Raw genomic sequence first — 57,671 nt, 5'->3', positions numbered from 1 at the left:
TTACCCTGAAGCGTGCCTATATGAAAAAAGTGCAGGGCAGCAAAGGAACGGAATTTCAATGCTTCTTCTTCCTATCAATCTTGGATTACAGTTCCACAGGGATAACACCAGAATTTTTGTATTCGTGTAACGTGTCACGCGACCCAAAATCAGAATTTGCTCAATTTCTTAATGGATATCGCTCTTGCTTTGGAACATCACAATGGCGGATTAAGGACTTGGAAGAATCTTCGGGAAAATTAGCAGTGTATTCATTAACAGGTGATTGTCCGTGTGAGCGATTAAGGGTACTGTCCAGGTCTGTAAGGCTAGAACGACGTTTACATTTGGCGTACTTGCAGTCGAATTCATGATAAGACCTTCTATACGAAAATACGATAAGCACTCAGTATTTTATTCAAGCGGGCCATGAACGATTCTTATGTGAATAACAATTAAAGTAAAATAGGGAATCGCTGAGACCTCCAATGTTATGGTAATGAGACTAGTTCATTAACTACAGGCCGATCGAGGCAGGTGAAATCAGCGATTCCTTAATAATTTTTGTAAAGGATATGGTTTGAAATGAGTGGAGAAATTCAAGACATAAATAGTAATGGTAATGAACAAAGTACCACATTAAGTGATCCAAATAAAAATAAGGATGCTGATCTTTCGTCAGATCAGAATCAAGTTCAATCTTCAGGCGAATTCTCTGAGATCATTTTTTATCCTTACAAAGTGAAGGGTAAAGAGTTGTTATTGATGACTGAGGGAGACAAACCCATCGCAAGAGCTGTAAGAGTAAAACGAGTGTTACGTAATATTGAAACAGGAAGTATTCAGCTTGAACTTGTTTTTTGGGCGTATGACGACTGGGTAACGGAAACTGTTCCAAGAGAAACCATTAAGCCCCGTTCGATGGATCGTCTAGCTGCTTTGGGAATGGATGTTTTAGGGGAAGGCAAAAAAGCACAAAAAGTAATTGAATTTATCAGTATAGCTGAGCAGTCGATCAAGCCAACATCAGTATACGGGAAACTGGGATGGGCGTATGATGTTTCTCCTGAATCGCCACCTTTTAAGCACTATCAGATCATCCCCTATACAGGTGGAAGCGCACTTTCAATTGATGTGAATCAATCAGAGTATGACGGAAGGTTTGATGTTGCACCTAAGGGTTCACTGAAAGAATATCTGGACATGATCAAAGCCGAGGTTACTGGACACCCTCCTTTAGAGTTAATGCTCTGTTCAGGATTAGCAGCTCCAATCGTTTCATTAATCGGTGGGAATGATCGAATTAACGTGGATTCCCTCTTGATTCATCTAGTAGGGAATTCGACGACTGGGAAAACTACAGCCGCAATGCTCGCAGTTTCAGGGTTTGGCAATCCAAAGGTGGCAGCAGAAAATTCATTGGTTCATTCTTTTAATGCAACCCCAAATTCGATGCTCAAATTATTGGAAGGAAACAATGGTATTCCGATGGTGTTTGATGAAACGACAATGAACAACATGGATCACAATCAACTAAGTACGTTTATCTATGCGGTGGCACAAGGAACAGCAAGAGAAAGGCTATCCAGGAATAACCCGGTGACAAACAGCTATGACATAGAGAAAGCTAATTCATGGGATACAGTTATTATTACAACAGGGGAAAGTTCAATCATTCAACACTTAAATCACAATCTTGGATTACGAGCCCGAGTCTTTGAGTTTGCCAATATTCCTTGGACTAAAGATGCAGACAATGCAAATGCCATTCAAAAAACATTACTTAAAAATTATGGCGTATTGTGTCAGCCTTTCATTGAAAAATTGACGGAAGTAGGTATGGACTCGCTAATTCAGTTTTGGGTTCAGATCAAGCAACAGATTATTAACGAACTTCCGGAAAGTAAGCTTAGAGATCGCATTGCGACAAAGTTTTCGTTCATTATTCTGGCAGCGAAAGTGTTCTCGAAGACGTTTGATATTGAATTATCATGTGACGGGATTTTAAAAATGTTGATTCAACAAGAAGAAGAGTCATTATCTGAAAGAGATATGGCAATGAACTTTTATGAGAGCTTGAAACAGTACATCATCCAATACCAGAAGAATTTTAAAAAGGGCATATTGCCAACAACTGAAAACAATGAGATCTGGGGCAGAATAGAGATAAAAAATGGAAAAACCTATTGTTATATCTTGAAAAACCAGTTCAGAAAAATCATGGACGATTTTAAATTTTCCGATGAAAAAGTCCTTCTTTCACAATTAAAGGACTTTGGGCTGCTGCATCATGAGAAAGATAAGTTTCAACAACGTATTGGCGTTTTCTCGAAAAGTGAAGAAGCTCAGAGAGAACAGGCAACAGGTAAATCAGGATATAATCCAAAAGGCGATTACACTTATTGCATCTTATATGAAGGAAATATAATTAGTGATTTTTTGGATGAGGAAGAACAGGCATAATGGAATATCCCCCTTATCCCCCTCGATTCTTGAAATTTATATTTTATCAAATTTTTTGCAAAAAAATTTATTAAAATGAGTATGTCATAGTTCGATTATGTGGGGGAACAGGGGGACTTCAAATTGTTTTCTGAATTTATATTATTTTAAGGAATGAAGATAGATGCAAAAAGAATATCAGTCACAGAAAATTGATTTGTTTGTCGGGATGATTGCAGAAATGGTTTCTGAGTATATCGACAAAGAAAGATATATTGAGGGGAAGGAGAAGCAGAAAAATGGGTGATGCATCAATTGCTCCACTAAAAAGAGCTGCCATTTATGCCCGCGTTTCCACGATTGAACAAGCGGAAGAAGGTTATTCGATCGATGAACAGCTCCGACTACTCAACCAGTGGTGCGAGAAGGAAGGGTATGAAGTGTATCATGAGTATGCTGATCGAGGGATCAGCGGAAAGAGCATCAAAGCTCGTCCCTCCCTCCAACACCTTCTTGATGATGCGATGAACCGGCACTTTGAAGTCGTGATTGTTTGGAAAATGAACCGGCTTGCTCGTAACATTCTGGACTTATTGAATATTGTCACCGAATTGAACCGCCATAATATTGCCTTTCGTTCTTACTCCGAAACGTTGGAGACAGAAACACCAGCGGGGCGCTTACAGTTCCACATGATGGCCGCGATTGCTGAGTTTGAACGTGGGACGATCGCTCAAAACGTCAAAATGGGGATGTTGGCCCGTGCTCGAGAAGGCGAATGGAATGGTGGACAAGTCTTAGGGTATGATATCGTAAAGCTTCCATCAGATGGGAAGAAAAGGATTCACACAAAACTGGTCGTCAATCAATCTGAATCCAATACAGTGAGGGAGATTTTCAGGCTGTATACATCAGGCTATGGATACAAATCCATAGTGAATCGGCTTAATACAGCGGGCTATCGAAGCAAGAAGGGGAATCTCTTCTCCATTGCGACCGTCAAGACCATTTTGACGAATCCCATTTACATCGGCATGATTCGTTATAATGTTCGGCGGAATTGGAGCGAAAAAAGACGAAACGACATCAACCCCCATCCTATTATGGTAGAGGGAAAGCATCAGCCAATAATTACGAATGAACAATGGGAAAAGGCACAAACGGTACTCAAGAGCAGGAGCCACAAGGCAAACCGTGTGCATAGTGGGGAACATTTACTGACAGGATTGATCAAATGTCCTGCCTGTGGTGCGAGTATGGTTCTTGGGAGAACGACGAACCGAAATAAAGATGGTTCTAAACGAGTGCTTGAGTACTATGTGTGTGGTGCATGGAAGAATAAAGGTACGTCAGTATGTCATTCAAATGGGGTGAGGATAGATCAGGCAGATCAATACGTTTTAAAAAAGCTAAGCCGATTAGTCAATAGTGACCGTTTGGTTCGTGATATTGTCAATCGATTGAATCGTCAAACTAAAGAAGTCGACGCCCCGTTTCAGAAGGAAAAAAAACAGGTTCGAGACAGCATCGACAAAATTGAACTTAGAAAAAAGAAAGACTTGGAACTTTATGAAGACAGTATTCTAAGTAAAAGTGAATTGGCTGAGCGAATGGAACAGCTCAATGGTGAACAATTGAAGCTCAAGACTAGATTGGGACAAATTGAAGATTCTTTGCATAATGAATCTCAGCGTGAAGTTTCTGTACAGATGATTCGGGAAACCATGAATCGGTTTGGTGAGTTTTTTCGACAATCCTCTTCACGGGAACAGCGAAAGCGATTAATGGAGCTGTTAATCGACAAGATCACCATTGGAGAAGATCGAACGGTTCATACGATACGGATTCAATTTAATAAGGAACTCCTACAGTACTTGAATGTTGAGGGGGAGAGATCAAAAAATGATCTCTCCCCCTCTTTTTGCATCTATATCGATCTATAGGACAAAAAGAGTAACCAAAATTCTATTGCCATTTGGAGGAATAATCATGAATATTACCACGATATTTCGTCAATACATTCAAGAACATTGTCCGCATTTGAATGATAATGAATGGATTTTAGATGATGCACTATTTAGAAAAGAACAGTTGAAAATGGAGCACTTAAAGAGAGTGCTGCCAGAAGGCGACACCCTCTTTAAGTGCTTTTGTTTTATTCATGCCCATGCAGATATTGCTATCTATATTATTTTGGATCAACAGGGAAAAAAGATGTACACAATTGGTTCAATAACCATATAACCCACAACCAATTTGGGAAATTCCCAAAAAAAATAAGTCCAAATGCCTAACAAAATCAACGAACGGACATATAGTGTCCAAACCATTTGCTAAATTAACCTCGTGTAGATAACAGATAGTAGTTTCATTGGACAAGGTTGTGATCCTTGTGGGAGAAGAGCGCAACAGAATTGATCGAATCCTCTTCCTATATGACAAGCTGATTATGGGAGATATCGTATATAAAAGTGAACTAACTACTCAGTTTAATGTTCATGAACGAACAATTCGTCGAGATATTCAAGATATAAAATATTACATGGCAAGATTCTACATCAACAGAGACATTATGTATGACCCCAAAGTCGGTGGTTATAGACTCATTTACTCAGAATCCATTCAATTATCATGGAGTAGATGGATCGCTCTATCAAAGGTACTGCTAGATAGTCAACTTCTAACCAAAGCAGAAAGCATGCAATTTATCCATTCGGTTGCATCACAATTGGATAAAGAGAAACACCAGAAATTTATAGCCAATATGCGTGCGAATCTTAATCACTATAAATCTGAGCGTCAAAAAAATCGCATGCTGGACAAGGTAGAGCTTGTTTATCAAGCTTTATCACATAAAAAAATGCTTTATCTGGTACAGGAAAATAAGGCTTATACGTTATGTCCAGTGGGCCTTGTATATAAGCAATCACATTTTTTCTTGGCCGCACTTCTAAATGAACCCCTTCACAAAGAAACACAGTATAGTCTCAAACCGGTTCCCATTATGATTCGAGAGAATTTATCAATAAAAATTGATTCTGCATCTTTCACCTTGCCTCCATCCTTTTCCTTTGATGAAGAAGAATTCAAAAAACGATGCATGCCGCCTTAGAGACATGCTCAACGAATTCAAACTGACCAGGAGGAGGGATAAACATCGCTTTATTAACGACAAAAAAAATGATGTCGGTTTTAGACTGGTGCTATGACAAATCTTTAAATGGATTACCAACCATGCCGTCAGCATCCGAACTTGCTGAGCGGTATCTCAAGAAACATCATCATGATTCTGAAGCAGCCATTAAAGACTTTATTCATTGGCAACATGCCAAAGTAGGGACAAGCGGTTTTCTCACTGGGTTAGGTGGCTTGATTACACTTCCTGTTGCCATCCCTGCTGATATTTCTTCTGTACTGTACGTGCAAACACGCATGATCGCCGTCATCGCTTATATCCGAAATTATGATTTACACGACGATCAAGTCAAAACGTTTGTTTTCGCATGTTTAGTTGGACAATCGGGTGTCAATATGTTGGCTAATGCCGGAGTACAAATTGGACAAAAGGTAACCATTCAAGTGATTAAGCGAATTCCAAGACAGGTGTTGGTCACAGTTAACAAGAAAGTTGGTACCAGACTGATTACAAAATTTGGGCAAAAGGGAATTGTTAACCTCGGGAAATTTGTTCCTGTTATCGGCGGCATTATTGGTGGGACAGTGAATGTCGGTAGCAATTTGGTGATTGCACAAACAGCAAAGAAAGTATTCACTCAATTAGATTTGACCATTTCATAGATCTGTGTGGAAGGAGGAACACCGTATATGTCTATGCTGCGTTCATTACAATCAGGCATAAGCGGATTAAAGGGATTTCAAACAGAATTAGATGTGGTGGGCAATAACATTGCAAACGTCAATACAACAGGATTTAAGAAAAGTCGTATTTCGTTTGCGGATGCAATGAATGATACCTTGTCGCATGCACAAAAATCACAAAATGGTGAGCAGGTGGGACTAGGTACAAATGTTGGAGCCATTGATACGTTACATACAAACGGTGTTGTCAATCGTACGAGCAACCCTTTGGACGTAGCAATTAATGGTAGTGGATATTTTATATTAAGCTCACCCGATCATCCAAGCACAGACCCAAACCTTTTTACCCGTGACGGTTCTTTTCATTTAAATAACAATGGTTTCTTAGTCAACGCGAATGGCTTATTCGTTCAGGGACGATTACGCGATTCAATTACTGGTGAAGTTGTTCCGCCATTTGGATCAACCGTTTTATTGGATAATATCAAGCTTCCCAAACAGGCGGATCTTCTAGGAGATAACAGTGGGAAAAAATTGATTGTCTCAAGCGTATCTATATCAGATGACGGAATCGTCCGTTATCGATTGACTGGAGACGATGAAGACCATGAGGCAGGCCCTATAGCTTTGGCACGTTTTCCAAATCCGCAGGGGCTTGAAAAAATGGGTAACAATATTTATCAGGATAATGCAGCCTCAGGTGATGATCTTTATGATTTGAATACTGAAAAAAAGATTATTGCAGGTGCACTTGAAGCATCAAACGTTGATCTAACCGATGAAATGACGGAGCTGATCAATGCACAAAGAGCTTATCAATCCAACGCAAGAGTCATTACTAGTGCAGATCAAATCCTACAAGAATTGGTACAGTTGAAAAGGTAAACACAGAAATTAAATTCGGTGACGAGCAATTACATGATGCTTGTCATTTTTTTTCTTTAGTGTTTTTATTCAATAGAAATTCATTTGTATGATGATGTAGAAAAGGATGGAATAACACATGAAAATCTTATCCTATTATTTTTTGGCGATTGGCACGTTCTTCCTCATTACTTACATGATGATGACGATTAGTAAAATAACGAAAAACAAAAAAGGGGGGGCTGCTAAGATATTCCTTGTCTTCATTGTTGGTATTGCTTTTATTTGCTCAGGTGCTGTAGTTTATCTAAAATCTCCATTTTTCCTAAAAAATTTATCCCAAGCGACAAGAAATACACTGAAACACAAGTCCGAAAACTCAGCTCAACAAAATTCAAATCGTATAAACACACAAAAGCCAGTAACAGGTTTTGATTCTGCAGGATCAGTGCGGCCAAAAGTGTATTATCCATTACTAAAAAGTTGGGGGGATAAGGGAGAACGCATTTACACAGATGCGGACAATACAAAAACATATGTAGATGGGGCTTACACAGTTGTTATGTTGCCTGAAGGGATGAGAGCGTCAATAACAGATGATGATGGAGCTTCCGTGTATCTACCAGAAAAAGGATACCGAAATAGAAAGCGGATGTATACAGATTACAATTATTCAATTAGCAAGATCGATGGAGCAATTTATGTCGATATTCTGAAGGGCGTAACATTTGATGATCAGTATCATGTAGGTGGAAAAACATCAGAACAAATTCAATCTTTTGCCGCGGATGATTCCAGAGCTAAAATGTCCTACATTGATTACATATACAGTAAATGGCCTTTGCAGAAACCTAAAAAAATCGTCGATAATCCGCTCCTTGTCGGTAATTGGAAATATGAATCCAAGGACTTACTAGATAATACGCATACCCTTATTCAAATGTCTTATTCAAAAGATGGATTTGTTACAATAGATACATCTTTAATCAATGGACTTCCTGGTATGGCAAAATACAAACTAGAGCCTCTTGGGAAGAATACATATAAGCTATATCTATATCCGACAACCGTAAAAGCAGATAGTAACGGTGGTGGAACATTTGTCGCATCAGATCCGATAAAGAGGAACTTTCTAGTCTACATGAATAGCAAAGATTCTTTCGATTTAGTCTTTTTTGATGATAAATTACAAAGAAGAGATTTGAAAATGCAACGGAATTAACGTTAAAGATGGGAAAAATGCTATTTTTGCAAAAAATTGGCTTAGAGAATAACCATACCTAAACGAGCAGTAATTTTGATACCTCAAATATCAATATATTTGAGGGAGGGGGATCAGAAAAATTATTTTTCGTCTTTATATGTTTTGCTGATGCTTGCATTATTTATTTGCTACGAAACTAAGAGGGCCAAAAAAACCTTTCAACTGGCTTTATTGAAAAAGAGAAACTAATTCATCACCCTTGGCAGGCAAGACAATGTTTAGGCCGATAACTTTGCTATAATTGACCTGTTGGTTAATAATATTAATGATTTATGAGCAAAAATCGTAATATCCCACGAGGTGTATTTTTCACCGATGACGAAGTTATCGAGTGTAGTAAGGGTTCGAATTCATTATCAAATTGTCTTTAATCCAAGCGCGTGCAGAGAAGCATAAACCAGACTTTCACCAGGCGCTCTTGGTATACCAAATCTTTGCATCTACTTGTATAGATCACCAATTTTTTTAAATGGCTGATCATTCTCTTTGAATTACTGACCTTGTTTTTTATTTCTTAAGCAAGGCTTGGATGGCTCTAATGCTGGATTATCAACCTGACTAAACAGAAGATCTTTGCTTGTTCAACCATTCATTCCATCACCCCCTAACCATTATGTAATAGAAACAAAAGTTCTCAGAGTTTCAATCATAAGATATTAGAACAATTGACCTAGACTGAAATGAATATTATATATAGCTAAGGAAGGTGATCCAATTGATGAAGGCGTTATCTGTTTTTTGTAGTGATGAAATAAATAAAAAAAATTTGAAAATGACCATATCAGCAATGGAAAAAGCAATTGTAAATTCAATTAATGGGTTTCCAGTATATTTTGGTCATAATCACCATAAGCCTATTGGTTGGACACAGCCACTTGGCTTAGTTATTGAACCCAGTATTGTAAAGGCGTTGGGAGAAGGATATATTGCTGAAAATGCCATTGATGAAAAAAAAGTTAAGAGCAGAGTTTTGAGTTATGAATACGCTAAAGAATTAGAAGATGTCATGCCCTTTAAAAATGAACTAGATACAAAATTGTCGCAGTATTACACGGGAAATAAAAAATATTGCAATAATGAAAGCGCAGCAGTTGTAGACCGGGGAATTGTGAGACGTGTGTTCCCAGACCTTTTTAAAAATGAGGATAAGAAGGGGTTAATAGATATTACTAATCTGAATCCTATAGCTCCTGGAGTTTTTAAGATAGAAGATTTTGTTGTATTTGCGCATAATTATTATAGACGCTCTTTGTCTAGATTGAATAGTTTAAATATAGAATTTCTAGAACTATTGCAAAAAACGAGCGAGAATAAAGATTTAAAAGTCAAAATAGCCTTAGATGAAGACTTAATAGGTCTTGTAAAATCATATGGAATGAAATTTGAATTTCAATATTGGAGAGGCCCTTACTTTACAGATAATTTATCGGTAATACCAGATGGTGTGACAATATATGAAGCAAGTGAAGATGAGAAATTATTCATGGGTGTTTCTAGTACAGAATTAGGTTGGTATTTTCAGGATGGGAAAAGAACCTTTGAATGTGAAGAAATTGCAGACGAACCAAGTTACGGGATAAGCAATGATCATTTTGGATGCAGGTATGTTCATTCAATGTTAGATGATTCGACAAATTATCCAATTCATTTAGACGGAGCTATTAGATTATATGACGAGGAAAAAATGGCGTCTCGATTAGAAATAGATATAAAACATGCTCCAAAAAACACAAAGTATACCAAGTTATGGAGAGTAGATGGCCAAATAGAGGTAAGTCTATGGAAAAGACTAATTGGAGACTATTATAGAGACAACAGTTTAGTAGGTGAATATCTTGAAGGCAAGCAGGAAAAATCAAAGAATGAAGTGAATATACCAGCAGAAGAAGTACATCAGTTTAATATTTTAAATTATATTCCAAAAATAATAAATCCGGGAGATGGAGTAAGATTATTGATTTCATACAAAAAACATCATGGAACCAATTATAACAATGACGTTTATTTCGAAATAAATGAATGCATTTACGATGGTGAAAATGAGCAACAATGCATTGATAACTGTGTTGTGGGCCTAATTAAATTACTGAAAAGTGATCACATTAAAATTGATCTTGATGGTGATATTAATTTTATTGAGTATAATGACTTAATTACAAATTTTGCGACCGTTAAATTTCAAGGAAAAGATAGTTTTACAAATGCTAGAATTATTTTAAATAATATATGTAAAATTTGTGAATCATGGGCAGGTAAGGGACAAAATAGATTAATTTCATTTAATCTAGGTTTAGAGTATGAGCAAAATGATATTTATTTTTCGTATATTGGGTATGTGAATGATATCTTAAAATGGTTTAAAGATGGTTTTATTGATTTTCCAACCGAAGAAGACAAAATGGGTAATTGGTGTGAACAAACAGCAGTAAATATGAAAAATTTATTTAATAATGACACAAAAATGGATATTAAACGAGTGCTTAACGAAAATGGAACATTTACAATACCAAGACATTTTCTAAGTGAACAAAAATTCAAGTCAAATTGGGATAAGGAAAAACAATGTGAAGTAATAAGTTTACAGTTGAAAAAAGAAGAAATTAAATTTATCAGGAAAAACAATATAGGTATAAATAGACCTTGCTGGATCAAAAAATCTAAATGCTCAAAGTGTGGGCACAATTACAGAGATTGTAATTGTATAAAGGAAGTTGACGAAAATGTTAGAGAAATAATATTAGAAAAAGTATTCCTCAGCCCATACTGGATTTCATAATCTAACTTAACTTATTGAGGGTGAGGCGAAAAAGAGTGACTTATTCGAATTTTGTATCTATATACTATTAGAACGGGTAACGCCGTTAGTTTATTGATACGCTAATCTTGATATAAGGAAATACGTATCTATTCCAAATTATTAAGAAAGCAGTGATTCCCTTGTTTGAGAAATATTCCGTGAAAAATTACGGAATTAACGATTTGGCAACAGGGATGCAATTTAAAAACTTGCTCGAAGACTTGAAAAGTGGACGTGATGAATTCTATGAATCAGTGTTGTCTGTTGTGCAGAAAGAGCCTACATCTATATTAGATTATGAATCATTACTAAAAATTAAAGTTGTTTTCGAGTATAGAGAACTGATAAAGTTTATATCCAATGAAGAATTAAAAAAAAACTTAATAGAATTTTATACAGAACCTCGTATTCAGAAAATTAGCAATAACGAATTAAAAGCACCGATAATAAGGTTCATTAATTTGCATGCTACTGAAATTTTTTCGAACGATGATTATGATATAAAAAATGAAACTTTAAAATTGTGCGTTACATATACAAAAGGGATTCAATGTTGGAACGAAATCATTAATACCACTGATGACTTTTTGCTCCGAAGTCATTTTGATAGCATATTTGAAGCATTGAAGTCCACAAAAATAAAAGTCGAGTTGGTAAAAAAAGTACTTTTCCCCTTGTCCATAAGGGACTTTGATCAACAGATTGAAATCACTATGCGAATAGAAATGGTTTTTGAGGAAGAATACAAGAAATTTAAAGAAGAAATAATCTTGTTTTTAGATTCCGCTGAATTTAAAGCGGCAAATAACATTGTTCAAATCAAATTTATGAAGGATGTGTTAGGATATCGTATTTTAGGATTAAAAGGAGAGATATTCATAAAAGAAAGGCTTAATGCCGCAGAGGAAATTCTAAATAAATCAAAAGGCGGATATCAAACGGTCACTAACTCTGAAAAATATGCAGAGTTGGAAACAATTTGTAAGGATTTTAGTGACAAGTTTTATTTTTTAACGTATATAGAGCTTTTTTCTATTTATCAATTTATGCAATACGAAAGTAAAGATGTTAGCATGCTGGATTTCGTAACAAATATAGATTTAGGCACAAATCATGGAAAATACAGCAGGGGATCATTCTTTGTTAAATTTAGAAAATGTAAGACGCAGTTTATTCTAAATACGATGTACTTAATGGGAAAATATAAAGCTAATTTTTGGCAAGAACTAATAATGTATGCTGAGAAAGTACAAGATTTTACTGGAATTTCACCATTTTTGAAAGCACATTTGACATTGGTTGAAAGATTACTCAATGAAAAGGATTATTTTTCAGGGAGCCTAAGCATGTCCTTGATAATAGAAAGATTTCTTCGAGAGATCTATTTAAAATTAACTTATGATGTTGTAGGAATCTTTAAGGAGGCTAGGTTCACTTTAGGCGACTTGTTAAGATTCGACCTAAATACAAGTAATAACAAACTTAGATTATTATTTTCAAAAGAAGAACTTGAAACCATGGACTATTTTCTAACCAATAATGATTATGGTATGAACATGAGAAATAATTTAGCGCATTATAACATCAATGCGGAAGATGTAGATATAACATACTTTTCAATTTTAATGCACATTTTTATCTTCATTCTCGTGAAGATTGATTACCAAGGATTAGTTTTTGAAAAATAAAGAATCACTCACTTAAACTATTACGGAGAACCAGTGAAAACAGAAGTAAGTAACTATTTATTGTTTGTGAGGTAGTTATGGAAAAAATATATAATATTTATAGAGCTCTCCTTGGTGAGTTCAATAATGATACACAAAATCAAAATTTAACATTTGCAGTTACAATTACGGCAGGACTGTTAACAGTAAGTGCCCTTGTAACCATATTTATTTCACTGAACAAGCAACATCTAATACAAAAATGCAAAGAGCTTTCGTGGCAAATGGAATGGCTTACAATAAGTATGATTGATAAGAAATGCACCTATGTGAGAACGATTATTTTACGCCCGTAACTATTACCCAAAGTGAGCTTTCCGATGACAGTTTGGACAAAGAGATAGTAAAGGCTAAGAACTTTATGGTTCAAAGCAATGTAACACATTCATATATCAAAGTAAAAGATTTAAAGAATAGAGAGCCAATGTATTTATAACATGTGTGATTTTAAGAGATATTTATATAACGGAGGGTAATATAATGATTAAACAAGCTGATGAAGATGATATACCAGTTATTGAAGAAATACTATTGGACGCAGTTAACTGGTTGTCTAAAAGTGGAATGCAAAACACATGGAATGAGTCAAATGTCAAGTGGACTGCTCTTTCAAACTCCTTCAAAATAAATAACTTCTATATTGCATATCAAAATGAATTGCCAACGGCTTGTATGGCTTTAACAGATTTTGATCCAACCTTTTGGCCTAACATTCCAAAAGGGGAATCTTTATATTTGCATAAGGTTGCTGTTAAACGTGCGTTTGCAGGAAAAGGATTTACAAAAGAATTAATCGATTTTGCAAAAAGTGTAGCTCAGAGTCATTGCATTAATACAATTCGCCTAAATTGTAATCAGCATCGAAATAAATTAAGGAAAGTATATGAAAATGAAGGATTTATGTGTGTGGAAGAGAAAACTTTTTTTGAAAATCATGATACTGCTTTATATTTGTGCAATGTGAGAAATACTACCCCTATGTTATAATCATGATACTGGTGTTAATTTACTACACAATCTTCTTATATTGAGCATTATAGGTGGACAATCCCACCTATTTTTTTGGTGGCTATATTTCAACACTATAAAACATAGCCTAATATAAAAACCTCACTTACACTCATTACGGAGAACCGTATCATAAGTAACGGTAAACTTATTGAAAGTTGGAGATAAAATACAGAAAATAATAAGTTTGGGTGGGCAACAATACACTTATTTTTGATAATTGGAATTTGAGCCACTCCGATTACGTCATCGTGAGCCACTCTTGACTTATAAATTGGAAATTCTGAGAATGTCTTGACATGAAGCCTCTAGAGGCAGACCGCTCTCGAAAAGCGTCGCACGAAGGTTTTTCGAGCGGCGCCGGAAACGGCTGGCAAAGGCGGCATCCCGACCTATTTATTCATCGAAACCGCAGAGCCGACATGGGGTTGGAATGCTTTTTTAGTTTTCAAGTTTTAGTTACTAATGCAACAGCAGACCTTCGGAAGGGCGATTTCTTTTTCGCTGGCTTCTGAAGGTCTTTTTTTAATCTTTGTTCATGGGCGCTTCATGATGTTTGGATATATCTGACTTTTTTCAAATAATTTCCTGACCTGATCGGCCATAAAATTCGTGGAATACGGCATTTGATGACGAATCCACCACTCCACAATCCCGATAAAAGCAGAAGCCATGAATTGAGCGTTTAGCTCACTCTCGACATCGGATTTATTACCCAGTTTATTCATTTTTTCCATAAGACTGACGGAGATAAAATGCTGTAGACGGTCCCGGAAAACAAAGACTCTTTGATTAGAGAACATAGAAGAAAAGAACGGAAAGTTGTCCTTTAAATAATCAAAAAACGGTTTTGACTCATGTATGAGCTCTTGATTAACTTCATCGACTTCCCGGTTCTTGCACAGCGAAATTAATTCGTTAATGCGCTCTTCAATGCATTTGTCCAAGAGATCGTATTTGTCAGCGTAATGCAGATAAATGGTTCCACGGTTAACATTGGCGCGCTCTGCGATATCGTTAATCGTAATTTCTCCAAAATCTTTTTCCGAGAACAGCTCCAAAAAGGACTTCGTAATGGATTGTTTTGTTCGGAGAATGCGGCGGTCGATTTTTACGGCATGTTCCATTGCATTCGTTACCTCCTTAAGATTATCAACAATACCGAACGTACTGTTGTATATCAAACAAATACGCATCAATTAACCATTGAGTATTCGGGGCTACTATCTATAATATTAATCAACGGACGTCATATAATCAACACACGTTGTATATCGTATGTTCGTTTAATTTCATCATTCCCATATAAGTATCACAATTTATAAGCAAAGGAGCAGTAACTCATGGAAAATATTCGAAACAAAGTGATCATTATAACAGGAGCCTCCAGCGGCATAGGAGAAGCAACTGCGAAGTTTCTGGCCCAAAACGGTGCGAAGGTAGTATTGGCTGCCAGAAGAGAAGAACGCCTGCATGCAATAGTTGATGAAATAAAACAGGGTGGTGGTGACGCCTTTTCTGTAAAAGCGGATGTCGTTTCTGCCGAAGAAATGCAGAATTTGGCCAAATTTACCTTGAATACGTATGGCCGAATTGATGTATTAATCAACAATGCAGGCATTATGCCCAATTCCAAACTGTATGAACTAAGAGTTGAAGAATGGGATCAAATGATCGATGTGAATATCAAAGGTGTTCTGTATGGCATCGCAGCCGTATTACCAGCCATGCGGGAACAGCAATCTGGTCATATTATCAACCTCTCTTCTACAGCCGGTTATCATGTGGACGCGAGATCGGCCGTCTACTCGGCCACTAAGTTCGCTGTGAGGGCCATTTCAGAAGGGCTGCGCTTGGAAGAGTCCTTGACTTCGCACATACGGTCTACCTTGATTGCTCCAGGGCTGACAAAAACCGAACTGCTCGATCACATAACGAGCCCAGAAGGGCAGACGATAGCCCGTCAAGTTAAAGGCATGGGCATTTCTCCTTACAGTATTGCCACAGCCATTGCTTTTTCCATAAATGAACCTGATGACACCCTGGTTAGCGAAATTATGGTTAGACCAACCGTACTTTGAACATTACCTTCATCAAAATGTCTGCTTAATAGTGTCCTTAACTTATTAGATCAGGATTCTGCTGCTAATGAATTGGAGGAATGTATTGTTTCCTCCGTACACGAGGATGTGTCTAATTGTTTATCTAAATTACCAACAGATATAGCAGAGCTTATCTTCATCTATAAGCTCTGCTATATCTGTTACATTTTTGAACGATGAAACTCAAAGAAAAGGTATTAAAATGAATAAATAAGTTTATTATGAGTTGTGCTCAACAACAAGCCAATCGAAATCCTCTGAAAACCAATGTTTTGCCGTAACCAGCTCTTGGCTAAGCATAATCGAAGAAATTCCGCAAGAAATGATAAATCGATTATATTATTATTCAAAACAAAATCAGCTCTTTGATCTGCCTAAAAAATTGAATACTCTTGCAGAAAATTAATATTTGAAACCCTCACTTTAACCCATTACGGAGAACCATACCATAAATGAAGAATTGCCTGAATGCATCCTAATTGAACTTTTTCATTGATTGTTAGCAGGTCGCAACGATTCCCTTTTAAAAAATTATAATTTAAAATTCAAAGAGAAGAGACCTTTTGAAGGGAAGCGGCACCATGCGATCAGTAAGAAGTCAATCCTATGATTCAAAAGCGAAAACAAAAAACAAGTCTAAAAAAATGAGAAACCAAATTCTAATAGCGACTGCTGCACTGACGACTGTGGCTGTTGCTTTCAAAGTGACGGAGCGTATGATTGGTAATTATTTTTACCGTCTTGCTATTGCTCGAGAGGACTCGCCTCATCGGAAGAATCTTGATCCAGCGGTATCGACGGACAAGATTTCCCTTAAAATGCAGGAGCGGATTAATGAACGAAAAGCCGTCAAAGAACACTTTCTGAAACAATGTCCGCCGACGGATGTTTTTATGCATGCATTTGATGGTCTAAAGCTTCATGCCTACCGTTTCGTCCCTCATCCTGACAAGCATCGTTGGATCGTCCTTTTGCATGGTTATATGGATGAAGCTTCATACATGTTCTATTACGCATCTGTTTTTGCCGATCACAATTTTAACGCGCTTGTACCGGATTTGCGCGGCGCGGGACAAAGCGAGGGCGATTACATCGGTATGGGCTGGAATGACCGGCTCGATGTGGTTGGTTGGGTAAATCAGATTAAAAAGTGGGATTCTCAAGCTCGGATTGTCATTCTCGGTGTTTCGATGGGTGGTGCAACGGCGATGATGACGGCAGGTGAAGAGCTTCCTGATCATGTGGCTTGTATTGTCGAAGATTGCGGTTATACGTCGGTGGCGGATGAATTCGCTTATGAATTACGTAACCTTTTTCGATTGCCATCCTTCCCTGTATTGCGTTTTGCTGATCGGGTGACCCGATCACGGGCAGGCTATGGTATTTTTGCAGCCTCGGCCGTTGAACAATTGAAAAAGGCAAAAGTACCGATCTTGTTCATTCACGGCGAAAAGGACACGTTTGTTCCAACGAGCATGGTGCATCGCGTTTACGAAGCCGCAGCTGGAGAAAAAGAGCTTTTACTTGTAAAGAATGCCACGCATGCCGCTTCTTCGCTTGCCGAACCGGACTTATACTTTTCAACAATTTTTCGCTTTCTTGAGAAACATATGAGTATCGGTAAATGAAGCACCTCGCTACATTGAACAAAAAGTCTATTACTTTCTAAAAAAGGAGAACAGAATATGACTCCAATCGTTCAATCGTTTATTCTAGGCGATTTAATTTTTCCGGTTTTTATGTTTCCGCTATTTCCCACGCTTTTTGCCCTTGCTGCCTTGTTAAATCTACCGATCGATGCACTGGTTCAGTTTGTGGTCCTGCGATTCATGCATGTGAAACTCGAACGAGAAAAATGGTTTCATTTACTTTTGAAATTATGGGGAATTGGTTTGCTGGCAGATGTGATAGGCTCGATTTTATTAACTGGGATTATGTTTACCGGCCTTCATTTCGATCCATATGATTTTTACACCTCTTTGTTCAGCACCTCGATTTTCTTCACGGCTATTCTGCTTTCCGCATTGGTCATTTACGCATTTGATTTCCGTGTGCTTAAAAAGTCGTGCTCATTGCGGCAGGCAAAACGGATTGCCTTGGCATTCGCTATTTTCACTGCACCTTATACGTTCCTAATATCGACCTCTTGGGTGATGTGAGTTTTGGCGGTATCTTTTTCCAAAAACAATTTACTTATAACTCGCTATTAATTTAAGTGATTGTGATTTAGTCTTAATTGATGCTGAAATCAAAAACATCCCGCATTATTTTGCGGGATGCTGCGTATCAATATACTTTTTTCAAGTCAGTTAGTTCACAAGCCGTTCCCAAATCACGACCTGTCCTTTTGCCAAGGAATTTTGGACATGAATAATCCGTTGATTGCTGCTGCCGCGAAATTGCAAGGTTAAGTCTTTCTTTGCTAACTCAAAGCGGCCATCGACAAGAATGTCGATTTTGGAAAGCAACTCCTTTTTGTCCGTGGAATCCTGTTGCAGTTCTTCCCACGTATACCCCGTCCATGGCCAAATATCTTTGGTGTGACCGAAGTCCTTTCGGAGCCGATTCACCAGCGAGAGGCAAACATCGGTAAAGGTTCACCGCCGAGAAGCGTCAGCCCATGGACAAAAGACTGGCCAATATCTTTGATGATTTGGTCTTCCAATTCTCTCTGCATTTAAATCACTTTATTTTCAATTTATGTGAAAGGCGTAGAAACGTCCCGAAAAAATCAATGCGCGAGAGATCTTTGGACACTGGGAGCTGGATACAATCGTTTCCTCTCGTGGGAAAGCAAAGGAATGACTAGCTACCTTTATCGAGCGAAAAACACGTTTCTATCAAGCCGTGCTGATTCCAAGTTGAACGGCGAAAGACTTGAATGGGGCAGTACAAAACACTGCATGCTTTCCTAACCTAGCCCTTAATACGACCACAGTCGACCGAGGCAAGGAATTTCGAAGAGCGACACACTAGAAAAAAGGCCTTGGATTTACCGAATCCGTACACCTCCTTGCAGCGAGGGTCGAACGAAAACCATAATGGTCTATTGCGCGAATGTTTCCCAAAGGGCATTTTGTTTTCTCAAGTAACCCAAAAGGAAGTTGATCGGGCTGTGCGATTGATTAATCAACCTCCCCGCATGTATTTAAACTGGAAAACAGCACAGGAATCATCTCAGGATGAGTTGTTGCACTTGGCTTGACAAATCGCCAGATCAAAAAAATAGACACTTTCAAGCGTTAATTCGTCCACTCAAATTTGTTGTAGCTTCCATATAAATAGAATTGTAACAAACAATTTCTATATGGAGGTATCATTTATGACCCAGACAATACTTCAAGGTTTAATTGCAATCGTGAACTCGATTGCAAACGAAGAAAATGATTTGGCGAAACTGATTGGTGCTGAGGCAACCAAAGTGAACGTTTTTGTCAATGGCAATCCGGGCTTCAATGATGTCATTGCTTTGAACAAAAATGTGGAACAAACGCTGCGCACGATTGTTAAAAAGAACTTAGTTCTTGAAACGAAACTACAAGACGCACTGGAAGCTCTTCCGAGTGGGACACCAGATCCAGCTCTTTTGGCAGCACTTGGAGGCGTACTGACCTCGATTGCAAACGAAGAAAATGCGCTAGGTGATCTAATTAATGCAGAAGCAAATAAAGTTATCTTTGTTGCTACTAAATTCCCCACCAATCTTAATGCGTTGACTGGCGTAAACAACAGCGTAGAAAAGACACTTCGTACCATCATCAAGAAAGAAATTGTCCTGGAAACCAAACTGCAAGATGTGCTCGATTTTATAAAGAACCATTCATCCTAATGGGTTTGAAAAGAGCAAATGAGCCTATGTGTGGCTCTGAATGGTGAGACTCATGACACGGTCCTCAATAGTTTTACAGAAGAAAACAAGTCCTGAATTATGGCCTTGTTTTCTCTTCTAAATTGTGGGAAACATAAAAATAACTCATTTCCTTGTTATGAAGCCGTTTTGTATTCCTCAGGCTCTGTTTAATGGACCTTGAAAACATTTGATTCAGTGTCATCAGAGAGCGTGAAAAACCTTGTTCTTGCTCTCTCTGTTCAGTAGCAGAAAGAAGAGTGTAGATGGCTTCTTCGAAATCATCAAGAGATTTTTGGACTTCAACCATGGCAAACCATAGAGTGGTTTCCGGATCTAATATATATCTTTTGGGGGTTTCCTTATGGTTAGTCATCATCATGCTCACTATCTTTTCGTGTGCATTCCCCGTCCTTGTGTTTCTCGCATTTTTCACCCAACTCGATAAGAAGCATCGTATCCTCCAGCTTTTTGATCAAAATCCATTCCTTAAATAAAATGGTTTCAAGCAAACGGGCGACACCTTGGTTGAAACTAATAATCTCTCGGTTAGTAGGCTTTGTCGGGAAATCCAAATGTTTTCCGGAGAATGCCTGAATCTTTTTTGCTTCCGCCTCAATGAGTTTGCCAAGTGCCTCTTCTTCTGTCGCAATACTTTCGAAGAGTACGCCCGCCTCTTCATCAAAATGATGCATGTCATCTTCCTCCTTTCCCGATTATTTTATACTTCAGACAAGCATACGGTTACATTTTTGGGTTACTAAACCATCCGAGGATCAGCTAATTCTTTCAAGATGATTGTCTTGGAAATAATCATTATTTTATAAGTAAAAAATCGTCCGGGCAGAAAAAACGCGGACGATTTAATGTATAATAGCAGGCTCTTCCAAAATTATCACTTAAAGCCTGTTAGATGGAAATCTAGAAATTACACTATTTAATGAGACGATCCCAAATCACGACCTGTCCTTTTGCCAAGGAATTTTGGACATCAATAATCCGTTGATTGCTGCTGCCGCGAAATTGCAAGGTTAAGTCTTTCTTTGCTAACTCAAAGCGGCCATCGACAAGAATGTCGATTTTGGAAAGCAACTCCTTTTTGTCCGTGGAATCCTGTTGCAGTTCTTCCCACGTATACCCCGTCCATGACCAAATATCTTTGGTGTGACCGAATTCCTTTCGGAGCCGATTCACCAGCGAGAGGCAAACATCGGTATTCAAAAAAGGTTCACCGCCGAGAAGCGTCAGCCCCTGGACAAAAGACTGGCCAATATCTTTGATGATTTGTTCTTCCAATTCTTGAGTGTATGGTTGGCCGTAACGAAAGTTCTGAGCAGCTTTGTTGTAACAGCCAGGGCAGTCGAAAGGACATCCGCTGACATACAGGCTGCACCGCACGCCTTCGCCATCCACAAAATTGAATGGTTTATAGCTGGCGAAATAGCGCTGACTTAACTTTTCAGCCAGCCAAGTTTTCGGGTTTGGATCTCGTGGTCGTTGCGAGTTTTCTGCCTCCTTAACCATCATAAATCCTCCTGTTTATTGCCGAGCAATCGTGTTATGGTCATTGCCACTCGTTAAATGTTTTACTCGCGATGCGATTTCAACATGGCGGCCGTGGATCATCGGTCGTTGCTGCGGGTTTCCAAGATAGCCGCATGTGCGTTTGACAACGTCACAAGATTGCGGATCGGTGTTGCCGCATTCCGGACATTCAAAACCGCGTTCGGTCGGTGTAAATTCTCCTTTGAATCCGCATTTGAAGCATTGATCGATCGGCGTATTGGTTCCTAGATAACCGACGCGATCATAGGCATAGTCCCAAACCGCTTCCAGAGCCTTCGGATTCTGCTTAAGATTTGGATATTCACAATAGTGAATGAACCCTCCGGCGCAATATGGCGGGAAGTCCTTCTCAAAGTCCAGTTTTTCAAATGGTGTCGGCGCTTTGCGTACATCATAGTGAAAACTATTCGTATAGTATTCTTTGTCGGTAATATCTTTTACCTTGCCGAACTTTTCCGTATCACGGCGGCAGAATGTATCGGTCAGACTTTCACTTGGTGTGCTGTAGACACTAAAGTGATAGCCGTATTCGTCTTCCCAGTCAAGACAATGATCGTAAAGTGCTTTAACCACACTGATGGCAAAATCTTTAGCTTCCTTATTATTTTCCCATGTATTCCCGTAAAAAACGGTGCCGACTTCGTAAAGGCCGATGTAGCCCAGTGAAACCGTGGCGCGTGAATTGTTGAATAGCTTATCGACAGGGTCGGTGCGTTTCAGTCGCTTGCCGAAGGCGCCATATTGGTAAAGGATCGGCGCATTTTCCGGTGTCGCCTGTTTGGCACGCTCCACCTTAAAAACGAGAGCTTCCTTACAAATCTGCAAACGTTCTTCGAGAATATTCCAGAACTTATCTTTGTCGCCTTTTGACTCCATGGCGATCCGTGGCAAATTGACGGTGACTACGCCGAGATTCATGCGTCCGGAATTCACTTCTTTGCCGTTCTCATCTCGCCAGCCTTGTAAAAAGGATCGGCAGCCCATAGGTGCTTTAAAGCTTCCGGTGAGCTCAATAAGCTTGTCATACATCAGGACATCCGGATACATTCGTTTGGTGGCGCACTCTACAGCAAGCTGTTTGATATCGTAATTCGGCTCCTCGGGATTCAGGTTCAGCCCGCGCTTTAAGGTGAACACCAATTTAGGAAAAATCGCGGTACGGTGCTCTTTGCCCAATCCGTCAATGCGGATGCGTAAAATCGCCTTTTGAATGGCGCGTTCGATCCAATTGGTTCCAAGACCGAATCCTAAAGTCGTAAAAGGGGTCTGTCCTTGGGAAGAGTATAAGGTGTTGATCTCATATTCTAAGGCTTGCATGGCATCGTAAATATCTTTTTTTGTCTTTTTCTGCGCGAAAGCCTGCTGCCTTTCTTCGCCTTCCACCCATTCCTTAGCATCAGCCAAGTGTTTGTCATAGTTCTTTTTCGCAAATGGGGCGAGCAGCTCATCCACGCGGTCGGCGGAACATCCGCCGTATTGGCTGGAAGCAACATTTGCGATGATTTGTGCCATCTGTGCCGTAGCTGTTTGGATGGAATGCGGCGGCTCCACATCGGCATTACCGATTTTAAAACCGTGATTGAGCATCTCGTTAAAGTCGATCAAGCAGCAGTTGGTCATCGGACTGTATGGTTGGTAATCCAAATCATGCCAATGGATTTCGCCTTTCAAGTGCGCATTGGTTACTTTCGGCGGAAGCATTTTCAACCCAATTGCCTTGGCGACAGTGCCTGCGGTTAAATCGCGTTGGGTATTAAACACCTGGCTGTCTTTGTTCGCATTTTCGTTCACAATCGTTTTATCTTTATGCAGTAATTTCCGAATTGTAAAATTGATGTCTGTAGCCTGGTTACGCGCGAAATCACGCTGAGTCCGATAATTTATGTACTCTTGAGCAATATCATATTGATGATGGGTCAGCAGCGTTTGTTCGACAATATTTTGAATCTCGTAAATCTTAACGTTCTCGTGAAACCGTGATCCGATTTCAGTGACGACATCATCGGTCATGTCATGGATTAATTGATGCGTCAGCGGATCGATTTCCCCGAGGACAAGTCTTGCAGCCTTTTGCAAAGCAGTTGTGATTTTTTCGGCGTTGAAATCTATAATACGGCCATCGCGCTTCAATACCTTGATAGCCAGCTGATTTGTAGTCGATTTTTGTTGTGTCTCTAGCATGATAAGCAGCCCCCTTGAATCATTACTCACTATCATAGGATATTGATGAAGATGTTTCAATCAATATCTTGATCCTATATAAGGATATATCGTCAAAATGATACTATATATTGAACTATTTGTGTCTAGAATAAGGATAATTTAATTTGTGACAAGCGTGTGAAGAATACGAAGGGGTAGCTCACTTCCAAAATCGTTTTATGAATGAAATGAGATCTTCTTACCCCAATATTATTTGAAGGATTTTAAATAACGTTCACCAGATCCCCGCATCACTTTGTCATTCGATTGACATACTTTTCTATTGAATCTGCTTTGAAAAGGATTAAAAATGAACATAACTATTCTATCGAACTGCGGGAAAAAATCATTATGATGATTTGATTTACTGGGAGGCATTTTCTTACTATGGATCCGAATGACAAAATCTATCAAGACTATTTAAAAATCCTGAAGGAGGAGTTAATTCCAGCCACTGGCTGTACCGAGCCGATAGCTGTTGCCTATGCGGCGGCAAAAGCACGCGAAGTATTGGGGGCATTACCTGAGCAATGCACCATTGCGGCAAGCGCAAATATTATTAAGAACGTCAAGAGCGTGGTAGTACCGAATACGAATGGTTTAAAAGGCATTGCGGCGGCTTGTGCAGCCGGCATTGTCGCAGGGGATGCTTCGAAAAAATTGGAAGTTTTAGCAGACATCGAAGAAGATGCCAAAGCGCGTATGCGGACGTATAGCGACACACATTCCATTACAGTTGTTCCTGCAGATAATGACATTATCTTTTACATTGCTGTAACGGTGAAGAGTGGAGCTGATGAGGCAACGGTTGTCATTGAACAGTTCCATACAAACATCACCAGTGTGACGCGAAACGGAGAAACGTTGTATGAATTATCTTGCGAATCGGGAGAAGACAGCGGATTGACGGATCGGGGTGGTCTCAACGTCCGCGATATTCTCGACTTTTGCGACCACGTCCGGATGGAAGATATTTCAGAAGTGATAGGACGGCAGATTGATTATAATTCAGCGATTTCCGAAGAGGGCCTCAAGAGAAATTATGGAGCCAATATCGGTAAGGTCCTGCTCCGTGCCTACGGGAATGATGTGCGAACTCGCGCTCGGGCAGCCGCTGCAGCAGGGTCGGATGCACGGATGGGCGGCTGCGAAAAGCCGGTAGTCATTGTATCCGGAAGCGGTAATCAAGGGATGACGGCATCCCTTCCTATCATTGAATATGCAAAGGAGTTCGGGGCTACTCGCGAACAACTTTACCGCGCGGTCTGCTTGTCTGACCTGGTCACCATTTACCAGAAAATGGGGATCGGACGACTTTCGGCCTATTGCGGTGCAGTCAGCGCCGGCTGTGGTGCGGGGGCAGGCATCGCCTACCTGAATGGCGGGGATTATGATGTGATTGCTCATACGATCGTCAATTCGGTTGCCATCACTTCGGGGATAATCTGTGATGGCGCGAAGCCTTCCTGCGCGGCCAAAATTTCAGCCGCAGTGGATGCAGGGATCCTCGGTTATCAAATGTATCAAAATGATCAACAATTTTTCAGCGGTGACGGGATTGTAACGAAAGGCGTTGACAACACGATTCATAATGTCGGCGTTCTGGCGAAAGAAGGAATGAGGGAGACGGATCGTGAGATCATTAAAATTATGCTTGAGAAGACCGAGCCGTCAGCCAGCGTAACGAATTAACTTATCCATTACTAATGAAACAAAAGAGGCAGCTTAAAGCCGGAGAGAAAAGGCGCATTTTCTCTTCGGCTTTTCTTTTAAGGGCACGTCATCAAAAATTTCAAACAGATTGACAAGTGTTGCAGCCCAGTCTAGTTCGTCTACTTCATCGCAGAGTATCAAGGCTTTAATTCAATATTTACTCTGCGAAAGTTGAGTTATTCATATTTAAAAAGTAATAAAATGGCGATGTTAAAGAGCGTGGTTTTAGGCCTTAAAACGTATAATAAATGGACATGGGCAGAACTTAAAGGAGGGTGCTTTGTGTTTGTGTTGAACACAAAATGCCATGATCTTGTTTTATATAGGAGAAAAAATGATGACACAAAATAAAGAAACAGGATGGAACTTTGACAACAGTTATGCTCGTCTGCCGAAATTATTTTTTTCCAGCGTTAACCCAACTCCTGTTCGCGCACCTAAGTTGGAGATTCTCAATAATCATTTGGCGTCAATTCTTGGTTTGAGCGTTCAGGAACTACAAAGTGAAGATAGTATCGCTGTATTTGCTGGAAACCGGATACCTGAAGGTGCTTCGCCTCTTGCTCAAGCCTATGCGGGGCATCAATTCGGACATTTTACGATGTTAGGGGACGGACGAGCTGTTCTGTTAGGCGAGCAGATGACGCCCCAAGGTGAGCGATATGATATTCAGCTTAAGGGTCCTGGTAGAACGCCATACTCTCGAGGAGGCGATGGACGCGCGGCACTTGGACCGATGCTGCGTGAATACATCATCAGTGAAGCCATGCATGCATTTGGGATTCCCACCACCCGCAGTCTGGCGGTGGTTTCAACTGGTGAGTCAGTAATCCGGGAAACCGAACGTCCAGGTGCAGTTCTAACCCGTGTGGCTGCCAGCCATCTGCGCGTCGGCACTTTTCAATATGTTGCAGCATGGGGAACAGAAGAGGAACTCAGAATCCTGGCTGACTATACACTAAAGCGTCATTTCCCAAATGTTGAGGCTGATGATCATCGATACCTTCTACTACTTCAAGAAGTAATCAAGCGGCAGGCTGAGCTTATTGCTAAATGGCAGTTGGTTGGCTTTATTCATGGGGTGATGAATACCGACAATATGGCTATTAGTGGAGAAACCATCGATTATGGTCCTTGTGCCTTCATGGATGCCTATGATCCTGCCACGGTATTCAGTTCTATTGACCGTCGAGGCCGTTATGCCTATGGCAATCAGCCAAGTATTGCAGGGTGGAATCTTGCGCGATTTGCTGAAACCCTGCTTCCACTTTTGCATGAAAATCAGGAGCAGGCTGTCGAAATGGCTCAGGAAAAGGTTTTAAACTTTACTACGCTTTACCAAACGAATTGGCGTGCGGGAATGAGAGCAAAACTGGGGTTATTTGCCGAAGAAGAACAGGATGAAGCTCTTTTTGAACGCCTCCTGAGTATGATGAAGAAGTATCATGCAGACTATACCAATACGTTCCGTGCATTAACTTTAAATGCTTTAGATAATGAGGATCTTTTCGAAACCTTAGAATTCGCAGAGTGGCATAAACATTGGCAGGAGAGACTTGGCAAGCAGCAGGAATCGAAAGAAGCTGCGTATGCATTAATGCGGAGTAGCAATCCTGCGATCATCCCAAGGAACCACCGGGTGGAAGAAGCATTAGAAGCCGCAGTGGAAAAAGGAGAGTACCGTGTGATAGAACGGCTATTGGCTGTACTTTCACAACCTTATGCTTACTCCACCGAACAGATTGAATACGCAAAATTGCCTGTGTCAACAACGCCTTATCGAACCTTTTGCGGTACTTGATCTAATCCCCGTATTGATATAGAAAAACATCAACACATAGAAAAAAGACGGCTAACATTCATTTTCTGAATTCTAGCCGTCTTTTTAGATTTTCTTGAGTAACGTTAAGCTTTTGAGTGCGTTTGCCCGTCGGTCTGTGTTGTCACTAATGCGTGATCAGATTCAATGGATTTACTATTTTCCAGCATTGCTTGCACAACTCTCTCTGAAGAGTGACCGTCCTCCCATTGGCAGAAACGATTGTAGAACTCAGGGTATGGATTGTTGCCCGTATAAGCTAATGCCTCTTCCACGGCAGGGAGCAAATGGTCCATGTCTTTGACGATCGGGCCAGGTGCTTCTTTTTCAAAATCAAAATAAAAACCGCGAATTTCATTTGCATAATCATCTAGATCATAGGCATAAAAAACGATTGGTCTTTTTAAATTGGCATAATCAAAGAAAACAGATGAGTAATCAGTGATCAAGCAATCAGAGACTAAATAGAGTTCACGTAAATCCGCATAATCGGATACATTAATCGCAAAATCTTCAAAATCACTGAGATCAATTTGCTCTGCAATAAGGTAGTGCAATCTCAGCAGCAGGACGGTATTTTTCCCGAATTTTTCTCTCATTCGATTTAAGTCCAGCTTCAGGTCAAAGGTATAGTGGCCGATTTTCTTATATTCATTGTCGCGCCACGTTGGTGCGTAGAGAATAACTTTTTTCTCGAGCGGAATTTTAAGCTTCGTTTTAATATGACTGACTTCCTGCGGGCTGTTTTTTTGATAGAGCAGGTCGTTTCTTGGATATCCGGAATTAATCATTTCTCCCTGAACTTCAAATGCTCGATGAAAAATTTCTGAAGAATAAGCGTTAGGTGCAACGCAATAATCCCATTTTCTTGCTTCTTTCGTGAATTGGCTATGATATTTCTCAAGGGTCATACCAGGCATGGTAATATGCTCAATATCTGCACCAAGTGTTTTTAAAGGCGTGCCGTGCCAAGTTTGAACATAAACCGTTCCCTGTGGCTTAGGCAGCCATAATGGCCACCTGCTATTATTCACCCAATACTTTGCCCGTGCCCATTGCCAAAGTCCGCGATATGAGTATTTGGTCACATAGGGGACTTTCTCTTTTTTAAACACATCTTCATAACCCTTTTGTGCATTCCAAATCAAGCGATATTCCGGATGGTTGTCTCGCATGTATTCATAGATTGCCCTTGGGTTGTCTGAATATTGCTGCCCAAAAAAGCTTTCAAATAAAACGGTTTTCCGGCGAGGCAGCTTTCCAATACGTCGGAAGAGAGCAGGATAGATAAAACTTGTTTTTTTCTTCAGGAAATTCCTGAAAAAGGGTTCACCAGGCTGTAATTCGATCATTGGATCAAGTAGCTGCTCAGCCGCTTTTTTCGCAGAATCTCCACGTCCGAACGTGCAAAATTTGTTATAGAACTGTTCATATTTTTGTTCGTATTCCGTTGACTCTGGCAGATTCACTATATGATTGATGATCTTTTCAGTATTTTGGACGATTGGTCCTGGTACAGTTTCTTCGTAATCCAAATACATACCGCGCAAATCATTTCGGTAATAATCAAGATCATAAGCGAAAAACAACATGGGTCTCCTTAGATGTGCATAGTCAAACATAACCGATGAGTAATCGGTAATCATCACGTCCGAAATGAGATACAAGTCTTGGATATCAGGGTAAGACGAAACGTCATAGACAAAGTCTCGATAGTTCTCCACATCAATCCGGCTTGAAATAAAATAGTGGAGACGAAGGAGTACAATGTAATCCGACCCCAATTTGTCTTGTAACTGATCAAAGTTCAGGTGCAAATCAAATGTCTCTTTGCTCCGGAACGTTGGGGCATAGAGGATCACCTTTTTGTCCGCAGGCAAGTCGAGTTTTTTCTTGATGTCGCGAATAGATGAAGGATTATTATTCAGATACAGAACATCATTTCGCGGGAATCCGCATTCGAGCATCTTGTGCTCAAACAAGAATGCTCGCCCTGAGATTTCCGTCATGTAAGGACTTGGCGAAATCAGGTAATCCCATCGTCCCGAACGTTTCAGCAGCGCTCCCTGCTTGCTTCTCGTATTAAACGTAACTTTTTCATCAAGCCCCATCGTCTTCATGAACGTTCCGTGCAAGGTCTGCATTTCAATTTGGCCTTTACGTTTGACGTAAAAGTTAGGGAAATTGGCATTTTCAACAAAATATTTCCCCCGAGCAAGATAATAAAAGTAACGCCAACTGTTCTTTCGCACGGCGATCGCGGGGCTTGTGACCGGCGTGTATTCGTTATTCAAAAACCAAACGTATTTGTACTTGTTGCCATAGGTCTGCCTCATATAATCGTAGATGGCTCTCGGGTTGTCATTGAAAGATCTGCCCCAGAAGCTTTCGAAAACAACAACGTTTTTCTTAATCGGAAGAAGACGCATTAGGGGATAGAGATACCATTTAACGAATTTTCTTCTTCTCGTTGTTTGGTCAACCATTCCCCATGAAATGTTTGTACTAAAGTTAAGCGCATCATGCATGCCATGTTCTGCTGAGAATGAAAGCTTCTTTTTAAATGAATAGCGGAAATTCGAGGTTTCGCTAAGCACTTTTGAAAAAACAACAGGACGTTTTACAGCATATTTTTTTCCTTCATCAGTTATTCCAAGTACTTCTACCGATACATTCCATTTGCCTGCAGTAAACAGTTTGAAATCACCGTTTTGATCTAAAAAGTCAAACCGGATTCTATAATTATTTGATGCGTGTGTGTCAGGAAAATCAACGACAACAGGAGCCCCGTTGTTCTGGGATTCAAAGATAAGACGTTTTTTGTCCGAATTTTTCAGCATTGAACTTAATTCGTCTGGCAAGCTTAGCTCGATGTCCATTGTACTTCCGGAAAGAGACAGATACTGGGCGATCGGATGCCGATCTTTTGATGCGAAAATAGTAATCAAGCCTTCATAATTTTCAAGCCATACATGCCGTTTGTGAAGGGTAAACATTTGACTGCTATTTGTGAAATCAGCATAAGCAGGATAAGGTACGGACTCACCGTGAAGGTGGTAACCGATCAGCCAACCTGTTTGATCAAACACCATTTCTCCCATTTTGTCATTAGGAATAATTAATTCAAATTGGTTTTTTCGAGCATAGTGTATTTCAGGAATAAAGCAAGATAATTCATTTGTTTTTGTGTTGAAATAGCTTAAACAGAGATCAGCAATGTCTTTATTTGTCTGACCGATTATGATTAATTGATTATTTTTGACATAGCCGTCTTTGATTAGAACATCCGGCTTATGAACGTCAATCGCCAGCTCTGAACGTCCATTACGTTTGATTGTCCAAGCCAAGTCTTGTCGAATCCTGAAGCTTGCGTCGGTACCTTGCGCGAGCGGATTTACGAGGCGGACTGTTTTCTTAACACCCTGAGCGATAACCGTTACATAAATGGTCCATCTTCCAGTATCTAAGACATTCAAGCATTCATCGGCATGAAGTTTAAGAGAAAATGATGACCAATTATAGTTGTACACTCTGTGCAATGGATTAATTGGATGGACTTTAACCGTACCCCATTTTCTTGTAATCGCCGAATCTTTAGTGAGCAAAACTGGCAGTTCGAGTTGTTTTTGATTTTCAAGGTTTACCAATGTCGCTGTAATTTTTACTTGCGATTTTCTTCTTGAATCAATGCCTTCGATATAGGCATGACCGGTTATTTCTAAATCCCCTTCATCATTCCATTGCATTTTATGAACTTGGGAGACGGCCTCAAGGGAATCATCGACGCAGACGGGATGCTTTTCAGCAGCTTCCGAAACCGTGAATTTCTTATACCAATGCCCGTTTTCGCAATAAGGCTTAACGTTAAGAGTGTGTCTTCTATTAAGCTTAATCACGCCAATAACGTCTTCCATGGTGTTTTGGAGAACGAATTGATAGGCGAGTGCCTGGCGGGCCGGGATGCTTTTCAGCAGGTCTGGATCTACCTTTGAAAGCTCGTCGGCTAATAACTTCTGGAATTGATTAATATAAACCGAATCGGCGAATTGGAGATCTCTAAGATGAATATAGAAATCGACCATTAAATATTTAATTTGATTGGCTCTACGCATTTCTTCAGACACATGGTGCTCACTCATGAAATCATTGAGCATATGCAGTGCTTTCATCCGGTCTTTAAAGCTGTTTATATTATTTTTTTCTTGTGTAATAGATATGTCATCTTCCCTTATACGCCAGTAGTAGACCGTTTGTTCAATGATGTCTACAGATTCAGCCAGAAAATGGGCCGGAATCGTTACAGGGATATCTTCATAGAGCATACCCTCAGGGAATGCAAGATGATGCTTATTCCAGAATGATCGTTTATACAGTTTATTCCACGATGTTGTATCATAAAGTAATTCGGGATTCTTCGTAATATGTGTTCGTTCTTGCGTGTCAAATATAGCTTTCTTATGCAGCCAGGATTTGATATTTTTCTTTGAATTGAAACGGTTGACCCCTCCCACAATAATATCGGAGTGAGTATGTTCAGCCATCCGGTACATGACTTCGTAAGCATCAAGGCTGAGATAATCATCACTGTCAACAAATGCGATATAGTCTCCTTCAGCGTACTTGATACCCGTGTTTCTAGCGGCACCTAGTCCTTTATTCTCCTGATGAACAACCTGGAAATTGGTGTATTTAGAAGCGTATTCATCCATGATTCGACCAGTTTCCATGTCCGGAGAACCATCATCTACCATAATGACTTGTATCTGTTTAAAACTTTGATTCACTAAGGAATCCAGACATTGTCTGATGTACCTTGCTACATTATAACCGGGCACAATAACACTAATTTTATAATCCATCCATACCTCTTCTTTGACTGTTATTTTTGACCCAGTGTCTGAGTTGTACAGGTATCCTAATTATTAATCGGATCGTTCGTGACTTAGGCGATCTTGTTCTTGGATCAATTAGCGCGTACATTCTCTACTTTGTCGTTAATCTATAATTTCTTCTTCAAATCAAACGCAAAAGGTTCTGTCATAAGACCCCTCTAAGTGTACAAATAATCTTTTGAATTAATCATTAGAGCTTAATTAGAAACTTCTAAGAAAATAATGAGAGAATTCTCATGTTCAAGTTGCCCTTCTTTTGTGGGAGACCAGCGTTGGTTTTTCGAATCTTCGAAGAAGCGGGGTTTTAGAAGTCGGATGGATTCTATAAATAAATGACATTTCGTTTAAGCATTGGACGCTTTCAAGGACGGAAACAGTTCATAAAGCAACACTTTGACGACATTTTATTGGCAATTTATTGAATTTTAGCTGTTTAATAAGCTAAAGCCCTTACATTCATTGATTAAATAATTTATGAGCGTTAATATCTTCCATATTGTGGATGGATAAACAACACGTGCGCAGAATCTGATCGGAGATTCAAAATATGTATTATTTATTCAACAAGTTTTAAATAAGGAAGGAAGTTTTCGTATGGCTAGTAAAAGTTTAAATGGTAAAAGTAACATTATTAATCTTGTCATTGTTGGAATTCTTGGGGGTATTATCTCGGGAATTGTCAAACTTGGATGGGAAAATCTTCTTCCTCCAAGAACTGTAGCAAGAAATTTAACCAATCCTCCACAGGAACTTTTGCAACAAATGGGGATACCGGCACATATTACTCACCTGACCTATGTGTATTCAGGACTGCACATGCCGTGGGTAAGTTTTATTATTCATTTTTCCTTTTCCATCGTATTCGCGATTATTTATTGCATTTTAGCTGAACGTTTTCCTAAAATCACAATCGGCCAAGGTACTGTTTTCGGTTTAGCTGTTTGGGTTGCATTTCATCTTATTATTATGCCGATCATGGGTACAGTTCCTCCAGTCTGGAAACAACCGTTTGCTGAACATTTATCGGAGGCTCTGGGACACATGGTGTGGATGTGGGTCATTGATGTCTTTAGAACCAGAAATGATTTCAAAAACAAAGCAGCTCAGAAATTAACCGTTGGTGCTTCCGTAGCCAAATAAGCTTATTCTATTTGTTCACCACTTAAATGCACCCCATAAAGCAGGGACGAAATCAGTCCGCTTTGTGGGGTGTTTTATTGTAAGAGAAAATAAGCGGGCTCAGAAAAATAAATTTCTGAGCCCGCTTTTTCACGTTTTATAACAGTTATCTGAGAGTACGTACAGTGAAGACTTTGTTTTCACAAAATACTTGTTTAGAATTAATTGTTTAATATAGCTTCAATTTGATTGATTGTTTCCTTATCAAGCGTAATATCGGCGGCTTTGGCGTTGTCCACAATCTGATCCGGATTGCTGGCGCCGACGACAACACTGGCTACGTTTTCCTGCCTGAGAATCCAGGCAAGTGCGAGTTCAGCCATGCTGATCCCCAGTTCAGCAGCAATTTTTTTGAGTTCGGATATTTTATTCAGGTTTTCTTCCGTTAGAAAGCGCAAGATGCCGCCTTTCTTTTCGGCTGCGCGGCTTCCTGCCGGAATATTATCAAGCGATGTGTATTTTCCAGTCAGAACACCTTGAGCAAGCGGTGACCAGCATACCTGGCTAACGCCGTGTGCCGAGCTTGCGGGAATGACTTCATCTTCAATGTTTCGATAAAGCATGCTATATTGCGATTGATTGGCAACAAAATGGTTGAGCAGTTTCTGGTCGGCAATATGAGCAGCCTCAGTGATTTGCGCTGCAGTCCATTCGCTAACCCCGATATAATTGACTTTGCCCTGATGAATGAGGTCATCGAAAGCGCGTAGTGTTTCTTCAATCGGCGTCTCCGTATCGAAACGGTGACAATAATACAGATCAATATAATCAACGTCAAGACGCTTCAAGCTGGCATTCGCCTGTTCCATGATGTGCTTTCGAGACAGGCCGTGATCATTGGGTCCGTCGCCCATCGGAAAAAATACTTTTGTGGAGAGTACAATGGATTCGCGAGGAAAGGACTTTATCGCTTTGCCAACGACCTTTTCCGCTTCACCGCGCATATAGACATTTGCCGTATCAAAGAAATTGATGCCGAGATCATAGGCTTTTAAGATGGTGTTCACTGAATTTTCGTTAGCGACGTAGCCGCCATAGGTCAGCCAGCTTCCCAGACTGACCGTACTGACTTTGACTCCTGTGTTGCCAAGACGACGATAGTTCATTGTAGACCTCCTCGAATACTTTTGGTGGGCTGGTTCAGAAATTCCCCTGAGTCCTCAACCGATCAATTCTATGATAGTCTTCTGCTTTTGCAAGCGTCAAACAACTTGCATTCCCGGGACATCATAACAAGACGTTTAGGAATGCAGGAAATAGCTTGCATTCCCGGAGAATAATAACCAGATGTTTGGGAATGCAGGAAATAACTTGCTGTGGCAGAGCATTATTCTTTTTTCTTCTCAATGGATCATTCACGTTCAGTTAATAAATGTGGTTTATTCTCTCTTTATAAGGTGACCGGAAAAAATCCGTCCTAGGGCGGAGGAATCCCCCGACGTGAGTTCATTATAAAAATAGCAATTTCAAATTATAGTTATTTAAGAAGAGGGAGGAATTAAAATGAAACAGGTACAAAGTAGAATAATAGCACCAGACAATGGTGATTTAGCTGTTGAAGCGCACGCACTGGTCAAAACTTTTGGCGACAATCGTGCGGTTGACGGTGTAACTCTGAATGTGCGCGCCGGTTCAATCTATGGTGTTCTTGGCCCGAATGGGGCAGGCAAGACCACCACAATCAGAATGCTGGCGACTTTACTGAGACCGGACGCAGGGTCGGCGAAAATATTTGGGCACGATGTGGTAAAAGAACCGCAGATTGTCCGTCAATTAATTGGGGTAACCGGTCAGTATGCCTCAGTCGATGAGTCACTCAGCGCTACCGAGAATTTAGTCATTTTTTCTCGTCTGTTAGGGCTGGGACGTGCGGAAGCACGGCATAAGGCAGTGGAGCTGTTAGAAGAGTTTAGTTTAACGGAAGCTGCGAAACGACCGTTGAAAAAGTTCTCCGGAGGCATGCGCCGTCGGCTAGATTTGGCGGCAAGTCTTATCGCACAGCCGCCGCTCATCTTCTTAGATGAACCGACGACCGGTCTTGATCCGCGCACGCGCAATCAAATGTGGGAGACCATTCGTCGTTTGGTCAAAACAGGATCAACCGTACTCTTAACGACACAATACCTTCAAGAAGCCGATGAGTTGGCGGACCGGATTGCGGTGATCGATCGTGGTCGCGTCGTTGCAGAAGGAACTGCAGATGAGCTGAAGACATCAGTTGGCAGCTCGTCGCTGCAATTGAGGATTCAAAATCCGCAGGACATCCAGGATGCTCGTCAAACCGTCGAACGTGTGCTCATGGTCCAGTCCGCCGTTTCGCCTGAAGGCGGGAAGATTACCGCACCGATGGCAGACGCCGACCGGGTTACTGATCTGCTGATTGCTTTTCGCGAAACGGGCATCCAGTTAGCTGAGCTGAGTGTGCAGAAACCAACCCTTGATGAGGTTTTTCTGACCATTACCGGTCATGGTGTAAAAGAGGATGCAGCAAAAGAAATGGATGAAACAGATGAAGTGAGGGGAATAAAACAATGAAAAGTACGGTTATTAAATCTCCTGCCGATCGAGAGCTGACTAACTACGTGAGCTTCAGTCAGTCGGTACGCAACTCGTTAACGATGGCTTATAGAGGTTTGCTGAAGATTCGACGCACACCTGAACAATTGTTCGATGTTACGTTCCAACCCATCCTCTTCACCCTGATGTTTACTTACCTTTTTGGCGGTGCTATCTCCGGAGATGTGAAGAGCTATTTGCCGGTCATTATTCCTGGTATCCTCGTACAGACCGTGATCACGACATCAATTGTCACCGGTGTCCAGCTGCGTGAAGATATGGATAAGGGCGTGTTCGATCGATTCAAGTCACTACCGATCGCGCGCATTGCTCCGCTGGCTGGCGCACTACTGGCCGATACCATTCGGTATACGATTGCGACAGGGCTCACCTTCACGATGGGCTTTATCATGGGTTATCGCCCCGATGGAGGTCTAGGCTACGTTGTTATCTCCGGACTTCTTGTTATTGTTTGTTCTTGGGCGATCAGCTGGATCTTCGCCTTCTTTGGTGTGATTGCACGCACAGCTTCAAGCGTACAAGGCATTTCAATGATTGTACTATTTCCGCTGACGTTTCTTTCAAATGCATTTGTGCCGGTGAAAACTTTGCCTGATTGGCTTCAGTGGTTTGTAAAGTTCAACCCGATCTCTCATCTTGTCACGGCAGTCCGTGATTTAGCTAACAACGCAACGATTGGTTGGGATCCTGCGATCTCTCTTATCGGAGCTGCTGTTATTGTGGCGATCTTTGCACCACTAACGGTCCGTGCCTATATGCGCCGGACGTGAATCGGAATGATTAAAATTCAATTTTGATTATAGGACCCTAATATGGGTTCTATTTGTTTTCATACCAGCCTGAAATGTGAGATCTTCTATAACTGAACAGTATTTTCTTTTGGACAATAAGTGATGATCAAGGTCCGGTACTTAAAAATTAGTTATGCACAAACGCTTTAACGAATAAACGCGTTGCATTGAAAAATTTAATGTGTTAGAATAACCTCACTCACTATTTTGAATGGTAAAAACAGAGAGAGAAAACAGGAGAGAGGATGTTGAAGTTGGAAAAAGAGAAGATGACAGTGAAAGCATTTGTGAATAATGTTCTTGTCGGCCATGCGGTTGGCATTGTTGCGGCATTGGTTCCTTCAGCACTGCTTGGTGAGTTAAGTAAGGCGTTGATGGGGCGGATGCCGATTTTTGGAATCATCTATCAATTAGTCACGATTTTCACGCTGGCGGTACCCTTGTTAATTGGTGCTGCAGTGGCTTTTCAATTTAAAATGAAGCCGATTCCGATGGTTTGTGTGGCTGCGGCTGCGTGGGCAGGATCGGGTGCACTGAAGTTTACACCAAATGGCATTGTGATTAATGGAATAGGTGACTTAGTGAATATACTGGTGACCATCAGTTTAACATGCGGATTGATTTTACTCATTGGCGGCCATCTGAAGTCGTTTGAGCCGCTTGTTATGCCTCCGATTATATGTACCATCGGTGGCGGTATGGGTCTGGCTGTATATCCGATTGTACATGCGATAACTGTTGGACTTGGCGAGATCATCAACAGTTTTTCTGTGCTGCAACCGATCCCAATGGGGATATTGATTGCAGTTGCCTTCTCGGTAATTATGATTTCTCCGGTTTCCACCGTGGGGATTGCCACAGCGATCGGCATGAGCGGGATTGCATCGGGTGCCGGCAATCTGGGGTGTGTGGCGGCAGCTGTAGGCATGTTTGTGGGCGGACTAACCGTCAATAAAATCGGTTTATCGCTTTCTATCGTGCTTGGCACGCCGAAGATTATGATTGCGGCCATGGTCAGACAACCGAAAATTTTGGTTCCGATCATGCTCAATGCCGCTCTTCTCGGTACATTCGGCGCGATTTTCCAAATAAAAGGCACGCCGATCAGCGCCGGATTCGGTTTTTCGGGGATGGTTGGTCCGATCAACGCTATTCATTTTATGCCCGGCGGCCCTACGGTTGCTAATCTCTTGATCATTGGCCTCGTTTTCATAGCGGTTCCTTTCGCCGGAGGATTTTTCTTTGAATGGATCTGTCGAAGCGTGTTCCACCTCTACAAGGCTGAAGATTACGGTACGGAAATGGCTGAATTCAAGAAAGAAAAATCGGAACGCCAGCCGAAGCTTGTTCTAGAAAAAGCATAATATTAAAAAGAAAATCCTCACATACGGATAACGGAGAACCGTATGTGAGGATTTTTATGTGTCCAAATTAGACAGGATTATTTTTTGTTGATGAGCCATAAAAAAGTTTAACTTGATGCTTTTTGAATTTTCTTTCAGCAGTTGTAAAAATAAGCCTTAAGGCGTAGTTCATGCCCCGTCTTGCGCTCATTATCAAAATCCTTGCTATGCTTTATAGTAATATTATAGAGATGCACAAGGAATTTGATCATCATTCAGTCACCTTGTGCGTGGCTTATGAACGTCATGAAAGGAACGAACGAAATGGGACTTATTTTCGGACTGATTGCAACGCTTATTCTTATTATCGTGTTTATTGCGGTTGGCGGGTTGCTGATTACTTCCTTTGTATGGATCGTGCTCGGCATTATCGCGTTGATTTTGTTTCTTTTTTTCGGTTTTTTATTAAAATGGTTTTTGATCATTTTGCTCATCATCGGTATCTATAAGTTAGTGAAGCGGCTATTCACAAGGTAATTAAATGAGAAAATTAAAGAGCAGATCGACGATAAGGACGGCATTTCGATCTGCTCTTTTTCATGCTCTTGTCACAATTGATTTAACGGATAATCAACTGGTATGCCCAACGCTTACCGTTTGGCATGTCTAAAGATACAACGCCGCAATAATCAAAACCCGCTTGCTTGATTACTCGCTGCATGCGCGGGTTTTCGGGATGGGTGTCGATTCGGAGATCGGTATGCCCCTTGAGTGAAGCGGCGGTGATCAGGTGGTTCATCAAAGTCGATGATAAATGACGGCCGCGAAAGTCGGGGGAAATAGCGATACGGTGAATGGACGCGTAGGCGGGTGCGTCTGTTTTCAGCCATGCCCCTTCTTTGATATTCTCATAGGATGGCTCTTTTTCTTCGAAAATCACACCGGTACCGGCAATTTTTTCATCGATGATCAATACATAGCTTATTTCTTGAGCGATATCTTCGTGCAAGACGCCGTCATCCGGATATCCATCTTGCCACTGATCAATACCGTCAGCTTTCAACAATTGTTTGGCTTGATTAATGATTTGTTTGATCGCAGGAAAATCAGCGTTCGTTGCTTTACGCAGGTAAGTGGTCAAAACAAGTCCTCCAATCAGTGGTCCACGGTGAATAATTGAGTTATTCAGCAGACGTAGTCACGCGAAAAAAATGTAATTTCATTATATTATAGAGTTCGGATAACCAGCAACAGATTCAGTCAGAACGAATTGATCGGGGGTGATCACGCAAGCGATTCGCTCAATGGTTATACACGAAAAAACCACCAAACCGGGTACCCCGATTTGGTGGTTTATCAATATACAGATTTATTTTAATGTTTTCCATTCCCATTCTGTAACTTCAGGCAAATCCGCGCCTTCTTCACGGATGAAGCGATTGTGTTTGGCAATCATGCGATCCATTTGCTGAATGAATGCATCACTTTTTTCAGCGTATTTCGGTTGTTGCATGATTGCTGCTTTTGCTAGATTAAATCGATCCAGTTCGTTTAGCACACGCATATCAAATGGGGTCGTAATGTCCCCGTTTTCTCGGTAGCCATGAACGGTCAGGTTCGTGTTGTGGCGGCCAAAGAAAAGATCAACAATTAAGTTTTCGTAGCCATGGAAGGCGAACAGAACCGGTTTATTTTTTGTAAAGTAGTGGTCAAATGCTTCGTCAGATAGTCCGTGTGGACTCTTCTTCCAGCTCTTGAGCTTTAAGAGATCCACAACATTTACGAAACGAATCTTCATTTCTGGGAAGGCTTGGTGCAGCAATTGGATCGCTGCTAAGCTTTCCAGTGTCGGTTCAGTTCCTGCGCTGGCAATGACAATATCCGTTTCCGAACCTTGATCTGTACTTGCCCAATCAATAATACCTAATCCTTGATCAACCAGTTCTTCAGCCTCCTCAATGGTAAACCATTGCTGGCGTGGATGCTTTGAAGTGACAACGAGATTAATCTTCTCTCTGCTTTTGAAAATTTTATTTGCGACAGCGAGTAACGTATTGGCATCTGCCGGAAGATACTCGCGGATAAACGTATGTTTCTTTTCTGCAAGATGTGTTAAGAGGCCTGGATCTTGGTGCGTATATCCGTTATGATCTTGCTGAAATACCGTTGATGACGAAATAAGATTCAATGACGGATAGGAATTTCTCCAGTTCAGTTCACTTGCCTTACGTAGCCACTTAAAGTGCTGGGTGAGCATAGAATCAATCACGCGCATAAATGCTTCATAGCTGGCGAAAAATCCATGGCGACCGGTTAATGTATAGCCTTCGAGCCAGCCTTCAGCTTGATGTTCTGAAAGCTGAGCATCCAATACACGCCCGGAAGCAGCTTCAAATTCATCTCGTGGCTCATCGATTTCCCCCATCCATTGCCGATTGGTTGTTTCAAAAACAGCGCCTAATCGATTGGATGCTGTTTCATCAGGTCCAAATACCCGGAAATTATCCGGATTCAAAGCAATAAGATCACGGACATACCCGCCAAACACAATCATATCTTGAGCTACTTGCTTACCGCGTTTGCTGTTATCGATCGCATAGTTCCGATAATCCGGCAAACGCAAATCGCGAGGATTGATCCCGCCATTTGTAATTGGATTTACAGCCATGCGCTTCGTACCTTTAGGAACGATTTCGGCGATTTCCGATTTTAACGTTCCATTTTCATCAAACAATTCTTCGGGTTTATAGGATTTCAGCCAATTGATCAATGCATCGGCATGTTCCATATGTTCACGGTCCACTGGAATCGGGATCTGATGCGAACGAAACGAGTCTTCAATCGGTTTGTCTTCCCATACTTTAGGTCCAGTCCAACCTTTTGGGCTGCGGAAGACAATCATCGGCCATTTCGGTAATGTTTCATCATTGTTTTCTCGAGCGTTTTTCTGGATCGTTTTGATTTTCTCAACGACTGTGTCCATTACCTCGGCCATTGCGACATGTACCTTCTCAGGATCTTTTCCTTCCACAAAGTAAGGATCCCAGCCAAGGCCCTCGAAATATTTGGTTAAATCATCATCGGAGGTCCGGGAGAAAATGGTTGGATTGCTGAGCTTATAGCCATTGACATACAGAATAGGAAGCACGACGCCGTCATGGATCGGATTAATAAATCGCAACGAATGCCAGGAAGCGGCTAAAGGACCGGTTTCTGCTTCGCCATCACCGACAACCACGGCGGCAATGACATCAGGATTGTCCAAAATTGCACCGGTAGCATGCGAAATCGAGTACCCCAATTCGCCGCCTTCGTGAATCGATCCCGGAGTTTCAGGTGCGGCATGTGAGGCAACTCCGCCCGGCCATGAGAATTGTTTGAACAGGCGCTGCATGCCTTCCTTATCTTGCGAAATGTTCGGATAAATTTCACTGTAGCTTCCGTCAAGATATGAGTTTGAAACCATGACTTGACCGCCGTGCCCCGGACCTTCAATGAAGAACATGTTCAGATCATACTTATTTATTAATCGATTCAAATGAGCATAAATAAAATTTTGACCTGCGATGGTACCCCAATGCCCGATCGGGTGCACTTTAACATCCTCCGGCTTAAGCGGACGATCAAGCAGCGGGTTATCTTTCAGATAGATCTGTCCGATTGACAGATAGTTAGCCGCACGCCAGAATTTATCAACTTTATCAAGATATGTTTTGGAAGAGTAATCCACTGTTTTCTCTGTTGATTCAATCATGAATAACAACTCCTTTCAAATGAATAGTAATCCACGAAAAAATGTTTTCATTAACTGTGTTGGCGCTCAGGTACTTGACAACTAGTGTTGTCTAAGAGTAAAAAATCAATTCAAGCGGTAAAGGTGCTCTGTTATTCCGTAAGTGAATAACATTCAAGAAGCACGAAAATTTCTTTGCCTATTTGAAAAATAGTATAAAAATATACTTATTAATTTTACTTTAACAGGTTCGTTTTCGGTTCACAAGCGCTTCAAACCAGAGAATGGCCTTAGTTCTGTAAATGCGGTTTCATCACGACAAAATTGAAACGCATATGGATTCTATTTAAACTAATTTGTAGCGAATGAGTGCGAAATGGAATGATCATCCCAAAAAAATGGAGGACGTATGAAGAACATAAATCATCTTTTTTTTCATATTCATTACTGCAATTCAAGGAAGGCTAATGATTCCGGTCGTCATTCAAATAAAATTTTTCGAACGCTTAACCATCATGAATTTCTGTTTTTTATCGGAGGAAGAGGCCGCTTTGCCATAGAAAAGAAAAGCTATGTGATAAAGGCAGGGATGCTTTTCTATATCGCTCCTGGTGTTCATCATTCAATAGAGCTGGACCAAGCAGAACCGGTATCCTTTCAATCGGTTCATTTTAGTTTTGCCTCTGTATTTTTTACCGATAACAAATGGACGATTAAGGAGAACGCAAGCGTGCTCTCGCTGCAACATGCCGGAGAAGTAAAGGATTACTATTTGATTGAAGATCTTTTTAAAAAAATGGTTGAGTGCTGGGACGCAAAACAGCCAGGATATGAGTTCATCACAAAGACTTTACTTCAACAATTGATTATTGCCATTGCTCATGATCGAAAGAAACAAAATAAAAATGACGCGACATTTCTAAAAGTAGATCAGATCATTAACTATATGCATCAGAACATCGCCGGTCATGTGCGGTTGACCGACTTGTCCGAGATGGTGCAGCTGTCGCCTGCTTACCTATCAAGAACTTTTAAGGATAGAACCGGCTATTCGGTTATTGGTTATTTTAACAAGATTAAAATGGATAAAGCAAAAGAGCTGATTGTTGAAGGGAATAAAAAAATAAATGAAATTGCACATGGACTGGGGTTTGCCGATGAATTTTATTTCAGCAGACTATTTAAAAAAATGGAAGGGATAAGTCCTTCGGAATTTTACGACAAAAATGTCCATGGATTATAAGATCATGCATGTTATTAAAGCAAATATAGAGATAAAATGAGGATGCTATTGTTCATTGTTCGTGTATGATCATGAAAAAAATTCAGAAGGGAGGTTTTTTGGTTTGCCAATTTGGAAAAGAAATTTGGCCTTTTGCTGGTTTGGTATGTTTGTTACGGGTATTGGTATGAGCCAGATTGCACCGGTATTACCGCTCTATATCCGGCAGCTTGGTGTCCATAATGCGGCTGAAATTGCGCAGTTGTCCGGCGTTGCTTTTGGCGTTACGTTTATCATCTCAGCAATATTCTCACCGATTTGGGGATCTGCTGCCGACAAGTTCGGGAGAAAACCCATGCTCTTGCGTGCGAGTCTTGGTATGACAATTGTTATCGGCAGCATGGGTTTTGCGTCCAATGTCTATGCGCTGATTGGATTAAGAGTGCTGTTAGGCGTCATTACCGGCTATAGTACGGCATGCACCACATTGATTGCTACCCAGGCAGACAATGCACACGCAGGATGGGCTTTGGGTACGCTTTCAACAGCAAATATTGCCGGTGCTTTGTTAGGTCCGATGATTGGTGGATTCATCACCGAATATGCCGGTCCGCAAAATGTATTCTTTATCACAGGATCGCTGATGATGATTGCGTTCTTGACGACGCTTTTGTTTGTCAAAGAGGATTTCCGCCGACAAGAGAAAAAGGTGCTTCACGCTAAGGAAGTATGGGCAGGTATTCCGGAAAAAAGCCTAACGATTACCCTGTTCGTTACTTCATTTATATTAACTGTGGCCTTATATTCTGTGGAACCGATTATCACTGTATATGTTACGCAGCTATCCCGTGGAACCGGGCATGTTGCGCTGCTCGCCGGATTGGCCTTTTCAGCATCCGGACTCGCGAACATCATTGCCGCCCCCAGACTTGGAAAGCTCTCTGACCGTATCGGTGCACAAAACGTGATCTTGGTTGCGCTGGTTATCGCAGGGATCCTTTTTATCCCACAAGCCTTTGTAAGTAATCCGTGGCAGTTAATCGGCTTGCGCTTTTTATTCGGTCTAACTGCGGCAGGGCTGATGCCTTCAGTCAATATTCTGGTTAAGAAAATCACACCGGGCGCGCTTACGGGAAGAATTTTTGGCTTTAGCATGTCGGCTATGTATTTAGGCACATTCAGCGGCTCGGTTCTAGGCGGGCAAGTAGCAGCCTGGCTAGGCGTCCGTTATGTATTCTATAGTACAAGCGCGTTGCTGCTGATCAATGCCGTGTGGGTTTACTATAACGTGTATAAGAAACTGAATAAAAATGAATGGGCATTACAAAAAGCAAATGGAATGGAGAGAAGCAAATGAGCGAGATCAATACAGTAACTGAGTTATTGAATCCGGACAAAACAGCGCTTGTGGTCATCGATTTGCAAAATGGGATTGTGAACGTACCGCGTGCCCCATATACCGGTGCGCAGGTCGTTCAAAATGCGAGCAAATTAATTGATGCATTCACAGATAAAGGCGCTTTTGTCGTTCTTGTAAGAGTCTCTTCTGTAGATGGGAAAGACATGCCTAAGCCCAAGACAGATAGAAAACAAAGTCCGATGCAGTTTCCTAAAGGTTGGGATCACTTTGTCTCTGAGTTGGAGAACAAAGAAAATGTTCATCTGATTACCAAAAGACAATGGGGCGCATTCTATGGTACGGACCTTGACTTGCAGCTGCGCCGCCGAGGCATCGATACGGTCGTACTCTGTGGTATTTCCACCTCAATCGGTGTGGATACCACCGCAAGAGAAGCTTTTCAGCATGGCTATCATCAGATTTTTGTGGAAGATGCGATGACGGCTTCAACAAAAGAAGAGCATGATTATGTGTGTACCTACATCTTCCCAAGGATAGGAAAAATTCGGACCAGCGAAGAAGTAAATAATCTTATCGGCAACAACTAAGTCAAAGGCAAGTTTAACAAAGCCATTAAAAAAGTGTTTGGATATCCTGAAAGGACGTCCAAACACTTAATTTTTTTTCAACAGAATTTAGTAACCTTAAAGCTGTAGTTTTATTAGTTATTCACTTTATCAAGCGCGGCTCCTCTAGCAAGCGTGCTGACCTTTTTTCGATTAAACAAGATAATCGCAGGAATAATGTAAATCAACCAAACAATAAGCTGTACGCTGCTTAAATGGTCCGTATAACCAACGAGCGCATGCAGAATTCCGCCAATCGCTCCGTGACGGTCCAGCACATGTTCCCAATTATAAAGATAAACACCGGGCTGAATAATACCAAGCTCTATAAATTCGTGAACGGCATTAATGAGTAGTCCTGCAGCCACGATAATTAACAGGTTGCCCATCGCTTGAAAAAAGGTTTTTAGATTAATTTTTGCTGAACCTTGGTAAATGCCCCAACCAATTAATATGGCTATGATTAAACCGACTAATGTTCCTGAACCAAGCGATAATCCATTCCCTTTTCCATCCACAGCAATCGCGAGAAGAAACATGACTAATTCCAATCCTTCTCGTATTATTGTAATGAATGCCAAGAGTATAAGTTGGAAGGTACCACCATTGCTTTTCAACGCCGTATCAATCGATGCTTGAATGCCTTTGTTCATCCCGGGACTGTTCTTTTTCATCCAAAAAGTCATATATGACAATATACCAACAGCAACTAAAAAAATAGCTGCTTCTATATAAAGCTGACCGTGCCATTCTTCGCCGCCGGTTAATATGTAAAGAATGGAACCGACAATAATTGAGAAGGCAATAGCAATACCCGCGCCAATCCAGACAGGCTTAAACGTATTTTTTCTATTCAATCCTCGCAGATAAGAAAAAATGATTCCCAGAATCAGAGAAATTTCCAATCCTTCGCGCAAGGCGACTAAAAATGCGGCTCCAAACATGAGATCGCTCCTTTTAATAAAATCACATGAGTGACATTGATAATCATTATCATATAAAACCCATCTTTTTGTCAATACAACGTAAATGAAATTTACATTTGCAGCTTATTATTTTTCTTGACAATAGATGACCGGTCATTTATTATTTGGTTGATAAATGACTGGTCATCTATTATGAATTGGAAGTGTGAAGGTAATTATGAAAGAGGAAAAAAATCTAAAGGCAGAAGCATTGCGCTATCTTATTCTTGCCGTACAGAGACATGGAAATCGGTTGCTTAATGATTTGCTCAAGGGCATTGATCTAACGGCATCTCAAGCAGAAGTTTTGCGCACGTTGCATGACCGAAAGGGAATTTCGCTCAAGGAACTTGGACAATTATTGATCTGTGAATCTGGAAGTCCGTCACGGCTTGTCGAGCGATTGGTCCGAGACGGATTGGTTGAGAAAATCGCACATGAGAAGGATTCCAGGTACGTCACGCTCGAACTTACTCAGACGGGGAAAGAGAAAGAACGGCTTGTAAAAGCGATTGAACTGCAAATGTATCACCAATTAAATCAACTCTATTCAGAAGATGAACTTGAGCTGATGTGTACATTACTGGGCAGGTTCCTGCAAGGTCAGCCGATTGCTGAGACACTAAAAAAACGTGGTTATGAAATGTAAATTGCCTATTGGAGATGAAAAAATGAATGTTCTTATTATCTATGCACACCCCAATCCGAAAAGTTTTAATCACGCGATCCTTGAACGGGTTACGAAGGGATTGAAGGAATCCAATCATGATGTGTCCGTTCTCGATTTATACCAAGAACACTTTGATCCCGTTCTGATTTTTAATGACAAACGCAGAAGAAGAGATATGAAAAATGATCCTGAGTTGGCACGTTACCGTGAGTTAATTAAGAAGGCTGATCACTACGTTTTTATCTACCCAGTGTGGTGGTATGGACTTCCTGCAATTTTGAAAGGCTTTTTTGACAGGGTATTTGCCGCAGGTTTCGCATACTCCTACGAAGGATTGATTCCAAAAGGGCATTTGACCGGCAAGTCTGCGTGGGTCATATACACCATTGATTCTCCCGGTTGGTTTGTTCGATTCATTCGTAGGAATACGGAGTGGACCGTCATTAAGAAAGCGATCCTGCAGTTTTGCGGTATCCGTTCGGTTAAACGAATGATGCTGGCAGGAATAAAGGGGAGCAGTGCCAAGAAGAGGGAACGGTGGCTGGATTATGTGCATCAGCAGTCACGCCAGCTTCGCAAGTAGTTTGTTTAATGAATGTCACCTCATTGCATCGGTTCTTGGAACATGAGAAAAGGTGGTTTTAGTGATGAAGGTACTTGGTACATTAATCCGTGTATTTATTGAACGTGATGCTATGGATAAGACCATTAAATTTTATGAAATGTTGTATCAAACGACCTGCATGGAGCGTGCATATTACGAAGGACTAAACTTGGAGCTGGCAATCGTCGATAAAGCGGTCATTATTGCGGGGGATGCAGAGTCAAGAAAATTATTTGAATCGGCTCGTGCAACACTGTTGGTTGATTCGATCCAGGAAACAATGTACGAACTACAGCAAAGAGGAGCGGTATGTCTCACCAAGCCCAAACGTACACCAGGCAGTTGGATTATGCTGATGCAGCATCCTGATGGTTTGATCGCTGAATATGTAGAGCGTGTCTCTTAAACGATGTTGCGTGAGATTTGTTGCCAGAACAGTATTATAGTCCATAAGAAAAAAACTCAGCGTGAAAAAGTTCTTTTCACACTGAGTTTTTTTGTATGAGTGGGAAATGTAAATTACAAAATATTGTTAGGAACGGGAAGACCGAGTCCTTCTGCAACGCGTTTTCCATACTCTGGATCCGCTCTGTAGAAGTGGCGGATCTGACGTTCCTTGATTTCTTCTACTTCAACTGGTTTCATCCAATTTACGAGGTTACGGACAAGCCGTGTACGTTCATCTTCATTCATGAGGCGATAGAGGTCACCTGCTTGTGTGTAGAAATCATCATCGTCATATGGAACATTGGCTGCCATGCCGTTTACTTCGAATTCTGCTTGCTTGTTTTCGGAGGATTCAGCAGGTCCACCAAAGCTGTTCGGCTCGTAGTAGACGGAACGGCCGCCGTTCCCATCGAAACGCATGTTACCGTCACGATAGTAATTGTTGACCCCGCTTAATGGACGATTGATCGGCAAGGTCTGATAATTCGGTCCGATGCGATGCCGCTGGGTATCTGCATAGGAGAAAAGCCGTCCTTGCAGCATTTTATCCGGAGATACATCAATGCCAGGCACGAGCGTGGCGGGCGAGAAGGCAGCCTGTTCCACTTCGGCGAAATAATTTTCAGGGTTTTTATTCAGTACCATACGGCCGACTTCAATCAGTGGATAATCTTTCTGTGAGATGACTTTTGTGACGTCAAAAGGATTGAAACGATAAGCTTTCGCGTCTTCCAGCGGCATGATCTGGACATATAAAGTCCATGATGGATAGTCACCGTTTTCGATCGCATTAAATAAATCCTGAGTATGATAATCTGGGTTTTCTCCAGCCAGTTTTTCTGCTAAATCGACATCGAGATTTTTAATTCCCTGATCCGTTCTCCAATGATATTTGACCCACACACTTTTGCCTTCCGCATTCACCCATCTAAATGTATGGCTGCCATATCCGTGCATATGACGGAGGGTTGCAGGAATGCCGCGGTCAGAAGCGAGAATCGTCACCTGGTGAAGGGATTCAGGCGACAGTGACCAGAAATCCCAGACAGCAGTCGGATTTTTCAGGTGCGTTCTTGGATCTCTTTTTTGTGTATGAATGAAATCTGGAAACTTAATCGCATCACGAATAAAGAATACGGGTGTATTGTTGCCGACTAAATCATAATTGCCTTCATTTGTATAAAATTTAACCGCAAATCCTCTCGGATCACGCACAGTGTCGGCGGAACCTAACTCACCGGCTACTGTTGAAAAACGGGTAAACACTGACGTGCGTTTTCCGATTTGAGACAAGAAATCAGCTTTTGTATATTGTGAGAGATCATGAGTTACCTCAAAGTATCCATGTGCGCCTGTACCCTTTGCGTGGACCACGCGTTCTGGAACACGTTCGCGATCAAAATGAGCCAGTTTATCTAATAGAGCAAAGTCTTGAATCAAAGTTGGTCCGGATGAACCTGCAGTCATTGAATTTTGATTGTCACCGACAGGTGCGCCCCAGCTCGTCGTTAATTTATTCTTGTTTTCGCTCATTTTTTCCCCTCTTCCAATAGGTATGGTAAGAGAATAACATATATCTTTTAAAATTAAAATTAATTAAGATTAATTTTAAACAAATATTTTGTAAAATCAAAGTAGCATTGATTTATATGTCTGTTATAAAAGGTCAGAACCCATTGGTTAGAATTTCAACTGAAATTCATTGCAATTAGCAATTGCGAAAATGGTTCTTTATTGATAATTGAAGAATTTGATGCATGTCAGGGGTGAAGGAAATTTGGTGTATCAAACAGCAAATATAGCTAGTTCTTCTTTTTAAACTAAGCTATAATTCATTCAAATGTTAAAGTAATTATGGTTATGAAGGAGTAGCAAAAGGAGGATCCTGTGGAAAAGTATAAGATGATTTTGTTTGATTTGGATGGAACACTGTCGGACCCGAAAATAGGAATTACGAAATCGGTTCAGTATGGGCTGGAGAAAATGGGGATTTTTGAACCAGATCTACAAAAACTGGAATGTTTTATAGGCCCGCCACTTCAGGATTCATTCGCAGAGTACTACCATATGAATGAAAATGATATCCTGAAAGCCATTGATTATTACAGAGAACGTTTCAAAGAAAAAGGTATGTTTGAGAACGAATTATATCCGGGCATCCAAGCAATGTTGGAATCCTTAAAACAGGCAGGACATACGTTGATCATTGCGACATCGAAGCCGACAGTTTTTTCTGAGCAAATATTGAAGTATTTTGCTATTGATCGATATTTTGATCAGGTAGTTGGCAGCAATCTTGATGGAACACGATCATCGAAGACCGATATTATTGACTACATACTTAACCTTTACCGTGATTATGATCAGAATGACTTTGTCATGATTGGTGATCGGAAACATGATTTGATCGGAGCTCACAACACGGGGATTGATTGTATTGGCGTCACTTATGGATATGGCTCGATCGATGAAATCAAGGGAGCAAGTCCAACTTATATGGTCAGCAGTGTTGAAGAATTAAAGCAGATCTTAGGAAACTAATCAAAATAGAGATGGATGAGAAGAATCTCAAAAAAAACGCATAGAAGTAAAGCCTCACTTACTTTTTGACAAGTAAATGAGGCTATTTTTTTATTTTCCTATTCATTGGGACCATTCACCCTTAACACCAAACGATTATTTTAAAGGGGGTGGTTTGAGGAGGGATACTTCTCGTAGTAGGACCATAGATAACGATTAAGTTTCGGTTTGCGGGATTACCTGTAAAGGCCTGCCCATTCGTTAGAACGATTTGTGTAGATGGAGAAATGTTTAATTTAAGTTGCCCATCACTACTCACTAAATCGCTGTTAAAAAAGTCTACTTTTACATTTTGATAGGGACTTTCTTTTACCATAACAAGGGCTCGATATTGTGGCGGGTAGATCAGCGGAACCGGCGCATTTCCATCATAATATCCTGTTACTCTGTCCCCAACTTGAACCATGACATGATCGACAAAGTATGTCGTTGGTGTGACCACGAAGTTTACTACTCCGCGAAGGTTGTTTTCGACAGCTATTAATTTATTACAGCTTTCCCCCTCGCCAGTCTGTCCGGTTGCAAAATCACTAATCATAGTGATGGTACCACTAAAAGATTGAAATTTGATCATATTCATCGTTTATTCCCCTATGCTCCTGGATTTCAAGATCATTTCACTTCTAATTTATGTGAAACGGCCCAAATCGGTGAGCTTGAAGAAGATTCATGTGAAATACTCTAATCGGGCATCAGGGAAATAGGTATGAATATAACCTTCCAGTGTTTCTTGCAGCAGTTCCTCATCATCTTTTTTGTACACGTATTTTCCAATACCATAACGCCCCCATTTATAACGGCGCGCTTCCTCATCCATGACTAATTTGGACTTAGGGTAATTTTTCTCAATGATACGTTTTGCCGGTTTGGTAAATCGATGCTGAATTAATTCGAATGTAATGGGCTCATTTATCGGTTTCGGAAAGTAGTCATGTAACGTTTCAAAAAGCTGGCGATAACCGTCCTGCCAGCCGTCATGAATATAAATCGGCGCTATAATAAAGCCGAGCGGATAGCCAGCATCAGCAACTTTCTTTGCTGCTTCAATCCGATCCAAAAGGCTTGAAGTACCTGCTTCAAAAAACTTAATCACATATTCATCATTAAGACTGAATCGAAACCGGGTGCGACCGTTATGCTTTGCGTCCAATAGATGATCAACATGGGCAAATTTGGTCACAAAGCGCAGTTCTCCCAAATCTCTCTCACCGAAAAATTCAATCGCTTTTTTCAGTGAGTGCGTTAAATGATCAATACCAACAATGTCGGAGGTGCAAGCTGCTTCAAACCTTGTTTTCTCTGGTTCACGTTCCTTCATATACAACGCCGCACGTTCAAGAATTTCGTCCACGTTAACATAGGTTCGAATATAAGGTTTTGAGCCCATTGTTGTTTGTAGATAGCAGTAATGGCAGTGCCCCATACAACCCGTTGCTAGCGGTAATGCATATTCTGCTGAGGGCTTGGAACTTGAGAAGTCTAGAGTTTTTCGAACGCCGACAACTAAAGTTGATTTGGCAATACGGTATTTTTGAAAATCATTGTTACCCGGAAGATTTCGCACTTGGTTGTGTGATGTCGTTTCGCGAATTTCAATATTCATTTTTTCAAATTTCTTTTTTAGTGCTTGTCCTAAAGGGTAATCTAATGCCCGTGGTTCGATGTAGACGAGCTGGGGGATGAATGGTTTTACCATGAATATCGTGCTCTTTTCTTTTGAGCAGTTCATACACATTCTTGTGGGTGCATGCCTTGCCTCTTCTTAATCTTCATCATAAATTTGCCTGTAGATACGCTGCGCTTCATCGAATGTTGGGAAAATTGCATCTTCATCAGCAAATTCATAGTATAACTCATACAAAAACAGTGCTTTATCCCCAGCTTTGTTGGGATTATCGGCGACTTCAGCCTCCTGAATCATCGCAACACTTGCTGTGTGCGGGTTACGACAAATCACATAAACATGATCTCCTAGGTGCATTTCATCCTTTTTCATATAGAGTATCCACCTTTTTACAACGTAAAAGTCCTTTTTTGATTATGTCCAGGAATGCACAGACTATCCCCGGAGAAGTCTGTACATGCAACAGAAAGGCAAAAAAACCGTTCATAGAAGCGCATGAACGGTTTTTTCTAAGTATTGGAAGAATTTCCAGGGGAATAAGTGATTCATCGAATGAGCAACTACTGAACTTTTTATCAGGAAAAAAGGTGCTCGGGTTATTAAAACGCGTACTGAGTCATCAAATTTACAATTTTTTGCTGAACCGCGGTCAAGACATGATTTGACCGATAAACAAGCTGAATCATAAATTCGGGCTGTACCACGTCGCTTAGTTCCAAAGCAGCGACCGGGTCTTGTGGCAGAATGGCCATTTCGGTCAGAAAGCTGATCCCGATATTATTGGCAACCATGCCTTTGATCACTTGAATGTCATTGGTTCGATAGATAATTTCTGGTTTGATACGGTTTTGCCGGCTTAATTGCTCAAAGGCAATTGAGTGAATAAAACGTTCATTAAGTTGGATAAAAGGTTCACGCTGTAAATCCTTAAAAGCTACTGCCTTTTTTTGAGCAAGCGGATGATTGCGGCTGACAATAATTTTGAATTTTTTGCGGGACAGCATATGTCCGGATAATTGATCGTTTTCAATAGGCTGTACGGATCCGAGAAGAGCTATATCAAGATGGCCAGTAATCAATTTATTAAGGAGCAGCTTAGAACCATCTTCATGGGTGTCTAATTGCGAAAGAAGATCTTGGCTGACAAGCTGAGAAGAAAGCGTTGGGAAATAGTAGCCGCCGATAATCGGAGGAAGTCCAAGCCGGACTTTCTCTTTTTTTATTGCGGTAATTTCTAATTTGGCAGTTTCAATCTCTTGAAGAATTTGCTCGACGTGCTTTTCAAATTGTTTTCCGCTGTCCGTAAAAATCAGGTCTTTGTGCGATTGATCTCGGATAACAAGCTGAGCATCTAATTCCTTCTCTAATCTCTGTACAGCTGCGGTTATTGTCGGCTGGCTGACGTGAAAGAAATTTGCTGTTTTGGTAAAACTATTTTCTTGAAAAAGACGCTGAAAATACTGCAATTCCTTGATGTTCACACAACCAGCTCCTACTCATTAATACTGATCTCATATTAATAAAATTTATGACTACGCCTGTGTTTGACTATAAATTTTATCGGTTGTTATAGTGCGCTTAGAAAGAAAAACAATCACCTTTGGATATAAGGAGGAAAAAGATCATGGCATTAAATCCACAAGATATTTTAAATAATCCTTTTCTAAATAAAGGAACGGCATTTACTAAAGAAGAACGTCAGGCTTATGGGCTGCAAGGAACACTGCCGGCGAAGGTGCAAACACTAGATGAACAGGCTGTTCAGGCCTATGGCCAATATTCAAGCAAGACGACGGATTTAGAAAAAAGAATCTTTTTGATGAATGTGTTTAATACAAATCGTACCTTATTTTATCGGTTGATGGAAGATCATGTGGTTGAATTTATGCCGATCGTCTACGATCCGACCGTAGCGGATTCGATTGAACAATATAATGAATTATTTGTAAGCCCACAGGATGCAGCCTTCTTGTCCGTTGATGAGCCTGAGGATGTGGAAGCGACATTGAAGAACGCCCCCGGCGGCCGTGACATCCGGCTGATTGTAGTTACAGATTCTGAAGGCATTCTCGGAATGGGTGACTGGGGCGTAAATGGCGTGGACATTGCTATTGGCAAGCTCATGGTTTACACAGCCGCCGCAGGAATTAATCCTTCTATGGTGTTGCCTGTTGTCATTGATGCAGGCACAAACAATGAAAAGCTGCTTCATGATCCGCTTTATTTAGGCAATCGCCATGAACGCGTGCGTGGTGAACGGTATTATGATCTCATTGATCGGTTTGTTCAGGCATCCGGAAAATTGTTCCCTGAAGCGCTGCTGCACTGGGAAGACTTCGGGCGTTCTAACGCGGCAACGATTCTAGAAAAATATCAGGATAAAATTACAACGTTCAATGATGATATTCAAGGTACAGGAATTGTCGTTCTTGCTGGTATCCTAGGCGCGATGAAAATTTCCAAAGAAAAACTGACTGATCAACGCATCTTGATTTTCGGTGCAGGAACGGCTGGCGTAGGGATTACGAATCAACTCCTTGATGAAATGAAGCGACAAGGCTTGTCAGAAGAAGAGGCGCGCAAACACTTCTTCCTTGTCGATAAGCAAGGGTTGCTCTTCAATGACACCGAAGAGCTTACCCCTGGTCAGAAGGCCTTCGTTCACGATCGTTCTGAATTTGAAAACAGCAACGAATTAACCAATCTTGAAGCGGCAGTCAAAGCGGTTCAGCCGACGATTATGATCGGTACGTCAACACAACCGGGTGCCTTTAAAGAAACGATTATTAAAGAAATGGCAGCCCATACTGAACGTCCGGTCATCTTCCCACTCTCAAACCCGACGAAGCTTGCAGAAGCGAAAGCCGAAGACCTGATCAAATGGACAGATGGCAAAGCGCTGGTCGCAACTGGTATTCCTGCGGCGCCTGTTGACTACAAAGGTGTTACCTATGAAATTGGTCAAGCAAATAACGCGCTGATGTATCCTGGTCTCGGGTTCGGCATTATCGCTTCAACCGCAACCCGCGTGAATGGCGAAATGTTATCTCAAGCGAGCCACGCTTTGGGCGGTATTGTAGACACCGAGCAACCAGGAGCAGCTGTACTCCCTCCAGTTGCTAAACTGACCGAGTTCTCTCAGACGATCGCAGAAGTCGTTGGCCAAAGCGTTCTGGATCAAAAGTTAAATCGTGAAGAGATCTCAGATATTAAAAAAGCCGTTTCAGAGATGAAATGGGAGGCTAAATACACTGACTTAAATTTGTGAGAAGAGGTGGGTCTGCATGGTCTTTCTACAATCCATTCAAAGTGTTCTATCGATCATTTTAATGATTGCTTTAGGTTATTTCCTGAAGCAATTCAAATGGTTTGACGAGAACTTCGGCAAAAGTATTTCTTCTTTAATTACAAAAGTAGCTCTGCCGGCATCCATTTTTGTATCGGTGCTCAAGTATTTAACGCGAGACAGCTTGCTTCAACTATCCGGCAGCCTGATTTATCCGGTTGTGGCTGTGACGATTTCTTATTTAATCGCTTATGGTTTGGTGAAACTGCTCAAAATTCGTCCGGGCAGACGGGGCATTTTTATGAATGCTGTCGTTAACGCGAACACTATTTTTATCGGGCTACCTTTGAACATCGCGTTGTTCGGAGAAAAAAGTTTGCCTTATTTCCTGATTTATTACATCACGAACACCGTTTCAACATGGGCATTTGGTGTTTTTCTGATTTCAAATGACGATCCGACGAAAACAAAGGCATCCGGCAAGAAAAAATTCAATTGGAAGAAAATCTTACCTCCGCCTTTGCTCGGATTTATTGTCGGTCTTGTATTTCTAATCCTAAGCATCCCTGTGCCAAGTTTTATTAGTGCGACACTGACCTATGTCGGCAGTATTGTCACACCGTTATCCTTGATCTATATCGGTATTGTGCTCTATAACGCAGGGCTTTCAAGTATTCGATTTGATCGTGATACCATTATGGCTTTGCTTGGACGCTTTGTAATCTCGCCAATCGTTCTGATTGTGGTCATCGTCTTTGGTACACATCTTACAGGTGCTCATTTGCCAACAATGCTGACGCAAACACAAATTGTTCAATCGGCGACCCCGATGCTGGCCGTTTTGCCGATATTGGCTAATGAGGCGCATGGTGATGTGAAGTACGCGACAAATATTGTTACAGCAAGTACCGTATTATTTGTCATTGTTGTTCCAGTGCTGATGCAGTTGATTCAGTTTATCTGACATCTGTGGATTTAATGAAATACACGATAGGATACGTCATGACATACCACATGTACATTTGAGCAATTAGCTTTGTTGGTAGTTGCTCTTTTTTTTGAGAAAAGAATCGTAATTTTTAAAAAATATTAGAGCAGAAATGGGAGAAGTACGAAATGGTTTATGGATTAACCGTGCGGTGGTTAAGCGAATTACTGGGCACAGCGATTATGATCATGCTTGGGAACGGAGCGGTTGCTAACGTCGAGCTAAAAGGAACAAAGGGCTATCAAAATGGCTGGATGATCATTGCTGTCGGATATGGCTTCGGGGTCATGATTCCGGTCATGATGTTTGGTCCGATCAGCGGCAGCCAGATTAATCCGGCGATTACACTTGCTCTAGCCGTCAATGGTTTACAGCAATGGTCGAATGTTGTGCCCTATATCACGGCGCAATTTCTTGGTGCAATGCTCGGGCAGCTTTTACTTTTCTTAGCGTACAAACCGTTCTATGATCAAACCGACAATCCGTCACGGATTTTGGGTACATGTTCAACAATCTCTGCTTCAGGCAGTTTTGTTAATGGCTTTATAAATGAATTCTTAGGTACATTCATTTTAGTTTTTTCCGCACTGCTGATTTTAAATTCACATGCGCTTATTCATACACCCGGTGTTGCCGAACTTGGTGTCGGGTTTCTTGTCTGGGCTTTGGTTGCTTCACTTGGCGGCCCAACCGGACCGGGACTTAATCCGGCACGAGACTTGGGTCCGCGTATTGTTCATGCTCTGATCCCGTTGAAAAATAAAGGGACATCACAATGGACGTATGCTTGGATTCCAGTCGTAGCGCCTATTCTTGCCGGTATTGCTGCTGTCTTTTTATACAAAATGATTTATTTCGGTCAGTAGTGCACTTAAGACATTTTTGAGAGCATCGACCATCTACAGTTCCAGATTTTCACATGAACTGTGAGCTTGATTGATTGCGTATGAGCTTGATCGGGAGGACATAGTGTTCTTTGAGCTCCGACTGTTCGTCAGTCACCCTTTTTAGCAGCAATTCTACGAGTAACTCTGCCATATCGTTAATTGGCTGAGCGATCGTGGTTAACTCCGGATGGTAGTTTTGTATAAATTGTGTTCCGTCATAGCCGATTACCTTCAAGTCTTGCGGCACACGGATGCCTAATTCTTTAGCTTGCTGTAAAACGATTAGCGCAGTCAGATCATCTGTGCAAAAGATGCCTTCTATCTGCTCGGTGCTTAAGATCTGCTTAATCATTAGTGCTTTGACACTGGAAGCCATTGTTGAAGCGATGACTTTTTCATGGGCTTCAAGCTGCAACTTTTCCATAGTCTCCAGATAACCGGTTCGCCGCTTATCTGTGGGACTATTTGGCGTATGGCTGCTGGCAAAAAGATAGATCTTTCGGGCGCCGCTTTGATAGAGTTCCTGAGTGGCCAATACGCCGCCTAGATAGTTGTCGGAACTGACAATTGGAATGGTACTCGACAAGTAACGGTCAAACGAGATAATCGGCAAGCCGACTTTTTCATACTCTTTGATGCCCAGGTTGTGGGCACCGGCAATAATACCGTCGACTTGGTTCGCAATAAGCATGTTCAAATACACACGCTCTTTTTCCTTATTATCCGCACTATTGCACAGGATTGTTTTATATCCAGATTTAAACAGTTT

Annotated in this window: 49 protein-coding genes and 1 pseudogene (2 of these 50 only partly in view); 33 read left to right on the top strand and 17 right to left on the bottom strand. The window is 41.0% G+C overall.

Annotated elements, in window-relative coordinates; translation table 11 throughout:
• From P343_RS28455 to P343_RS28400, 12 genes are all read left to right on the top strand, one after another.
• On the top strand, positions 1-353 hold the 3' portion of the coding sequence (locus P343_RS28455; protein WP_023510241.1) for a hypothetical protein. 232 nt of this gene lie to the left of the window's left edge; the window shows 353 of its 585 coding nt (coding positions 233-585); the start codon falls outside the window, past its left edge; its stop codon occupies positions 351-353.
• Positions 354-564: 211 nt separating this feature from the next.
• On the top strand, positions 565-2,442 hold the full coding sequence (locus tag P343_RS28450; RefSeq protein WP_023510240.1) for a DUF927 domain-containing protein: 1,878 nt from the start codon (positions 565-567) through the stop codon (positions 2,440-2,442).
• A gap of 163 nt (positions 2,443-2,605) precedes the next feature.
• Entirely contained in the window at positions 2,606-2,728 is a 123-nt protein-coding gene (locus tag P343_RS37620; RefSeq protein ID WP_023510239.1) for a hypothetical protein, read from the top strand.
• Positions 2,721-4,364 carry a recombinase family protein gene (locus P343_RS28445; RefSeq protein WP_023510238.1) on the top strand — a complete coding sequence of 548 codons (1,644 nt, stop codon included), beginning with the start codon at positions 2,721-2,723 and terminating at the stop codon, positions 4,362-4,364. Before P343_RS37620 ends, P343_RS28445 begins: the two co-directional genes overlap by 8 nt.
• A gap of 46 nt (positions 4,365-4,410) precedes the next feature.
• Positions 4,411-4,665: a hypothetical protein gene (locus P343_RS28440; RefSeq protein WP_023510237.1), complete on the top strand. Its 255-nt coding sequence runs from the start codon at positions 4,411-4,413 to the stop codon at positions 4,663-4,665.
• A gap of 127 nt (positions 4,666-4,792) precedes the next feature.
• A complete protein-coding gene (locus P343_RS36405; protein WP_152525283.1) occupies positions 4,793-5,533 on the top strand; it encodes an HTH domain-containing protein in 741 nt (246 codons plus the stop codon).
• 122 nt (positions 5,534-5,655) lie between these two features.
• Positions 5,656-6,219: an EcsC family protein gene (locus P343_RS28430; RefSeq protein ID WP_236620348.1), complete on the top strand. Its 564-nt coding sequence runs from the start codon at positions 5,656-5,658 to the stop codon at positions 6,217-6,219.
• Between the two features lie 27 nt (positions 6,220-6,246).
• A complete protein-coding gene (locus P343_RS28425) occupies positions 6,247-7,125 on the top strand; it encodes a flagellar hook-basal body complex protein (protein ID WP_023510234.1) in 879 nt (292 codons plus the stop codon).
• Between the two features lie 118 nt (positions 7,126-7,243).
• Positions 7,244-8,326 (top strand): hypothetical protein, encoded by a 1,083-nt coding sequence (locus P343_RS28420; RefSeq protein WP_023510233.1) that lies wholly within the window; start codon positions 7,244-7,246, stop codon positions 8,324-8,326.
• Between the two features lie 757 nt (positions 8,327-9,083).
• Complete coding sequence (locus tag P343_RS28415) at positions 9,084-11,144, top strand: hypothetical protein (RefSeq protein ID WP_152525282.1); 2,061 nt, start codon at positions 9,084-9,086, stop codon at positions 11,142-11,144.
• Positions 11,145-11,323: 179 nt separating this feature from the next.
• Positions 11,324-12,853: a DUF4209 domain-containing protein gene (locus tag P343_RS28410; RefSeq protein ID WP_031263954.1), complete on the top strand. Its 1,530-nt coding sequence runs from the start codon at positions 11,324-11,326 to the stop codon at positions 12,851-12,853.
• Positions 12,854-13,372: 519 nt separating this feature from the next.
• Positions 13,373-13,879, top strand: a complete 507-nt coding sequence (locus tag P343_RS28400; RefSeq protein ID WP_023510229.1) for a GNAT family N-acetyltransferase — start codon at positions 13,373-13,375, stop codon at positions 13,877-13,879.
• Between the two features lie 557 nt (positions 13,880-14,436).
• Here the strand turns inward: P343_RS28400 and P343_RS28390 are convergent.
• Positions 14,437-15,027 (bottom strand): TetR/AcrR family transcriptional regulator, encoded by a 591-nt coding sequence (locus tag P343_RS28390; protein WP_023510227.1) that lies wholly within the window; start codon positions 15,025-15,027, stop codon positions 14,437-14,439.
• A 216-nt stretch (positions 15,028-15,243) separates the two neighbouring features.
• On the opposite strand from P343_RS28390, the gene P343_RS28385 reads away from it, so the two are divergent.
• From P343_RS28385 to P343_RS28375, 3 genes are all read left to right on the top strand, one after another.
• The gene (locus tag P343_RS28385; RefSeq protein WP_023510226.1) at positions 15,244-15,981 is read left to right on the top strand and encodes an SDR family oxidoreductase; all 738 of its coding nucleotides are present in this window, start codon (positions 15,244-15,246) and stop codon (positions 15,979-15,981) included.
• Positions 15,982-16,583: 602 nt separating this feature from the next.
• Positions 16,584-17,630, top strand: a complete 1,047-nt coding sequence (locus P343_RS28380; protein ID WP_236620347.1) for an alpha/beta hydrolase — start codon at positions 16,584-16,586, stop codon at positions 17,628-17,630.
• A 57-nt stretch (positions 17,631-17,687) separates the two neighbouring features.
• Positions 17,688-18,161: a hypothetical protein gene (locus tag P343_RS28375; protein ID WP_023510224.1), complete on the top strand. Its 474-nt coding sequence runs from the start codon at positions 17,688-17,690 to the stop codon at positions 18,159-18,161.
• A 150-nt stretch (positions 18,162-18,311) separates the two neighbouring features.
• Here P343_RS28375 and P343_RS28370 read toward each other — a convergent pair.
• Positions 18,312-18,673: pseudogene (locus P343_RS28370) on the bottom strand (4Fe-4S single cluster domain-containing protein); the annotation flags it as partial.
• Positions 18,674-19,324: 651 nt separating this feature from the next.
• Between P343_RS28370 and P343_RS28365 the strand changes: the two are divergent.
• The gene (locus P343_RS28365) at positions 19,325-19,831 is read left to right on the top strand and encodes an alpha-helical endospore appendage domain-containing protein (RefSeq protein WP_023510223.1); all 507 of its coding nucleotides are present in this window, start codon (positions 19,325-19,327) and stop codon (positions 19,829-19,831) included.
• Positions 19,832-19,928: 97 nt separating this feature from the next.
• Here the strand turns inward: P343_RS28365 and P343_RS28360 are convergent, their stop codons facing one another.
• From P343_RS28360 to nrdD, 4 genes are all read right to left on the bottom strand, one after another.
• The gene (locus P343_RS28360; protein ID WP_023510222.1) at positions 19,929-20,231 is read right to left on the bottom strand and encodes a hypothetical protein; all 303 of its coding nucleotides are present in this window, start codon (positions 20,229-20,231) and stop codon (positions 19,929-19,931) included.
• Positions 20,218-20,544, bottom strand: coding sequence for an alpha-helical endospore appendage domain-containing protein (locus tag P343_RS0118845; RefSeq protein ID WP_023510221.1), 327 nt, complete (start codon positions 20,542-20,544; stop codon positions 20,218-20,220). Before P343_RS0118845 ends, P343_RS28360 begins: the two co-directional genes overlap by 14 nt.
• Before the next feature lie 238 nt (positions 20,545-20,782).
• Positions 20,783-21,373: an anaerobic ribonucleoside-triphosphate reductase activating protein gene (nrdG, locus tag P343_RS28355; protein ID WP_023510220.1), complete on the bottom strand. Its 591-nt coding sequence runs from the start codon at positions 21,371-21,373 to the stop codon at positions 20,783-20,785.
• A 15-nt stretch (positions 21,374-21,388) separates the two neighbouring features.
• Positions 21,389-23,596 carry an anaerobic ribonucleoside-triphosphate reductase gene (nrdD, locus tag P343_RS28350; protein WP_023510219.1) on the bottom strand — a complete coding sequence of 736 codons (2,208 nt, stop codon included), beginning with the start codon at positions 23,594-23,596 and terminating at the stop codon, positions 21,389-21,391.
• Positions 23,597-24,004: 408 nt separating this feature from the next.
• Here nrdD and P343_RS28345 point away from each other — a divergent pair, with 408 nt between their 5' ends.
• Both P343_RS28345 and P343_RS28340 read left to right on the top strand, forming a co-directional pair.
• The gene (locus P343_RS28345) at positions 24,005-25,309 is read left to right on the top strand and encodes an L-cysteine desulfidase family protein (protein WP_023510218.1); all 1,305 of its coding nucleotides are present in this window, start codon (positions 24,005-24,007) and stop codon (positions 25,307-25,309) included.
• A gap of 358 nt (positions 25,310-25,667) precedes the next feature.
• The gene (locus P343_RS28340; RefSeq protein ID WP_031263950.1) at positions 25,668-27,131 is read left to right on the top strand and encodes a protein adenylyltransferase SelO; all 1,464 of its coding nucleotides are present in this window, start codon (positions 25,668-25,670) and stop codon (positions 27,129-27,131) included.
• Positions 27,132-27,235: 104 nt separating this feature from the next.
• On the opposite strand, the gene P343_RS28335 is transcribed toward P343_RS28340, so the two are convergent.
• Positions 27,236-32,008: a bifunctional glycosyltransferase/CDP-glycerol:glycerophosphate glycerophosphotransferase gene (locus P343_RS28335; protein ID WP_023510216.1), complete on the bottom strand. Its 4,773-nt coding sequence runs from the start codon at positions 32,006-32,008 to the stop codon at positions 27,236-27,238.
• A 627-nt stretch (positions 32,009-32,635) separates the two neighbouring features.
• Between P343_RS28335 and P343_RS28330 the strand changes: the two genes are divergently transcribed.
• The gene (locus P343_RS28330; protein ID WP_023510215.1) at positions 32,636-33,181 is read left to right on the top strand and encodes a YagU family protein; all 546 of its coding nucleotides are present in this window, start codon (positions 32,636-32,638) and stop codon (positions 33,179-33,181) included.
• Between the two features lie 200 nt (positions 33,182-33,381).
• Here P343_RS28330 and P343_RS28325 read toward each other — a convergent pair whose 3' ends face one another.
• Positions 33,382-34,326 (bottom strand): aldo/keto reductase family protein, encoded by a 945-nt coding sequence (locus tag P343_RS28325; protein ID WP_023510214.1) that lies wholly within the window; start codon positions 34,324-34,326, stop codon positions 33,382-33,384.
• Between the two features lie 397 nt (positions 34,327-34,723).
• On the opposite strand from P343_RS28325, the gene P343_RS28320 reads away from it, so the two are divergent.
• From P343_RS28320 to P343_RS28305, 4 genes are all read left to right on the top strand, one after another.
• The gene (locus tag P343_RS28320; protein WP_023510213.1) at positions 34,724-35,755 is read left to right on the top strand and encodes an ATP-binding cassette domain-containing protein; all 1,032 of its coding nucleotides are present in this window, start codon (positions 34,724-34,726) and stop codon (positions 35,753-35,755) included.
• Positions 35,752-36,567 (top strand): ABC transporter permease, encoded by an 816-nt coding sequence (locus P343_RS28315; protein WP_023510212.1) that lies wholly within the window; start codon positions 35,752-35,754, stop codon positions 36,565-36,567. Before P343_RS28320 ends, P343_RS28315 begins: the two co-directional genes overlap by 4 nt.
• A gap of 266 nt (positions 36,568-36,833) precedes the next feature.
• On the top strand, positions 36,834-37,952 hold the full coding sequence (locus P343_RS28310; RefSeq protein WP_023510211.1) for a PTS sugar transporter subunit IIC: 1,119 nt from the start codon (positions 36,834-36,836) through the stop codon (positions 37,950-37,952).
• 303 nt (positions 37,953-38,255) lie between these two features.
• Entirely contained in the window at positions 38,256-38,468 is a 213-nt protein-coding gene (locus P343_RS28305; protein ID WP_152525281.1) for a hypothetical protein, read from the top strand.
• An 82-nt stretch (positions 38,469-38,550) separates the two neighbouring features.
• Here the strand turns inward: P343_RS28305 and P343_RS28300 are convergent, their stop codons facing one another.
• Both P343_RS28300 and P343_RS28295 read right to left on the bottom strand, forming a co-directional pair.
• Complete coding sequence (locus tag P343_RS28300; RefSeq protein ID WP_023510208.1) at positions 38,551-39,072, bottom strand: GNAT family N-acetyltransferase; 522 nt, start codon at positions 39,070-39,072, stop codon at positions 38,551-38,553.
• 228 nt (positions 39,073-39,300) lie between these two features.
• Positions 39,301-41,685 carry a phosphoketolase family protein gene (locus P343_RS28295; RefSeq protein ID WP_023510207.1) on the bottom strand — a complete coding sequence of 795 codons (2,385 nt, stop codon included), beginning with the start codon at positions 41,683-41,685 and terminating at the stop codon, positions 39,301-39,303.
• A 388-nt stretch (positions 41,686-42,073) separates the two neighbouring features.
• Between P343_RS28295 and P343_RS28290 the strand changes: the two genes are divergently transcribed.
• The 3 genes from P343_RS28290 to P343_RS28280 all read left to right on the top strand — a co-directional run bounded on the left by P343_RS28290 (position 42,074) and on the right by P343_RS28280 (position 44,833).
• Positions 42,074-42,907, top strand: a complete 834-nt coding sequence (locus P343_RS28290; protein WP_023510206.1) for an AraC family transcriptional regulator — start codon at positions 42,074-42,076, stop codon at positions 42,905-42,907.
• Positions 42,908-43,052: 145 nt separating this feature from the next.
• The gene (locus tag P343_RS28285; RefSeq protein ID WP_479692455.1) at positions 43,053-44,243 is read left to right on the top strand and encodes a multidrug efflux MFS transporter; all 1,191 of its coding nucleotides are present in this window, start codon (positions 43,053-43,055) and stop codon (positions 44,241-44,243) included.
• A complete protein-coding gene (locus P343_RS28280; RefSeq protein WP_023510204.1) occupies positions 44,240-44,833 on the top strand; it encodes a hydrolase in 594 nt (197 codons plus the stop codon). Before P343_RS28285 ends, P343_RS28280 begins: the two co-directional genes overlap by 4 nt.
• Positions 44,834-44,946: 113 nt before the next feature.
• Here P343_RS28280 and P343_RS28275 read toward each other — a convergent pair whose 3' ends face one another.
• Positions 44,947-45,795 carry an FTR1 family iron permease gene (locus P343_RS28275; protein ID WP_023510203.1) on the bottom strand — a complete coding sequence of 283 codons (849 nt, stop codon included), beginning with the start codon at positions 45,793-45,795 and terminating at the stop codon, positions 44,947-44,949.
• A gap of 199 nt (positions 45,796-45,994) precedes the next feature.
• Here P343_RS28275 and P343_RS28270 point away from each other — a divergent pair, with 199 nt between their 5' ends.
• From P343_RS28270 to P343_RS28260, 3 genes are all read left to right on the top strand, one after another.
• On the top strand, positions 45,995-46,465 hold the full coding sequence (locus tag P343_RS28270) for a MarR family winged helix-turn-helix transcriptional regulator (protein WP_023510202.1): 471 nt from the start codon (positions 45,995-45,997) through the stop codon (positions 46,463-46,465).
• A gap of 22 nt (positions 46,466-46,487) precedes the next feature.
• Positions 46,488-47,069 carry an NAD(P)H-dependent oxidoreductase gene (locus P343_RS28265; protein ID WP_023510201.1) on the top strand — a complete coding sequence of 194 codons (582 nt, stop codon included), beginning with the start codon at positions 46,488-46,490 and terminating at the stop codon, positions 47,067-47,069.
• 64 nt (positions 47,070-47,133) lie between these two features.
• A complete protein-coding gene (locus P343_RS28260; protein WP_023510200.1) occupies positions 47,134-47,496 on the top strand; it encodes a hypothetical protein in 363 nt (120 codons plus the stop codon).
• Between the two features lie 113 nt (positions 47,497-47,609).
• On the opposite strand, the gene katA is transcribed toward P343_RS28260, so the two are convergent.
• On the bottom strand, positions 47,610-49,070 hold the full coding sequence (gene katA / locus P343_RS28255) for a catalase KatA (protein ID WP_023510199.1): 1,461 nt from the start codon (positions 49,068-49,070) through the stop codon (positions 47,610-47,612).
• Between the two features lie 354 nt (positions 49,071-49,424).
• On the opposite strand from katA, the gene P343_RS28250 reads away from it, so the two are divergent.
• The gene (locus tag P343_RS28250; protein ID WP_023510198.1) at positions 49,425-50,078 is read left to right on the top strand and encodes an HAD family hydrolase; all 654 of its coding nucleotides are present in this window, start codon (positions 49,425-49,427) and stop codon (positions 50,076-50,078) included.
• Between the two features lie 121 nt (positions 50,079-50,199).
• On the opposite strand, the gene P343_RS28245 is transcribed toward P343_RS28250, so the two are convergent.
• The 4 genes from P343_RS28245 to P343_RS28230 form a co-directional block, all read right to left on the bottom strand.
• Complete coding sequence (locus tag P343_RS28245; protein ID WP_031263942.1) at positions 50,200-50,691, bottom strand: hypothetical protein; 492 nt, start codon at positions 50,689-50,691, stop codon at positions 50,200-50,202.
• 93 nt (positions 50,692-50,784) lie between these two features.
• Complete coding sequence (gene splB, locus P343_RS28240) at positions 50,785-51,813, bottom strand: spore photoproduct lyase (RefSeq protein WP_023510196.1); 1,029 nt, start codon at positions 51,811-51,813, stop codon at positions 50,785-50,787.
• A gap of 66 nt (positions 51,814-51,879) precedes the next feature.
• Entirely contained in the window at positions 51,880-52,113 is a 234-nt protein-coding gene (locus tag P343_RS28235) for a transcriptional regulator SplA domain-containing protein (protein WP_023510195.1), read from the bottom strand.
• 227 nt (positions 52,114-52,340) lie between these two features.
• Complete coding sequence (locus P343_RS28230) at positions 52,341-53,222, bottom strand: LysR substrate-binding domain-containing protein (RefSeq protein ID WP_023510194.1); 882 nt, start codon at positions 53,220-53,222, stop codon at positions 52,341-52,343.
• A gap of 143 nt (positions 53,223-53,365) precedes the next feature.
• On the opposite strand from P343_RS28230, the gene P343_RS28225 reads away from it, so the two are divergent.
• The 3 genes from P343_RS28225 (at position 53,366) to P343_RS28215 (ending at position 56,881) form a co-directional block, all read left to right on the top strand.
• Positions 53,366-55,009, top strand: coding sequence for a malolactic enzyme (locus P343_RS28225; protein WP_023510193.1), 1,644 nt, complete (start codon positions 53,366-53,368; stop codon positions 55,007-55,009).
• Between the two features lie 16 nt (positions 55,010-55,025).
• Entirely contained in the window at positions 55,026-55,991 is a 966-nt protein-coding gene (locus tag P343_RS28220) for an AEC family transporter (protein WP_023510192.1), read from the top strand.
• Positions 55,992-56,143: 152 nt separating this feature from the next.
• Positions 56,144-56,881, top strand: a complete 738-nt coding sequence (locus tag P343_RS28215; protein WP_023510191.1) for an MIP/aquaporin family protein — start codon at positions 56,144-56,146, stop codon at positions 56,879-56,881.
• A gap of 49 nt (positions 56,882-56,930) precedes the next feature.
• Here the strand turns inward: P343_RS28215 and P343_RS28210 are convergent, their stop codons facing one another.
• Positions 56,931-57,671 carry the 3' portion of a LacI family DNA-binding transcriptional regulator gene (locus P343_RS28210; RefSeq protein ID WP_023510190.1) on the bottom strand. Its footprint extends 252 nt past the window's final position, so the window shows 741 of its 993 coding nt (coding positions 253-993); its start codon lies off the right edge, out of view; the stop codon is at positions 56,931-56,933.

The sequence above is a fragment of the Sporolactobacillus laevolacticus DSM 442 genome (assembly GCF_000497245.1).
GTDB classification, from domain to species: Bacteria; Bacillota; Bacilli; order Bacillales; family Sporolactobacillaceae; genus Sporolactobacillus; species Sporolactobacillus laevolacticus.
The sequence above is the reverse complement of the archived record's forward strand: the minus strand, read 5'-3'. Positions and strand labels throughout refer to the sequence as shown.

Bases quoted from the DNA above. Each gene is read 5' to 3' on its own strand.
- P343_RS28215 (WP_023510191.1), top strand. From the start codon at position 56,144: ATGGTTTATGGATTAACCGTGCGGTGGTTAAGCGAATTACTGGGCACA.
- P343_RS28295 (WP_023510207.1), bottom strand. From the start codon at position 41,685: ATGATTGAATCAACAGAGAAAACAGTGGATTACTCTTCCAAAACATAT.
- P343_RS28445 (WP_023510238.1), top strand. From the start codon at position 2,721: ATGGGTGATGCATCAATTGCTCCACTAAAAAGAGCTGCCATTTATGCC.
- P343_RS28345 (WP_023510218.1), top strand. From the start codon at position 24,005: ATGGATCCGAATGACAAAATCTATCAAGACTATTTAAAAATCCTGAAG.
- katA (WP_023510199.1), bottom strand. From the start codon at position 49,070: ATGAGCGAAAACAAGAATAAATTAACGACGAGCTGGGGCGCACCTGTC.
- P343_RS28245 (WP_031263942.1), bottom strand. From the start codon at position 50,691: ATGATCAAATTTCAATCTTTTAGTGGTACCATCACTATGATTAGTGAT.
- P343_RS28420 (WP_023510233.1), top strand. From the start codon at position 7,244: ATGAAAATCTTATCCTATTATTTTTTGGCGATTGGCACGTTCTTCCTC.
- P343_RS28275 (WP_023510203.1), bottom strand. From the start codon at position 45,795: ATGTTTGGAGCCGCATTTTTAGTCGCCTTGCGCGAAGGATTGGAAATT.
- P343_RS28365 (WP_023510223.1), top strand. From the start codon at position 19,325: ATGACCCAGACAATACTTCAAGGTTTAATTGCAATCGTGAACTCGATT.
- P343_RS28375 (WP_023510224.1), top strand. From the start codon at position 17,688: ATGACTCCAATCGTTCAATCGTTTATTCTAGGCGATTTAATTTTTCCG.
- P343_RS28440 (WP_023510237.1), top strand. From the start codon at position 4,411: ATGAATATTACCACGATATTTCGTCAATACATTCAAGAACATTGTCCG.
- P343_RS28430 (WP_236620348.1), top strand. From the start codon at position 5,656: ATGCCGTCAGCATCCGAACTTGCTGAGCGGTATCTCAAGAAACATCAT.
- P343_RS28340 (WP_031263950.1), top strand. From the start codon at position 25,668: ATGACACAAAATAAAGAAACAGGATGGAACTTTGACAACAGTTATGCT.
- P343_RS0118845 (WP_023510221.1), bottom strand. From the start codon at position 20,544: ATGCATCATTTTGATGAAGAGGCGGGCGTACTCTTCGAAAGTATTGCG.
- P343_RS28425 (WP_023510234.1), top strand. From the start codon at position 6,247: ATGTCTATGCTGCGTTCATTACAATCAGGCATAAGCGGATTAAAGGGA.
- P343_RS28360 (WP_023510222.1), bottom strand. From the start codon at position 20,231: ATGATGATGACTAACCATAAGGAAACCCCCAAAAGATATATATTAGAT.
- P343_RS28270 (WP_023510202.1), top strand. From the start codon at position 45,995: ATGAAAGAGGAAAAAAATCTAAAGGCAGAAGCATTGCGCTATCTTATT.
- P343_RS28280 (WP_023510204.1), top strand. From the start codon at position 44,240: ATGAGCGAGATCAATACAGTAACTGAGTTATTGAATCCGGACAAAACA.
- nrdD (WP_023510219.1), bottom strand. From the start codon at position 23,596: ATGCTAGAGACACAACAAAAATCGACTACAAATCAGCTGGCTATCAAG.
- splB (WP_023510196.1), bottom strand. From the start codon at position 51,813: ATGGTAAAACCATTCATCCCCCAGCTCGTCTACATCGAACCACGGGCA.
- P343_RS28335 (WP_023510216.1), bottom strand. From the start codon at position 32,008: ATGGATTATAAAATTAGTGTTATTGTGCCCGGTTATAATGTAGCAAGG.
- P343_RS28400 (WP_023510229.1), top strand. From the start codon at position 13,373: ATGATTAAACAAGCTGATGAAGATGATATACCAGTTATTGAAGAAATA.
- P343_RS28310 (WP_023510211.1), top strand. From the start codon at position 36,834: ATGTTGAAGTTGGAAAAAGAGAAGATGACAGTGAAAGCATTTGTGAAT.
- P343_RS28260 (WP_023510200.1), top strand. From the start codon at position 47,134: ATGAAGGTACTTGGTACATTAATCCGTGTATTTATTGAACGTGATGCT.
- P343_RS28385 (WP_023510226.1), top strand. From the start codon at position 15,244: ATGGAAAATATTCGAAACAAAGTGATCATTATAACAGGAGCCTCCAGC.
- P343_RS28315 (WP_023510212.1), top strand. From the start codon at position 35,752: ATGAAAAGTACGGTTATTAAATCTCCTGCCGATCGAGAGCTGACTAAC.
- P343_RS28330 (WP_023510215.1), top strand. From the start codon at position 32,636: ATGGCTAGTAAAAGTTTAAATGGTAAAAGTAACATTATTAATCTTGTC.
- nrdG (WP_023510220.1), bottom strand. From the start codon at position 21,373: ATGGTTAAGGAGGCAGAAAACTCGCAACGACCACGAGATCCAAACCCG.
- P343_RS28305 (WP_152525281.1), top strand. From the start codon at position 38,256: ATGGGACTTATTTTCGGACTGATTGCAACGCTTATTCTTATTATCGTG.
- P343_RS28325 (WP_023510214.1), bottom strand. From the start codon at position 34,326: ATGAACTATCGTCGTCTTGGCAACACAGGAGTCAAAGTCAGTACGGTC.
- P343_RS28225 (WP_023510193.1), top strand. From the start codon at position 53,366: ATGGCATTAAATCCACAAGATATTTTAAATAATCCTTTTCTAAATAAA.
- P343_RS28265 (WP_023510201.1), top strand. From the start codon at position 46,488: ATGAATGTTCTTATTATCTATGCACACCCCAATCCGAAAAGTTTTAAT.
- P343_RS28290 (WP_023510206.1), top strand. From the start codon at position 42,074: ATGAAGAACATAAATCATCTTTTTTTTCATATTCATTACTGCAATTCA.
- P343_RS28220 (WP_023510192.1), top strand. From the start codon at position 55,026: ATGGTCTTTCTACAATCCATTCAAAGTGTTCTATCGATCATTTTAATG.
- P343_RS28380 (WP_236620347.1), top strand. From the start codon at position 16,584: ATGCGATCAGTAAGAAGTCAATCCTATGATTCAAAAGCGAAAACAAAA.
- P343_RS28390 (WP_023510227.1), bottom strand. From the start codon at position 15,027: ATGGAACATGCCGTAAAAATCGACCGCCGCATTCTCCGAACAAAACAA.
- P343_RS28235 (WP_023510195.1), bottom strand. From the start codon at position 52,113: ATGAAAAAGGATGAAATGCACCTAGGAGATCATGTTTATGTGATTTGT.
- P343_RS28320 (WP_023510213.1), top strand. From the start codon at position 34,724: ATGAAACAGGTACAAAGTAGAATAATAGCACCAGACAATGGTGATTTA.
- P343_RS28285 (WP_479692455.1), top strand. From the start codon at position 43,053: ATGTTTGTTACGGGTATTGGTATGAGCCAGATTGCACCGGTATTACCG.
- P343_RS28450 (WP_023510240.1), top strand. From the start codon at position 565: ATGAGTGGAGAAATTCAAGACATAAATAGTAATGGTAATGAACAAAGT.
- P343_RS37620 (WP_023510239.1), top strand. From the start codon at position 2,606: ATGCAAAAAGAATATCAGTCACAGAAAATTGATTTGTTTGTCGGGATG.